The organism is Actinokineospora xionganensis (assembly GCF_014323725.1).
Taxonomy (GTDB): Bacteria; Actinomycetota; Actinomycetes; order Mycobacteriales; family Pseudonocardiaceae; genus Actinokineospora; species Actinokineospora xionganensis.
The window spans coordinates 1-42,788 of sequence record NZ_JABVED010000030.1 but is presented as its reverse complement, the minus strand read 5'-3'; the positions used below and the strand labels follow the sequence as shown (position 1 = coordinate 42,788).

Here is a 42,788-nt window from a genome sequence, read left to right as displayed (position 1 = left end):
GCCGCCTACGGGGAGAACGAACTGGCCATTGACACACGGACTGCATGCGCTCGTATTCGTCGGTGATTCTGGCTGGATCCAGCGTCATGAAGTGTTCAGCGTTCCGGTGGAACTTGTGCAGATTTCCCGACAGCCAGGAATATGCTTCGTCCGGTTCGAACGGGTTCTTCGCGAGCATGAGTTCGACGAACTTGTGGGCAACTTGCGAGGCACCGTCATACAAGGCGTCGTCGGATGGCCACGGATTGCTCATTTGGCTTCAGCCCCCCGCTCAACTTTGGCCGTCAACGCGCCGGTAAAGCGTGACGATCTCCTCGAGGGCCCCGCCTGTCTCCGCAATGATGTCGACGGCATCCGCCAGACGACTGGCGAGCATGTCCGTGTAGCCGGCGTAGACGTTCTGAAGATTGGCCACAGCCGGGATGTTGCCACCTGTGCCGTCAAGCCCTTCATGCTGCCGCAGCACCATCAGTTGCGCCCCAAGATGCACTGCCACCCTGGGAAAGGAAGTTGTAGCTGCTGTGTGCGCGCGTTTAATGTCGATGGCGAATCCGCCAGGCTGTGTCACAGTGCCCCCTGAATCGTCCCCCGCGGCTGCGGTCTGAGCGACCGCACGCTGACCCAAAGTAATGGAGCACGGTCGATGCCAGGGCCATTTTGCGGCAGCGTGACACCCTCCGATCGAGTGGGACTTGTCACTGCAGCGGTCGCTGCTGATCGAGCCCGGCAAGCCTTGAGCACGGGTCGCGATGCCAGGCTCTTGTCGATGTCCGGGTTCATGTGCATGGCTGAGCTGAGCGTTTGCCGGGCACATACAGAGAAAGTCCGGGCGTCTGCGTGTACTCAAGTCCTGAGAACCACCACGCCGGTCATGACCTTGTTTGCGACGGAGGTGCAGGTGGTCGAAAGTCTGGTGGTCGAGCCGTGTGCTGACCGCCCCCGGCCCGTGTGGATGCCGCGTCGCGACCGGCCGCGGCGACCGGGCGAATGGCTGCGAAGCCTGCGATGAGGCTGGCGGACCGAAGTGAACCGACGTCCGCCAAGCCCAGCAGCCGCGCCCAGCCGGCGGCGGTGCCCCCGACGTCCCCGTACGCGCATTGCTCCGCCGAACGCATCTGAGCGGCCCACCGCGTCATCAACGCTGGTCAGCGACCATCACAAAGATCGTCGTCAGGATCACCCGATCGGACCACCAAGTCTGGAGAGAATCGTTGACCCTATTTCGGGTCCAGAAAATCGATTCTCCGGTTTTTCTCCAGTTCGGTACACCACCGTCCACTTGGGACGCACAAACAAGATCGCCCGCCGTCCTGTTCACACAGGTCAGCGGGCGAAATTGAAAGCAATTCACTTGTGGAGCTGAGGGGACTCGAACCCCTGACCCTCACACTGCCAGTGTGATGCGCTACCAGCTGCGCCACAGCCCCAGGTCAGTCACGTTCGGGAGGGGGCTCCCTGGCGTGTGTGAACAGATTACCCCACAGGTTTCCCCCGGTTGAAATCGGGGGTCTTCCCACGGGGCGGCCAGCCTGTTAGACCGGTGATCGTGACCGTACTGGACAGCGTCGTCCCCATGGTGGACGCGACCGCCGAAGGCATGACCGCCGACCGTCGTCGGGAGCTGCAGCGGCAGCGGCTCGGTGATCTCATCGACCGGCTGCTGGCCGCGGGTGGGATTCAGGCTCAGCGGCTCCGCGACTGTGGGGTGCGCAAGGGGGCCGACGCCGAGCTGGACGACCTCCCCAAGCTCCCCACCGTGCGCAAGCGGGACCTGTGGGAGCACTACCCGCACGGGTTGCGGGCGGTGGAGGCCGAGGAGATCGTCTGCGTCCACGGGTCCTCGGGCACCGGCGGCCGACCGACTCTGATCCCCTACACCGCCGCTGACCTGGGCATCTGGGCGGAGGTGATGGCTCGGGCGCTGGGCGGCGCGGGGGCCACGCGACACAGTGTGGTTCACAACGCGTACGGGTACGGGCTGTTCACCGGGGGTGTCGGGGTGCACCACGGCGCCATTCGGCTGGGGGCGACAGTCGTGCCGGTGTCCGGTGGGATGACCGACCGGCAGGTCCGGCTGATCCAGGACCTGCGCCCCGACGTCCTGACTTGCACCCCCTCGTATGCGATCCACCTCGGTGAGGCGATGGTGGCCGCCGGGGTGGAGCCGACGAGCCTCAAGGTCGGGGTGCACGGCGCGGAGCCCTGGACGAATGAGATGCGGGTCCAGATCGAGCGGCTGCTGGGGATCCGTGCCCTCGACATCTATGGGCTCTCGGAGATCATCGGGCCTGGTGTGGCCGCCGAGTCGCTGGACTCCGAGGGCATGTTGAACGTCGCCGAGGACCATTTCTTCGTCGAGTGCGTCGACGGCGACGGCAACCCGGTGCCGGACGGGACGCCGGGCGAACTGGTGTTCACCACGCTCACCAAGACCGGGATGCCGCTGCTGCGCTACCGGACCGGCGACGTCGCCACCCTGGCCGGGCCGGTCAACGGCTCCCCCAGGACCTTGCGCCGGATGTCGAAGTTGCTGGGTCGGACCGACGACATGCTGGTTGTGCGCGGGGTCAACGTGTTCCCCACCGAGGTCGAAGCCGTGCTGCTCGCCGACGACCGGGTCAGCCCGCACTATCTGATCATCGAAGACCGCCGCCAGGTCGCGCGGCCGGAACTGCGGGTCGCGGTGGAGCCGATGGCCGGGTCGGCCGGGTCGACACTCGCTGACGACTTGGGCGCGGCGCTGCGGGAGCGGCTGGGCATCGGGTGTGACGTGCGGGTTCTGCAGCCGGGCAGCGTGCCGCGCACCGAGACGGGCAAGGCGCGCCGCCTGGTCCGGTGGACCGAGGGCGACGCGCCGCTGCCGGGGATGGGGTGACTCAGCCGGTCAGCTTGGCGAGCCAGTTCGGGTCTTCGGTGTCGATGGCCTTGCCACCGGAGGCGAGGGTCGGCGTGCCGAAGCCCTTCTGGCCGTTGAAGTCCTGCTGCAGGGCCTCGTCGGCGCGCGCCTTCTGGTATTCCTCGCTGACCAGCGCGTCGTACTTGCCCGAGCGGACCCCGTCGACGAACGCCTGCGAGGTGACCCCCACGGCCTTGCCGAGCTCGATCAGCTGGTCCTTGGTCCACCCGCGGGCGCCCTCGGCGGGCTGGTCTTTGAACAGGCTCTTGTGGAAGGAGAGGAACTTGCCCTCGTCGGCGGCGAGCAGCGCGGCGTTGGCCGAGTCGGTGGAGTAGCCCTCCGGGTCGGACCTGTTGTTCAGCAGGTTGAGCAGGTGGAAGCGGACTTTGAGGCTGCCGTCCTTGACCTTTTCCTCGATCTTGGGCCCGAAGCCCTCCTCGAAGGACGCGCACGCGGGGCAGAGGAAGTCCTCGTAGATGTCGAGGGTCGCCTTGGCCCCGTCCTGCCCTACCACCACGACACCGCCGTCACGCTTCACCGGGACGTCGAGCTGCACCGTCTGCACGGCGATCGCCTTGTCCTTGGTGGCGTTCTTCTGGTTGTTCGTGTAGATCACCCCGCCGATGACCGCGCCCGCGATCACCAGCACGGCCACCACCGCGAGGATGACCTTGCTGCGGTCGCCGCCACCGCTTCTCGCCGCCGCGACCGCCTTGGCGCCCGCTGCCGGGGCGCTCCCCTGCTGCTTGCGCTTGCGCGCGCTGCGCTCCGCTCCACCCACCTGTCCGACCTTCCTAACTCGTCTCTTCGACACTGCTTCGCGCGCCGAACCGGCCGTCGACGGACAACCACGTCCTCGGCCGAATCGTCAGCCACACCGCCAACGCCAGGAAACCGAGGTCCCGGGCGATCTCCTGTGGATACTTCGTCTGCCCCTCCGCCACCGGCCCGCCGCCGCCGAAGCAGCCGCAGTCGATGCTCAGCCCACGCGCCCACGACTGCGCCACGGCGCCGATGAACGCCAGCAGCACGAGGATCGACAACGCCGCCGACAGCCGCGTGCCGAGCCCGACGAGCAGCAGCACGCCGAGCGCGAGCTCGAGGAACGGCATCGCCGCGGCGACGACGCTCACCAGTGCGCTGGGCAGCAGGTCGTAGGCCTGAACCGCGATGAAGGTCTGGTTGGGATCGCTGACCTTGATCCAGCCGGAGACCAGCCACACCGCGGCGAGCCCGACTCGGAGCAAAGTGCCGATACCGTCCAGAACGGACGCCTTGGTCACAGTGCGGAGGCTACCCGCGCACGCTGAGTGCAACCTGAGAAGCTGGGCGTATGGCAACGCTGCCGGACCTGCCCGTGCGCTCCGCCCTGCCGGAGATCACCCGATTGGTTGATCTTCACGGCACGGCGGTGCTTGTCGCGCCGCCGGGGACCGGCAAGACGACCCTGGTGCCGCTCGCTCTGGCCGAGTCGGGCGGCACGGTGGTCGTCGCCGAGCCGCGCAGGCTGGCCGCGCGTGCCGCCGCCGCGCGGATGGCGGCGCTGCTGGGCGAGCCGGTGGGCCGCACGGTGGGCTACGCCGTGCGCGGCGACCGGAAGACGTCCAAGGACACCCGGATCGAGGTCGTCACCTCCGGGCTTCTGGTGCGGCGCCTGCAGTCCGATCCCGAACTGTCCGGTGTGGACACCGTGCTGCTCGACGAGTGCCACGAGCGCCACCTCGACGCCGACCTGCTCCTCGCGCTGTTGCTCGACGCGCGCGACGGGCTGCGACCGGACCTGCGGCTGCTGGCGACGAGTGCGACGGTAGCGGAAGAGAAGCTGGCGGCGCTGCTCGGCGACGCCCCGATCATCCGGGTGGACGCGCGCACGTTCCCCGTGGACTACCGGTATGTGCCGCCACTGCGCGGGGAGCGCGTCGAGGCTTGCGTGGCAAGGGCCGTGCGCACCGCGTTGTCCGAAGTGGAGGGTGACGTCCTCGTGTTCCTGCCGGGCGCGGCGGAGATCCGCCGGGTCGCGGGGGCGCTCGCGGGCATCGACGCGGACGTCCTCCCGTTGCACGGCAGGCTTCCCACCGGCGAACAGGACGCGGCCCTCAAACCGGGTCCACGTCGCCGCGTGGTGTTGTCGACAGCTGTCGCGGAATCGAGCCTCACGGTCCCCGGTGTGCGCGTGGTGGTCGACGCCGGGCAGTCGCGGGTGTCGCGGGTGGACCACCGACGCGGGATGGCGGGTCTGATCACGGTGCGGGTGTCGGCGGCGGTGGCTGACCAGCGGGCCGGGCGGGCGGGCCGCGAGGCGCCGGGGCGGGTGTACCGGTGTTGGCCGGAACACGAGCACGCGACGCTTCCGCGCTACCCCGAGCCGGAGATCCGCAACGCCGACCTGACCCGGCTGACCCTGGAACTCGCCTGCTGGGGCACCCCGGACGGCAGCGGTCTGCGCTGGTGGGACGCACCGCCCGCGGGTCCGCTGGCGGCGGCCCAGGAAACGCTGCGCGCGCTGGGCGCCTTGGACGGCGACGCCGTCACGCCGCGCGGCACGGCGATCGCCAGGCTCGGTCTGCACCCGCGGATCGCGCGGGCACTCCTGGACGGCGCGGCCAAGTTCGGCGGCCGGGAGGCCGCGGAGGTGGTCGCCGTGCTCGACGACGACACGCTCGCGGCGAGCACCGACATCGACAGCAGCCTGCGCGCGCTGCGCGAGGGGTCACCCAGGTCGCAGCGCTGGCGCCGGGAGGCGAACCGGCTCGCCCGGTTAGTGGAGGGCAAGTCGACCGGCCGCGTGGACCCGGCGCTGATCATCGCCTTGGCACACCCCGAACGCCTGGCGCGCAGACGGGGCAAGGATTCGGCCGTCTACCTGATGGCGGGCGGCACAGCCGTGGAGTTGCCGCCGGGAAGTGGGCTCGGCGATCCGGAGTGGCTGGCGGTCGCGGTGGCGGACCGGGTGCCGGGCAGCGCGCACGGCCGCGTCCGGCTCGCCGCCCGGGCCGACGAGGAACTCGCGGTCACCGCGGCGCCCGCGCTGGTGTCCACAGTGGATGAGGTGGTGTGGGTCGACGACGTGGTGGCGCGCCGGATCCGCAGGCTGGGTGCGATCGTGCTGCACGAGCGGCCCTTGCCGAAACCGCCCGCGCAGGACGTGCGCGCGGCCATCCAGGAAGGACTGCGCAAACACGGGCTCGGCCTGGTCCGCTTCGACGAGCGGGCCCTTTCCCTGCGCGCCCGGCTCGACCTGCTGCACCGCACCCTGGGCGATCCGTGGCCCGCGGTGGACGACAACGCCCTGCTGGCCGCCGCCGAGTCCTGGATCGGCAACGCCCGAAACCGCGCCGACCTGGGTCGCGTCGACATGACCGCCGCCTTGCGGACGCTCCTTCCGTGGCCTGCCGCGACCCGGCTGGAGGAACTCGTGCCCGAACGGATCGAGGTCCCGTCGGGCTCCAAGGTCCGAGTCGACTACAGCGGTGACCAGCCCGCGCTTCCGGTGAAGGTGCAGGAGGTGTTCGGGTGGACGGAAAGCCCGACGGTGGTCGACGGCCGCGTGCCCGTCGTCCTGCGGCTGCTCTCGCCCGCGGGCAGGCCGACCGCGGTGACCGGGGACCTCGCGGGATTCTGGACGACCGGCTACCCGCGGGTACGGGCGGAGTTGCGGGGGCGGTACCCGAAGCACCGATGGCCGGAGGACCCGACAACCGCTCCCCCGACACGGCACAGCATCCAGCGAAAGGAGTCCCGATGATCCGGCCCGGTGGGCCCGCCGACGCTGACACCATGCTCGCCTTCCTCGACGAGGCGGTGGCATGGATGGTCGAGCGCGGCCAGAGCGAACAGTGGGGCAGTGAACCGTGGTCGGCACAGCCCAAGCGGGTGGCACGGGTGCGGGCGATGGCTGAGAGCGGGCTGCTGTGGATCGCCGAGGCCGACGGCGCGCCCGCGGGTGCGCTGGTGCTGGGCGAGCCCCCGGAAATGATCCCGCCGGTCGACGAGCCGGAGGTGTACATCCGGTTCCTGATCACCTCCCGCAGGCTCGCGGGTCGCGGGATCGGGTCCGACCTGCTCGACTTCGCCCGCGCCCGGACCCGCGCGCTCGGCATCGGCCTGCTGCGCGTCGACTGCTGGGCGGGCGCGCGGGGCCGGTTGGTGGACTACTACGTGCGCAACGGTTTCACCCCGTCGGCCACGTTCACGGTGGACGACTGGCCGGGGCAGGTGCTGGAGCAAAGGGTCGATTGAGCTGACACAACCGCGCGACCGACGGCATGCTGAGGGGGTGACGCGAACGAAGTCCACCCTGTTCAGCCTGGCCGTGCTGGTCAAGAGCCTCGACGGGGCCATGCAGGTGCTGGGTGCGCTGCTGCTGGCCGCGGTGCCGCCCGCGGTGATCAGCGGCATCGCCAACGCCGTCGTCAGCCGCGACCTGTTGGGCGACCACAGCGGGGCCATCGCCGACGACCTGACCCGGGCGGCCGAGGGCGGCCGCACCTTCGCCGTCGTCTTCCTGCTCCTGCACGGGGTGCTGAAGCTCGGCCTGGCCTACACCCTGCACCGACGCGCCGTTCGCGCGTACCCCTTGGCGTGCCTGGTCTTTAGCGCCCTGGTCGCCTACGAGACCATCCGCGCGGTCCGCACCGGTTCGCTGGGGTTGGCGGTGTTCGCAGTGGTGGACACGGCGGTGGTCGTGGTGGTCGCCCGGGAGTTCTGGAAGTCGCAGCAACAGGCCCAGCCACCGGTCGCGGCTCCCCCTCTGACTGGCCAGAACCCGCGCTGACCTGCGTTCCCCAGGCTATCCACAGCCGCATCGGTTATCCACAGACACCCCACGAACCCCGGTTTCCGACACCCCTCGCCGATAGACTGGAGCAGGGCAGGCCCCCAGGGCGGGTGGGGTTTGTCGGGCTGGGGTTGTCGGGCTGGGTTTGTCGGACTGGGGCGGTTCTCTCAATTCACCGTGAACGCCCGCGAAGCGCCCGTGAACGGGGTGATCTCGCCGGTCCAGCCGCTCTTCCAGTCGCCGTGGTGGACGATCCGGTACCGGCCCGGCGGCGCGTTCGCCGGGATCGTCCAAGTGATCGTCGCCTCCGAGTTGGCCACCCCGACCCGCGCCCAGTGGTACCTGGTCGACCAGTCGCCGTCGTCGGCGATTCGTTTCCACTGGCCCGCGGTCTCGCGTTGGACCTCCAGGTAGGTGCCGTTGCGGCGGAGGTTGTTCTTCGGGTGGCCGGTCACGAACTTCGTGGTCACGGTCTGTCCGCGTCCGTACGCCGCCGCCGGCTCGGTCAGCACCTGCCCGAAGCTCTGCAACAGTCCCTTGTCGTCGAACACGACGCCGGTTTGCAGGTTCAGTTCGGCCGGCAGCGGCTTCGTCGGGGTCGCTCCCTGGGTCAACGCCGAGCCTGAACGAAGTGACTGGGCGAGCTTGGCGAACTCCTGCTGGTAGGCGGGCAGGGTGTCGCGGCCGAAGAGGGTGGAGCCGCCCTCGTACTGCTGCTTGTCGTACTCCTCCGGGGTCGTCACGTACTGGCTGTAGTCGTTGGCGTAGCCCTGGATCAGCACGTTCTCCAGCGGCACCCCCAGCTCCGCCGCGACCGTGCGCCGCAGCCGCAGCCCGGAGACGACGGTGACTTCCGCGGGGACGGCGATCAGGTGGAACTGCCCCAGCTTCACGACCTGCAGCGGCAGCACGTTCGGCGTCGCCTCGACGAGGCCCGTGGGGACGGCGGTCGTCTTCGGGTACTGGCAGTCCTTGACCCACTGCGGGACCTCGACGTCCAGCGGCTCCAGCAGCGCGGCGATCGGGTTGACCATGCCCTCGCTGAACAGCGGCAGCCCCGGGCCATCCTCGATGCTGCCCGCGAGCGTCGACGCGCCGACCACGCCGGGGCAGGTGCGGCGCGACTGGCCGTCGGTGGTGTAGCGGCCGTCGACGGTGACCGCGGACATGTCGACGAACCGCATGCGGTAGTCGATGCCGCCGCTGACCGGGGTCTGCGGGCCGGCGAAGATCTCGTTCGCCTTGGTGTTCTGGCGTTCGCCGATGATTCGGGTGTTCTCGAACTCGTCCTCGGTGGGCCCGGAGCCGGGCCGCAGGTTCAGGTTCGGCGACATGTCGCCCGCGTTGGTGTTGGGGAACGCGGCGACGAAACCGGGGCGGTTGTCCAGGTACCGCACGCCCTTCTGGTCGTGCTCCCACTGGTAGGCCGCGTAGCCCTTGTTGTCCACGCTGATCAGCGTGTTCGTGTTCGTCATCGACGTGTTGTGGGTGGCGAACCAGCTGATCGCGCCAACGTCCTGCGCGCCCTGTTTGAACCGCAGCACGGTCATCGCCGGGTCGATCGCGTTGGGGAACTGGGCCTTGTCCGACGCCGGGTTCTGCTCGAACGCCACCCGCGACCGGTTCACGCTCGCGTTGGTCAACTCGCCCCGGCCGATGCTGATCGTCCCGGGCTTGAGGTCGTCGTGCGCCTTGACCACGGACTCGACGATGCCGTCGACGGTCGCGTCGAAGGTCTGCTTCTGGAAACCCAGAATGGCGAGGTTGTACGCCAGGTTGTGCGAGTAACCACCCGGCCCGGCGTGCGTGTGCGTGGCCGAGAGCAGCACGTTCTGCTGGGTGTAGAGGTCGCCGTAGCGGGACTTCAGCTTGCCCAGCACGCCTTCCTGCACCGCCCGGAAGATCATGCCGAGGTCGGCGTTCACATAGGCGACGCGCTTGCCGGTGGCCTGGTCGACGGTGATGAACGCGCGAGAGCGCTGGCGCTGGTGGATGCCCGTCGTCTTCTGGTCGAACTTCGAGTACCCCATCATGCCGTTCTCAGCCGCAGGCCCGGTCACGTCGGAGATACCCCGTCCGACCAGGTACGTCGTCGGCGGCGGCGCGGCCTGCGCGGTCGGCAGACCGGCGAGGACGACGGCGCCCGCGAGCGCGGCCAGCATGGTGGCGATGATCGATCGGCGAGTGGCCCGCATCCGTCTGCTCCCGCATATGTGAATCAACTTCACTTTCGTGGAACCATACGTGACGCGAGCCACTCGCGGAACCCCTCAGCAGAAGACCACAAGCGAGAACGCCCGTGGCGTCTCCACCGTCCCTTCGTGAAGGTGCACCTCGACCTTGTTCCCGACCGGCCTCGCGCTCGCCGTCAGCCGGGGGAAGTGGGGCGTGACCTGCGCGGCGCACCCGTGGACGTCCCGGTCGAACGTGACGTCCGTGCGCCCGCCGACCATTTCGACGCCCAGGACATGAGTGCTCGGGCGCGCTCTGGGGAACAGGGCGTTGTCGCCAAAGGTGTAGTCGATGACGGTCCAGAGCGGCGCCCCGTCGGCCCCCGCCGGTCCAGCAGGCCCGACAGGCCCAGCGGGTCCGACAGGCCCAGCAGGCCCGACAGGCCCAGCAGGCCCCTCCTGGCCCGCAGGCCCCTGCTGGTTCCAGACCAGCGGCCGTTCGTACGTGGTGTGGCAGGAGCCCGCGGCATCCACGATCCGGACCGCGCCGCTCTTGTTGTTCACGCAGGCGTTGATGGTCACCGGATCCGTCGACACCGCCATCGCGACGCCGCCTCCCGCGACCAGCACGCCGACAACACCCAGCACACCCACTACTCGACCGACGGTCATGACCGCTCCCCTTCCGAGCGCACCAACGTGACCGTCAGCGCGATATCGACGAACTGCCCGACGATTCCCTTCGCCCTCGTCAAACCGGCCTCGAACCGGTCGAGCCGCGCGGTGGCGGTGACGTCGACCCCGTCGGTTCCGAAGTGCACGGCGGTCAGCGCCAAGTCGGTCGGCACCGCCCGGTCACGCACCCGCAGCGTCCCCTCGATTCGGTCACCGACCAGTTCGCCGTCGTAGACCAGCGTCGGGAACACGGCGACGTCGAGGAACTTCGGGGACTTGATGTCCTTGTCCCGCTGGGACATGGCGGTCCGGAAACTCGCCGCGTCCAGTTCGGCGTGCACGCTCGCCACCCCGTCGGCGACCGAGACCGTGCCCGAGGTGACCGTGAACTCGCCCGACACCCGGAACAGGCCCAGCTTCGCCACCGTGAACCGCGCGGAACACCTGGTTGGCGCCAGCCGGTACCGCGCCGACTCCGGCAGCTCGATCGCGACCGGCGTCACCCCGGCGGTCATGACGCCACCGCCCAGAACAGCTCGACCCGGTCCGGCCCCGGCAGCAGCGCCGCGTCCTCGCCCGGCAACAGCTCCATCGTCGCGACGGCGCGCTGGCCCGCCTCGATCGACTCGACGGAGTCGGCCGTGGAGACCACCAGCGCCGTGCGCCGCTGCGGCTGCCACAGCACCAGCGCCCGACTCACCCCCGGCTGCGTGCGCATCGCCGGGGCGATCCGTTCGCGGTGAGCGCGCTCCGCGGCCTGGTGGACCTCGTCGCTGATCGGGCCGTCGAAGTAGAGGAACGCGGCCACGCCCGCGGGCGAACCGGCGCCGGGGTGGTCGGACTCGACCTCGTACCACTCGGCGGTCGGGTCGGCCGCCGCGTCTTCCCTGGTGTCGAATAGCGACACCATCAGTTCGTCGTCTGCCGCGAGCCTTCGGTACGTGTGCGCCTCGCGGGCCCCGTCGGGCGGGGCGCCCGTGGATTTGTGGATTCGCGCGTACATCGCGCTCACCTCCCGTTTCCTTGTCCCCACGACCTTCGCGCGGTCGGTGGGGCGGCGGATCCGGGGAAGTACGGAGACCGACTACGCGGTTCCGTGCCCGTTCTCCACGGCCCAGGTGGCGGCCTGCGCCCGGTTAGCCACGCCAAGTTTGGCGAGCACGTTGCTGACGTGGGTCTCGACGGTCCGCTCCGAGAGCACGAGCTTGTCGGCGATCGTCCGGTTCGGCGCTCCCACGGCGAGCAGCGTGAGCACTTCGCGTTCACGCGCGGTCAGCGGCACGGCGTCGTGTTGGGCCCGGCGGACCTCGGCGAGCACGGCGTCCGCCCGCGCGACGGTCGGCGGCATGCCCAGCCTGCGCGCGGTCACCGCGGCCTGCCGCGCGATCCGGCCCGCACGCGCGATCTCGGCCCGTCCGCCGCCGACGAGGACCTCGGCGAGCGCCACCTCCGCCTCAGCCCGGAAGGGAAGCGCGCCGATCCGGTCGTCCATGGCGATCGCGTTCTCGAAGTGCCGGATCGCTTCGTCGCGCCAACCGAGCGCGGCCGCGACCCGGCCCAGCGGCCGCGACACCGATCCCACGCAGATGACGGTCCCGGAACCGGCGGCCTGGTAGTACTGGGCCGTCGGCAACAGTTCCTCGTAACAGCGGCGAGCTGTGTCGGCGTCGCCGAGATGGGCGGCGAGCACGGCTCCCGAGGCGACAGTGGGGAGCCACCGGCCATCGCGCGGCAGGTCAGGCAACGATGGACGCAGCCGCTCGAACAGGGCGAGCGCGCCGTCCGGGTCACCGGAATCGAGCAGGAACCGGCCCATCTGGGCGTAGACCACCGGCATCGGCGCGAGGGAGACGAGTTCAGACACCGCGTCGAGCTTTTCCGCGGCGCGCCCCTGCAGCAACCGCAGTTCCGCGCGGAACGGGATGTCGAGGCCCTCCGCGCTCGGATCGGAGAGCTGCCTGCCCATCGCCAAGGCCTGATCCGCCTGCTCGTCGGCGAGGTCGAACGCGCCCAGCAGCACCGAGCGGACCGCACACATCCGGTGGTAGTGCCACAGCGCGTTGGGCAGGCCGACCCGGTCGGCGTAGAGCTTGAGCATGGCGAGTTCATCGTCGAGGGCGGCCATCGAACCGAGTTGCAGCGCCGCGTCGATGCGCCACACCCGACCCCACAGTTCGCCGTCGAGCAGCGCTTTCGGCCCGAGCGCGAGCATCCGCCGGGCGAGCTCCAGCCGTTCGGCGACGAACCATGGTCCACTGAGGACCTGTTGCCGCGCGCGCAGGGCATCGGCCAAGGCGAGCGGATCGCCGGTGCGCTCGGCCAGTTCGAGCGCCTCCCGGCTCGGTTCCTCAGCTTGGTCGTGGTGTACCACATCGGCCAGGGCGATCGCGCGCTGGGCGAGGACCCGCGCGCGCCCGACGTCATCCGCACCGGAAAGCGCTCGGTCGCACAACAGGACCAGCCTGCTGGACACGGCGCCGTTGATGCCGCGCACGGTCAGCGCGGCACGCACGAGCCGGTCGGGCGCCGGATCGAGCGAAGCGACCGCCTCGCAGCGGTCGACCGCGTCGTCGGCGCGCCCGGCGCGGTACCACATCTCCGCGGCGTCCAGCAGCAGGTCCACCCGGTCCGGGTCGTCGACCCGCAGCACCCCCGCCGCGGCGTCGTACAGCTCCGCAGCCCGGTCGTAAGCCAAGCGGGACAACGCTTTCCCCGCGGCGTCCCGACAGGCCCGGACCGCCGCCGACCGGCTCTCGGCGTCGGTGATGGACCGGAGCCGATGGGTGACCGACTCGCCGGGCAAGGCGCCGGATTCGACGGCCTCGGCGAGCTTCCGGTGCCAGCGCAGGCGGTCCGATGTGGACACACAGCCGTAGACCGCGTCCCGGACGAGCATGTGGCCGAACGCGATCCGGCCGTCCTGACGCAGCAGACCGCGCGCGTCGTCCGCGCCGGCCCGCACCGCGTCGGGCGATTCGCCGACCAGCATGGCGATCTCCTCCGCGGTGCTGTCCACGCCGATGACCGCGCACGCCCTCGCCACCCGGGCGGCGGCCGGGGGAAGCGAGTCGAGCCGGGCGGCGACGATCCCGCGCAGTTGTTCCGGCACCCCCAGGGGCCACCGCGCGGTCGCGGGCGACCGGCCGAGGCCCGCGGCCGTGAGCGCGGTCAGCAGCTCGCCCGCGTACAGCGGGTTCCCGCCCGACACGCGGCGCAGCAGCGCCGCCCACGACGGATCGGCCTGACCGGCGACGAACTCGGCGACCTCGGCGTCGCCCCAGGGGCCGAGCGTGAGCAGTGCGGTCGAGGCGTCGCGGCGCAGGTGCTCGACGGCGGCCCGCAGCGCGGGACCCTGTTCGTCGTCGCGGTAGGTCGCGGCGACCAGCAGCCCGGGTCTGCCCACGGCCAGCCGCAGCAGCGCCAGCGTCGACTCGTCGGCCCAATGCAGGTCTTCCAGCACGATCACCCGCGCCTGCCCGGACAGCTCGCGCAACAGCGAGTCGAACGCGCGCAGCCTTGCCGCGACCGACAGTCCGGGATCCGCGTCGGTGTCGAGGTCGAGTCGGGCGGCGAGTTCCGGACGGTCCGCAAGCGCTTGCCACCAGGGCCAGAGCGCGGGCGCGCCCTCGTCCGGCACACAGTTTCCGCGGGCGACGGGGATGGCGCGCTCGGCCGCCCGAGTGACCAGGGAGTCGACCAACCGGGTCTTGCCGATGCCCGCCGGACCGGCGATGAGCAGCACCGCGCCCCGGCCCGCCGCGGCGGCGGCGGCGAGCGCGGCGTCCACCCTGGTCAGCTCGGTCGCGCGACCGATCACTCCCGGCATGCCCGGATTGTCGCTTGGCCGGCGCTCCGGCGATAGGGGGCACGCCTACTGGACCCTGACGACGATCCCCGCCAGGTTTGCGGGCGCCGCCGGGGCGGTGGCGTCCTCCCGCTCGTCGAACTGGTTCGATATGGACCAGACGACGAGGAGGCTCGATGCCGCGCCTGGTGATCCTGCGACACGCGAAGTCCGCATGGCCGGAGGGTGTGCCCGACTACCGCAGGCCGCTGGCCGACCGCGGCCGGATCGAGGCACCCGCCGTGGGCCGCTGGCTCGCCGAGCACGTTCCGGACATCGACCTCGCCCTGGTCTCGCCCGCGACGCGGACGCGCCAGACCTGGGATCTGGTCTCCGCCGAGCTGCCCGCGGTCCCGGAAGTCCGGTTCGAAGAGCAGCTCTACGGTGAGGGCGCCGAGGCGATCCTGGACCTGCTGGGCTCGCTCGCCGAGGTGAAGACGGTGCTCGTGATCGGTCACAACCCTGATCTCGAACTGCTGGTCGGCAGCCTTACCGGAGAGCACCCGGTGCTCAAAACCTCCACACTGTCGGTCGTGAAGTGCGCACGTGGGTTCCGGTCCGGTGAACTTGTCATGACGGAGAAAATCCGGCCTTAGCCCAGGATTTGTCAGTATGCGACAGAGGCGGACTCAAGGCCTCGTCCGGGAACGCCAACTATTCAGGGGTCGCGACAAAGCCTCGTGATTTTCCCTTCGCCATCGGGCACTGTCTCCTTACCCACAGGTGACAGGTGTCACCGCGGCGTCGTGGAAGGTGTATTCGATGGCGAGGCATCGCAAGCCCCCGGCCGTGAAGACCGCCAAGCAGCGCAAGCCGCGGCGGCCGCGCCGGATGGCCGGACTGGCGACCGCGGCGACCCCGCTGGCCGTCCTGCTGGCCATGGTCGCGAGTGACGGAACCTCCCCACTGTCCACACAAGACGCGAGCAAGTCCGGCGACATCGCGCCGGTCACGCCGGTCGGCCCCTTCCCGGCCGACGAGGAGTACGCCGTCAACGGCGAACTGCCTTCGCCGTCGGCCGCCGAGCCAACCGCGCCCGTCGTGCCCCTCGACGTCCTCGCCGCCCTGCCCGTCGGCGGCGCCGCGGTCCCCGAGGTCGTTCTGCGCGCGTACCTGCGGGCCGAGTCCCTGCTGGCGACCACGCAGCCCGGCTGCAAGCTGACCTGGTCGCTGCTGGCGAGCATCGGGCGGATCGAGTCCGGCCACGCCCGCGGCGGACAGGTCGACAGCGACGGCAAGACCGTGTCGCCGATCCTCGGTCCCGCGTTGAACGGCAACGGATTCGCCGCGATCCGCGACACCGACGGCGGCACCCACGACGGCGACCGCACCTGGGACCGCGCGGTCGGCCCGATGCAGTTCATCCCGGCGACCTGGGCGCGCTACGGCGCCGACGCCACCGGCGACGGTGTCGCCGACCCGCACAACGTCTATGACGCGGCGGTGTCCGCGGGCCGCTACCTCTGTTCGGGTGGGATGGACCTGTCCGACCCGAGCCAGGCCGCGAAGTCAGTGTTCCGCTACAACCACTCCCAGGAGTACGTCAACACGGTGCTGACCTGGGCCGCCACCTACGCCAACGGGGTCACCGCGATCCCGCAGGCGCCTGCGAAGCCCGACTCGCGCGGCTCCGACCCCGGCGTCCTGGCGCTGCCCGCACCGTCCCCCGTGGCGGCTACGCAGAACCCGGGCAACCCGCAGCTGCCGATCAGTCCCCCGGTCCCCGGCGCACCCGGCGAACTCCCCAACCCCCAGCTCCCGGCACCGCAGCCTGCCCCCGCGCCCGCGCCCGGTGTCCCCGGGGCACCGGCACCGGCACCGGCACCCGCACCGGCACCAGCGCCTGCCCCGGCCCCTGCCCCGGCTCCCGCACCGGCGCCTGCCCCCGCACCCGCACCGGCACCAGCGCCTGCCCCGGCTCCCGCACCGGCGCCTGCCCCGGCACCCGCTCCCGCTCCCGCACCGGCTCCGGCTCCGGGCACCGACTGGTACGACTGGACGGTCTGGGTCCCGCGGCCCCGATAGCGCGGTTCAGCGAGACGGCAGGCCTGCACCATGGAGGCCTGCCGTCTCGTCATCCCGGTCGGGTTTCCGTGGTCACCCAGGACAGGTAGTCCGCATTGCCGTCGAGCACCGGCAGGGTGACGACTTCCGGAACGTCGTACGGGTGGTTCCCCTTGATCCACTCGGTGAGCGCGTCGACGCGGTCGGCCGCGGTCTTGATCCAGCACTGCCATTCCTGTTCGTGTTGGATCTCGCCATCCCAGCGGTACACGCTGCGCACCGGGCCGACGATCTGGACACACGCCGCGAGCCGCTCCCCCACCATGCCGTCAGCCAGCCGCTCGGCGTCCTCCGCGGTTCCCGTCGTGGTGACCACAATCCGCATCCCGGCTCCTTTCTGTCGTGTATCGGTCAGTGTCCGATCAGGGACCGACCGTAACGAATCACTTTGTTGACCGATGAACAAACGTCGGCCGGGCACGAATTCGTTGCCCCGACCGCGAAGCAGGGCAGGCGGGGGCGCGCCCGGCGCACACCACGAGGCGCGGCCCGTCCGCGCGCACCTTCGGCCCGAAGAGGCGACCGCTTTGATCGAGAACTCGTCGGCAGGCCTGCACATGTTCGAGCCCGCCGTGCCCGTGACCGTCACCCGCGAGGAACACCACCAGCACATCCTGGCGCGCTACCCGGTCCACGGCGACGTGCCGCGGCGGGTCGCCGTCGAACTGGCTTGGTGCACCATCGGATCCGGGAAGTACGAGGGCCAGCAGGCGATCGAAGTGCGGCTGGACGGCTCGCGGGTCGGCGAGCTCACCTACGCGATGTCGCAGCGGTACGCGCCGTTCCTGCGGTCGGTGTCCGCGCGCGGCGCCCGCCCGGGCTGCGAGGCCCTGGTCCACCTCGGCAAGCGCGGCATCGAACTGGAGCTCTACCTCCCGCGCCACACCGACGGCGTTCCCGTGGCCCCCATGACGCGCACCATGCCGCCGGTCCCGGCCGGGCCGGTGCGCCCGATGGATCCGGTGTCGCACGCCGTCCCGCCGATGCGAGCCCCGGTGCCGAGCAAGGCCAAGTCGAACCATGGAGCGGGCTTCGTCGTCGCGGGTGTCGTCGGCGTGATCACCCTCATCGCCGTCATCGCGGGCAGCGGCGAGGACGCCCCCACGGCGAGCGACACGGTGCTCACCACGACCACAACCTCAAGCACCACAACGACAACGACCACCACCACGCCGCCGCCGACGACTCCGGAGATCGCTCCTCCCCCAGTCACCACCGAGGCCGCTCCGCCGCCTGCGGCTCCGACGAAGGCGCCGGTCACGACGACAAAGCGGACCACGACCGTCGCGCCCGCCCCACCCAAGCCCGCCCCCACGACCGCGGCGAGCAACTGCGACGAGAACTACTCCGGCTGCGTCCCCGTCGCCTCCGACGTCGACTGCGCGGGCGGCAGCGGCAACGGCCCGGCCTACGTGCGCGGACCGGTCCGGGTCATCGGCAGCGACATCTACGACCTCGACCGCGATGGCGACGGGGTCGCCTGCGAGTGACACTCACGTCCCGATGAAGTAGCCGACGAAGCCGGTGAGCGGGCCTTCGGGGATGACGAAGCCGCACGTCACCAGGTCGTGGTTCCGTCCGGTGCGGTGACGGTGGAGGCGAAGAAGACGAACGCGATCGGGTCCTCGCCGGTGACGACGTTGCGCCAGGTCCGAGGAGGCGAGCCGCCGCCGAACCGGACGTGCTCACCGGTGAACGTCGTGCCGTCCGAACACGTCAGCACCCGCACCATTGCGGGCGCGTCGGCCTGGGCGGACGGCGTCGCGCCGACCAGCAGCGCGATCGCCGAAAGAACCAACGCGAGACGTCTCATGGCAGCTCCCGAGCAACCTGGGGTAAGCCCCGACGGCCGGACATACGTCCGCGCGAGTCACCTCGACCAAGGTCGAGCGGACCGGGTTGAAGTAAAGAAATTTTGACATGGAGTCAGTTCTGCTTTACGTTCATCCATGTCAACTTTGCTTTACATCGGGAGCTGCTGTGGCGTTCGAAGAGAAACGCGCGTGGATCATGCTGGTGGTCACGGTCGCGGCGTACGGGGTCTACCTGATCACCGTTCTCGGACGGACCGGCGACGTTCCACTCGCTGACGTCCCCTACGTGTCGACGATGCTGTGGACGATCATCGGCTCGATCGTCGCGACGATCGTGCTGAACATCGTGGTCTCGATCGCGTCGCGCGAGGACGCCGCGCAGAAGGACCAGCGCGACCGTGAGATCGCCCGGTTCGGCGACTACATCGGCATGTCATTCGTCGTCATCGGCGCGGTGGCCGCGATGTTGATGTCGATGGCCCAGTGGAACCACTTCTGGATCGCCAACACGATCTACCTCGGCTTCGCGCTGTCCGCGGCCCTCGGTTCCATGGCGAAACTCGCCGCCTACCGCCGGGGTTTCCAGGCATGGTGAAGTCAACCAAGGTCACCAACACGATCCGCGCCCTGCGATTCGCGCACGGGGAGATGACGCAGGCCGAGCTGGCCAAGCGCATCGGCGTCACCCGCCAGACCGTCATCGCCATCGAGCAGGGCCGCTACTCGCCGTCCCTGGAGATGGCTTTTCAGATCGCCAAGGTGTTCGGCGTCCCGCTCGACGACGTGTTCCAGTACCCAGAAGGAGAAACACCATGAAGGCGATCGTCCAGGACATCTACGGCTCGGCGGATGTGTTGGCACTGCGCGAGATCGAGAGACCCACGGCGGGCGACAACGACGTCCTCCTGGCCGTCCGGGCCGCGGGCGTCGACCCGGGCGTCTGGCACCTGATGACCGGAATGCCGTACCTGGTCCGAATCGCGGGTTTCGGCCTGCGCAAGCCGAAAGTCGCCACCCGGGGCCGAGACGTCGCGGGCCGGGTCGAGGCGGTCGGCCGGAACGTCACCCGGTTCAAGCCCGGGGACGAGGTATATGGCACTTGCGAAGGCTCCTTCGCCGAGTACGCGACAGCCCGCGAGGACCGGTTGGCGCTCAAGCCCGCGGGCCTTTCCTTCGCCCAGGCGGCAGCGGTCCCGATCTCCGCCGGCACCGCCCTGCAGGCGCTGCGCGACGCCGGCGAAATCAAGGCGGGACAGCATGTCCTGGTCATCGGCGCGGCGGGCGGCGTCGGCACCTTCGCCGTGCAACTCGCCAAAGCCTTCGGCGCCGAGGTGACCGGGGTGTGCAGCACGACGAAGACGGACCTGGTCCGGTCTATCGGCGCGGACCACGTCATCGACTACACCCGCGAGGACTTCACCGAAGGCGGTCGCCGCTACGACCTCGTCCTCGACATCGCGGGCAACCGCCCGCTGCCGAAGCTGCGAAAGGCTCTCGCCGCCAAGGGAATACTGGTGATCGTCGGCGGCGAAGGAGGGGGTCGCTGGACCGGCGGCTTCGGCCGTTCGCTGCGGGCCGCCATGCTGTCACCGTTCGTCGGCCAGAAGCTGTGCGGGTTGATAGCGAAGGAAACCAGCACCGACCTCGAGGCGCTGACCGCGCACATCGAGGCGGGGAAAGTCGTTCCCGTCATCGACCGCACCTACCCGCTGGGCGAGGCCGCCAAGGCGATCCGACACCTCGAGGAGGGGCACAATCGCGGCAAGGTCGTCATCACCATCTGAGCGGCGAGGCTGAAGCACGGAGGTCCGTCCGCTCTTGGCGATATCACCAGACGAACCCTGAGCAGCCGAGCCCGATCCCGTGTTCAGTGGAGATCATGACTGCCGACTACCGGCGCGCACGCGGACCAAGTCCGGAAACCGGGTTGGACTCCGGTAGGCGTGGGCCTCTCTCCAGGCATGCGCCGACATGCCAGGGGCCGCATGCCCATCGCCCTGGCCGACGGCAGGCGGCTGCCCATTCGAAGCGGTTCCCTGTCGGCTGTCATCGCCGTCATGGTCCACACGGACATGCCGGCCTACCTGGCCGTCGTCCGCGAGGCGGCCCGGATTCTGCGGCCCGGTGGGCGCGTTCGTCCACATCGGCGTCCACCCTGCTTCCGCGGAGCCTTCGCCGACCGTTCCGACCGCGAGGCGATCGTCCTGCGATCGGGCTACCGCGACCGCCATTGGACCAAGGAATCCTGGACGGACAAAGGAATCCGCCACCTGGTCGGCGCCACCCACCGCCCGCTGCCCGACCTGCTCCACACCTTCCTCGACGCGGGCCTCGCACTCGAACGCTTCACCGAAGGCGGCGCGCAGACACCGATCACCTTTTTCGCCCGAGCCCACGAGCCGACGGCCATGACAACCCGAACTGTCGTGGCACGTTGTTACCGTCGCCGCCATGCCTGAAGAGATCACTGTGGACCTCGTCTACTGCGAGGGGTTCGACCCGGAGGCACGGACGCTCGTCGGACGCATCGGTGTCGAGGAGGCGCGACGTCGTCATGCGGCGGGGGAACAATTCGCGGTGGCCGCCGTCACGGCGGACGGCGGTCGGGTGCCGGCCCTGGTCGACTGGGCTGGAACGCAGCGGTACGCGCGCGTGTGGCGTTTCGACGAGCAAGGCAGGCGCGTACACCAGACGCAGTGCCGCCTCGTCCCGGAGGGCGGATTGTTCGTCACCGAGGTCCGGCTCTGGACCTACGACTCGGCCGGGCAGGCCGAGTTCGACCGAGGCGCGGGCCAGGAAACCATCCGGAACTTCCGCTCCGGTCGAGTGGAGCACGAGGCAGCACCCGCGGGCGAAGGCGGCGGGATGCGGGCGACGCAAACCCAGGTCGACCCGGCCACGCTCGTGGTCCCCGTGCCGTCGTTCGGGGACTTGTCGACGCTGTTCGGCCTGGGCCCGGTCCGCGTGCGGCGGGTCGATGACGCCATCGACCCGGCGACAGCGCCACCATGGCGTCCTCCGGTCCCTCTGCCTCCGGGCGACCCGACCGCGCTTTTCGAGCCCGGCGTGCGGTATTCGCTGGCAGGCAGCGGTAGCACCGTGATCACCGACGTCCGCCCCGCCGGCGTGGCACGACTGGTGTCCGGGCAGTTGGCCGCGGCCGATCCGGGTTGGCTCGACGGAGTGGACCCGTTCACCACGCCCGTCGCCCCCGGCGCCTACCGGGTGGACCTGGCTGTGATCCGGTTCATCGACCAGCCCGATCACACGAGAGTCGCGGCGGCGCGACTGACCGTCGTCGACGCGCCCGTGGCGTCATGGGAACCCGCGCTGACCGCGTCCGCCGAGCCGCTGATGCTCGGGGAGGGCGAGTTCCAAGGTTTCGGTGTCGACAGCGGCATGGCGTGTTTCTTCGACGTCGCGGCCGGCCCCGCACTGGCGGAGCTGTCCGACCAGGCCGTGGCCGACTGGGACGGGATGGCGGACCTGCCTGCCGAGCTCGTCGACCCGGCGACGGGCGCGAGTCTCGTCCAGTTCACCTCCGGCTGGGGCGACGGCGCATATCCGACTTGGCTCGGCCGCACCGCCGAGGGCGAGGTCGCGTGCTTCGTCGTGGACCTGCTGGTCCTGCGGGAAGCGGAAATCGTGCCCAGCGCCTGAGCCGCCGGGCCGGTCAGTCGCCCTCGATACGGCTTTGAGTCAGGGCGGCCAGCGCGTGCGCGAGTTTGCGGTGCGCCCGGGTCACCAGTGGCCCGTACTGGAACACTTTCGACTTGATCCCGAGATCGACGCGCGTCCCGGGGCCTTCCGGGTAGACAGCGGCCGGGTAGAAGAAGCCGTAGGTCATCAGGTTCGGCTTGGACGAAAAGACCACGACGCCGCGGCTCGGGTCGGCGTCCTCGATGGCGTAACCGGGCGGGCAGTGCTGGGCAAGCCAGCCGTAGACCACCTGGGGCGGAGCCGCCGAGCGCAGGACGATCCGTCGCTTGGTCATCGGGACGGTGGCCACCGTCCCCTTCCTGGTGTACGCCACCAACATCATCGCGCCGACCAAGACCACCGCGAGCAGCGGAAAGATCAGGAAGTAATCCACGCCGCAGCGTATCCCCGCGACGGCTTCGATGGGAGTCTCTTGTGTGCACCGAGCCAGCCGTAGCGACCGGAGACCCGGGTCGGATACTGCCGCTGTCGCACCGTCACCTCGTCACCGGGAACACGTGAGGGGATACACCATGAGATTTCGTGCCGAACTGGAATCCACCGGCAAGAACACCGCCGGCTTCGAGGTGCCCGAGGAGGTTGTCGAGAGTCTGGGTGGAGGTGGCCACCCGAAGGTGTCCGTCACGGTCGACGGCTTCACGTTCCGGACCTCGATCGCCAAGATGGGCGGCCGGTTCCTCCTCGGCGTGAGTGCCGAACGGCGGGCGCAGGCAGGCATCGAAGCCGGACAGGTCTTCGACGTCGACGTGGAACTCGACACCGCGCCCCGGGAAACCGAGGTACCCGACGACCTCGCCGCCGCGCTGGCCGCCGACGCCCAGGCCAAGAACTTCTGGGACACGCTGACCCACAGCAAGCAGTCGTGGCACGTCCACCAGGTGACCAGCGCCAAGAAAGCGGAGACACGCGCGGCCAGAGTCGAGAAATCGGTCGCCATGCTCCGCGAGGGCCGCGCCCGCTGACACCTGCCCCAAGGACATCCCACCTTCGCCATCGCCGCGGGGCTGTTCGTGATCGGCCACGTCATCGGCACCGTGATGCTTGGCCTCGCCATGTGGAACAGCGGCCTGGTGTCCCGCTGGGCGGCCGCGGCGACCATCGTGTCGCAGCCGCTGCACTTCGTCGCGGCGGCGGTCTTGGCCGACCACGCACTGGACCTCGCGGCGTGGGGCCCCAACGCGGTGGGCTTCGCCGCCGTCTCAATGGCCCTGATCACGCACCGCTCCGCGCCGGCGCGAACCATCGGCGACGATTGCTGACGGTCATGGTTGCCCCGGGTGGCGGGCCGGTCCCTGTTGTCCCCCAAGCGGGAGAGATCGCCCGTCGGCGATCAGCGGACCGATCCGTCATGTCGGCGAAGCGCTTCTGCGACGGGAAAGACTTCGGCCATTGTGCGGAGCGTCTTGAGGGTCCGCGGGACGGGCTGACCGGCGGTGAGGGCGTCGATTGCTTCGTACATCTGCTCCTCCACCGCGATGACCTGGTCAGCCTTGGTCTGCCCGGCGTCGGTCAGGTGAGGGTCACTTGGCGCCGGTCTTCGGCACGGGTGCACGGTGGACGAGTCCGGCGGAGCCGAGCAGATCGTCGTCAGGCGCCCCGCGACATCGACGGGAGTGCTGGTCTCGTCAGAACAGGGTCGCGGGCTCGATAGGCGCGGGTTCGGGCAGCACGTCGAGGTCGGGGACGAGTGTTCGCACGTCGTCGTGGAAGCGGCGGGCGAGGGCGGGCGCGTCGTCGTTGTCGGGGGTGTGCAGGAATACCGTCGGCGATCGGCCCTCGCGCAGCCAGTCGGCGACCACCTCGGTCCACGGCCGCCACCCCTTGACCGTCTCCTCGATCGAGTCCCGGCCCAGGTAGCGGACGATCGGTCGGTCGGTCAGCGCCCGCGTCCGCCGCGGCAGCCTCGGTTTCCTCGCCCAGGCTTCCTGTGCGGCCTCGCTGGCCGGGGGGCTCTGGAAGAAGACCGTGGTGTCGAACGGCACCCACTCGGTGTTCGCCTCGGCGAGTGTCCGCTCCAGCAGCGACATCGAGCCGAGGTCGGTGAAGAATCCGGGGTGGCGAACCTCCACGGCGCGCTTGCGGTCTGCGGGAAGCCTGCGCAGGAAGCGCCCGAGGGCGTCGACGTCGGAAGGGCCGAACGAGCCTGGCAACTGGGTCCAGAGAACCGCCCGTTCACCGAGGGGCTCGACCGCGTCCAGGAACGCCCGCATCGCGACCTCGACACCGGCCAACCGGCGCTCGTGCGTGACGATCTTGGGCAGCTTGAGCAGGAACCGGAAAGCGGGATCGGTCTGTCGCGCCCACGTCTCGACGGTGTCCCGCGCGGGGGTCGCATAGAAGGTGGTGTTGCCCTCGACAGCGTTGCACCAACCGGCATAGGCCCGCAGCCGCTCCCCTGCCGCCAGGGACCGCGGCACGAACCGCCCTGGCCACGCCTTGTGGGTCCACATCGCGCACCCGACATGAAGACACGCCATCCCACCACCTCCATTGATCGCGAGTGCAGACCGCTTGCACCGTGGGCGAAACCACCCATCGGTACGCACCCCGATGCGCGCAGCGCGACCCGCTTGGTTACGCACCCCCGATGCGCGCAGCGCGAGCCACGCTGGAATGGTCACCGATCGCACCGTGGGGGTCTGGGGGCTCGGCCGAGTACAAAGACGACCGACGCGGTCTGCGCTTTCCGCAGACACGCGTCGGCCGTCAGTCGTGGAGGTGCCGGGAATCGAACCCGGGTCCTCTGTCGCTTCATCAGGGCTTCTCCGTGCGCAGTCCGCATTGTCTCTACTTGGCCCCACCGGTCACGCGAACAAGCCGGTGTGACGAGCCCAGCCACTGTTTGTTTCCCAACCAACCCCCGTGACCGAGGCTGGCGGTAGTCCTCCTAGCTGATGCCGGGATCCAGGGCGGAGGCATCCCTGGGCCGACAGACCCGACCCGCTACTTAGGCAGCGAGGTCGTAGTCAGCGCGAACGTTAGTTTCGGCGCTTATTGGTTTGCGAGCGACGCTTACGGTGGTCATCTCGCCTGCACCGGCACGCTTCCCACTGAATCGACGTCCAGAGTCGAAACCGTTCACCCCCTCGTGGATGTTCTCACCAAGGATAACGCGTCGACCCCGCCAGTTCATTCCGGTTTCCCGAAGGTGGGGTCAGCCCTACCCTCGGGCCGGTGGTCGACCCCATGGTTCGGGCCTGCGCGGGCCGTGATGCTTGTCCCTGACGAGAGGGGACGAACATGACCACGATCCACAGTGACGGCACCCGGCCTTCGCCGCCGGTGTTCGGGGCGTTGGCGTTTTTGTTGATGAATCTGGTGGTGGGGATCACGGCGTTCGTGGTCCTTGTCGTGCTGTTCACGGTGGGTATCGGCACCGCGGTGGTGTGGGTGGGGCTGCCGTTGCTGGCGTTGGCGGTGGTGCTGTGCCGCGGGGGCGGCCAGGTCGAGCGGGCCCGGGTCTACGCCCTGCTCGACACCTACATCGCCGGCCCGCACGAGCCGCTGCCGGAGACCAAGCGGTGGCTGGCGCGGGTGAAGGACGCCGCCACCTGGAAGAGCCTGACGTACTTCATCCTGCTGCTGCCGGTGGGCATCGCCGAGTTCGCCATCATGGTGTCCTTCTGGGCGACCTCGCTGGCCCTGGTCTTCCTGCCCGTGTACTTCCGCTACCTGCCGACCGGCAGCTACCGCATGTGGGACTGGGACCGCCCGTGGATCGTGGTGGACTCGACCCTCGAGGCGCTGCCGTTCGCCGCCCTGGGGGTGCTGCTGCTGGCCTGCACGGTCGCGTTGACCAAGGGCATGGGGGCCGCGCACGCGCGGTTCGCCCGGGTCATGCTGGGTCCGGTGCGCCCACCCGCCGGTTCGTGGCAGCCTGTGACCGGGGGTGTGATGTGACGACGCGGCAGTATCCGCATCCGGCGGCTTCCATCGCCTACCTGCTGGGCGCCTTCCCGCTGAGCCTGTTCACGTTCGTGACGACCGTGGTGCTGATGTGCGTCGGCATCTCGACGGTGGTCATCTGGGTGGGGGTCGTCATCCTGGTGGGCGCGGCGGTGTCCGCCCGGGCCTTCGGCAACGCCCACCGGTACTGGACGCGGACGCTGACCGGGGCCGACCTTCCCACGGAGCCGGTGCTCGCCGACACGGGCGAGAGCATGCTGCGCCAGTGGCGGACCCTGCTCACCGACCGCCGGACGTGGCGGGACCTCCTGTACCTGATGCTGGAGTTCCCGCTGTCCATCATCGGGTTCGCCCTCGCGGTCACGAGCATCCCGCTGGTCCCGCTGGCCCTGTGGGTGGCCCCGCGCTACGCCTGGCTGCACTCGCAGCTCGCCGTGGCGATGCTCGGGCCGGACCGCACGGCCGACCTCACCGCGAAGGCCGAGCGGCTGCAGGCCTCCCGGGCCCGCGGTGTCGACGCCGCGGAAGCCGAGCGGCGCCGCATCGAGCGGGACCTGCACGACGGCGCCCAGCAGCGGCTCGTGGCGGTGGCCATGGGCCTGGGCCGGGCCAAGGGCAAGTTCGACGCCGACCCCGAGGCCGCCCGCAGCCTGATCGACGAGGCCCACGCCGACGCCAAGCTGGCCGTCGCCGAACTTCGCGACCTCGCCCGCGGCATCTACCCCGCCGTCCTGGGCGACCGCGGTCTCGACGCGGCCCTGTCCTCGCTGGCGGCCCGGTGTCCGGTGCCGGTGGAGGTGGCCGTGACCGTCGACCCCCGCCCACCCGCGGCGGTGGAGAGCACCGCGTACTTCATCGTGGGCGAGTCGCTGACCAACATCGCCAAACACGCGAACGCCACCACGGCCATGATCCGCGTCTGGCGGGAGGAGCGACCCGCGGGCGACCAGGTCGTCGTGGAGATCACCGACAACGGAACGGGCGGCGCGAACCTGCGTCCCGGGGGTGGCCTGGCGGGCCTGGCCGACCGCGCTGCCACGATTGACGGTGTGATGACCGTGGTGAGCCCCCATGGCGGGCCGACAGTGATCAGGGCGGACCTGCCGTGCGCGTGGTGATCGCCGAAGACTCGGTTCTGCTGCGCGTGGGCGTCACCCGCCTGCTCGCCGACGAGGGCATCGAGACGGTGGCGGCGGTGGAGGACGGCGACAGCCTCCTCACCGCGGTCGCCGAGCATCGCCCGGACCTGGCGATCGTCGACGTGCGAATGCCCCCGAGCTTCACCGACGAAGGCCTCCGGGCGGCACTGCGGGCCCGGGCGGAACTGCCGGGCCTACCGGTCCTGGTGCTCTCCCAGTACGTCGAGGAGCGCTACGCGGTAGAGCTGCTGGCAGGCGGCGCGGGCGGAGTCGGCTACCTACTCAAGGAACGCGTGGCCGACGTCGCCGAATTCGTCGACGCTGTCCGCCGGGTCGCGAACGGCGGAACGTGCATCGATCAGGAGGTGATCGCGCAGCTCATGGCCAGAGGACGCCGCAACCCGATCGACCTGCTGACCCCACGTGAACGCGAAGTGCTGGGCCTGATGGCGCAGGGACTGTCCAATGTGGCCATTGCCAAAGCCCTGACGGTCTCGGATGGCGCTGTGGAGAAACACGTGGGCAACATCTTCTCGAAGCTGGGCCTTGAACCCAGCAGCGTCGAACACCGCCGAGTACGCGCAGTCCTGACGTTCCTGGAACGCGCATAGGACAGGAACCACCCAAACACGCGCCAGACACCAAGGGCGGCAAGGGAATCCCCTTGCCGCCCAAGGCACTCACCCGACAGACAAAGTCACATCATCAACCAAGAACGAAGTCTGCAAACTCTCGTCCTCGGCAGACGCGAACCGCACAGTCACAGTCTGCCCGGCGAACTCGGCCACGGAGTAGCTGAACTCCCGATATCCGGCCTCATTCAGGTTGGAGAACGTCGCCAACGTCTTACCAGCCACCGAAACAGTCATCCGGTCGTACGCCGTCGGATCAGTCTCAGCGCTGTCAACCCGCAGCCAGAACGACAACCGGGCGCTCGAACAACCGGCAGGGACAGCCACCTGCTGCGAGAAAGACTCGTTGCTGACCGAGCCCCACCCACCGAGCCAAGCACTCCAGGTGCCACCATGCGCCGGATAAGCACTGTGCTGCCCGATGACGTTCACCGAAGAAGTCCAGCCAGTCGCACCAGACTCGAACCCAGGGTTGACGACCTTCTGCGCGGGCGGACAAGAACCACCGGTGACCGTCCACGAGAACGAAGCCGAGGCCGACGCACCGGAGCTGTCCCGCACATCCACCTTCACCGCGAAAACCCCAGCGGCCGAGGGCGTCCCCGACAGCACAGCCCGATCGGTATCACCAGGCTGCAATGAGATCCCCGCGGGCAGGCCGGTAGCCGACCACGCGTACGGCCCAGCGCCACCGGAAACAGCGAGCTTGACCCCGGCCTCCACGCCGACAGCGCCAGTCTGATCACCCGGGTTCGGCAGCACCAGACTTCCGCCGCCCTCGATGGTCCAGCTGAACGAAGCCGAAGCGGCGGCGCCAGTGTTGTCCCGAACGTCGACCATCACCGCGAAAACGCCGGCGGCGGAAGGGATGCCGCCGATGATCGCGACATCGGTGTCCGTCGGGTTCAGCGCGATACCAGCTGGCAAACCACTGGCGGTCCACGTGTACGGTCCGGTCCCGCCCGACACGACCAGCTTGACTCCCGTGTCCACCCCGACCTTGCCGGTCTGGTCACCCGGACTCGGCAGCGTGAGCTGACCACCACCACCGCTGACAGTCCACGTGAACGTGGCGGTCGCCGTCGTGCCCGCGCCATCCTTGACCGTCACCGAGGAGTTGTACGTGCCCGCCGCGGTAGGCGTGCCCTCGACCGCGACCGACTGCGTCGTGCTCGGCCCCACCGCGATCCCCGGCGGCAGCCCGGTGCCCGACCACGTGTACGGCGCCGTCCCGCCGGTGGCGGAGACCTTGACGCTCGTCGCCACCCCGACGGTCCCGGCCTGGTTCCCCGGACTCGGGAGCGCGACCGGGTTCGACGGTGTGCCCGGGTCGATGTTGAGCAGCCGGTTGGGCGATCCCGTTCCCGGGTTGGTGACCTTGTTCGGCGTCGACGCGGCGATCAGGCCCGCCTGCACCTGCGCCGGGGTGTCCGACGGCCGGTTGGCCAGCCACACCGCCGCCGCTCCGGCGACGTGCGGCGCGGCCATCGACGTGCCGCTGATGCTGTTCGTCGACGTGTCGTTGGTCATCCAGGCCGACGTGATTCCCACCCCGGGCGCGAAGATGTCGGTGCAGGTGCCGAAGTTGGAGAAGCTGGCGCGCGCGTCGTTGCGGTCGGACGCGTTGACCGTGATGCCCTCGGTGACGCGGGCGGGCGAGTAGTTGCAGGCGTTCCCGTTGTCGTTGCCCGACGCCAGCGCGTACGTGATGCCCGCCGCGACCGAGTTGCGGACCGCCGTGTCGAGCGAGGCCGCCGCCCCGCCGCCGAGGCTCATGTTGGCCACGGCGGGCTTCACCGCGTTGCGGGTCACCCAGTCGACGCCGCTGATGACGCCGGTGTTCGAGCCCGACCCGGCGCAGTTGAGCACCTTGACCGCGACGACCTTGACGCCTTTCGCGACCCCGTATTCCTTGCCGCCGACCGTGCCCGCGACGTGCGTGCCGTGCCCGTGGCAGTCGGTGTTGTTGCTGTCGACGGTGTTCGTGCCCCACGTCGCCCGGCCCTCGAAGGTGCTGTGCGAGACGCGAACCCCGGTGTCGATCACGTAGGCCGTCACGTTCGACGCCCCAGTGCCGTAGCTGTACTTGTTGTCCAGCGGCAGGTTCCGCTGATCGACCCGGTCCAGGCCCCACGACGGCGGGTTGAGCTGGTCCTCGCTGATCTTGACCAGCGCGTCCTGCTCGACCGTGGCGACCGCCGGGTCGGCGGCGAGCCTGCGCGCCTGCGCGGGCGTCATCCGGGCGGAGAACCCGTTCACCGCGTGCTGCCACGCCACGGTGACGGAACCGCCGTACTTGTCGGTCAGCGCGGCCGCGGTCCGCGCGGAGGCGGATCTGGGCGCGGCGCTGTCCCTCACGACGACGATATAGCTGTCCTTGACCGCGTCGGCCCGGTCGGCGCCGAGCACGACGCCCTCAGCCGCGGCGGTGGGTGTCAGCACACCCAACGCCAGCGCGGTGATCAGACCCGGCACGCCGAAGCGGCGCAGCCGGGCCATGCGAACTTGTCCCATCGAAGGTCTCCCTCATGCAGGGGCCTCCGCCGCCGCCTGGGCGGGCGGCGGAGACGCAGGGACCTCGACGGTGTCGCGGATTCACTTTATTGACCAGCGCTACCCGCCGGAAACCGCTGTTCAGCACATCGATATGAACTGTCGGACTTAGGGGAAAACCCTCACAGAATTCGATTGGGCCATAGCTCGGAAACAATGGTTCCCGAGCTATGGCCCGAATACGCGTCACGCGGCGAGCGTGGCCTCCGCGGCCGGTGCCAGGGCCAGTTCCAGCACCTCCCGGACGTCGCCGACGAAGTGCACGGTCAGGGCGTCGCGCACCGACTCGGGCACGTCGTCCAAGTCCGGCTCGTTGCGCTGCGGTAGCAGGACCGTGGTGATGCCCGCGCGGTGCGCGGCGAGCAGTTTCTGCTTAACCCCACCGATCGGCAGCACCCGTCCGGTCAGCGACACCTCACCGGTCATCGCCACCTCCGAGCGGACCGGCCTGCCCGAGAGCAGCGACGCGAGCGCGGTGGTCATGGTGACCCCTGCACTCGGCCCGTCCTTCGGGACCGCGCCCGCGGGCACGTGGACGTGGACCCCGCGGTCAGCCAATTCGGCCACCGGCAATCCCAATTCCTGCCCGCGTGAGCGCAAATAGGACAATGCGATCTGCGCGGATTCCCTCATGACGTCACCCAATTGACCGGTGAGTGTCACGCCACTCGACCCGGTGCCTTTCTCGGCCAGCGACGCCTCGACGAACAACACGTCGCCACCCGCGCCCGTCACCGCAAGACCCGTCGACACACCGGGAACCGAGGTGCGCTCGGCCGACTCGGGTGTGTGTTTCGGACTGCCGAGGTAGCCGCGCAGGTCCGCGGCGCCGACGGCCAGCGGCAGCTCCGCGGCGCCGAGCGCCAGCTGGGCGGTGGCCTTGCGCAGGATGCGCGCGATCGCCCGTTCCAGTTGCCGCACACCGGCTTCCCGGGTGTACTCCCCCGCCAGCAGGCGCAGCGCGGCCTCGTCGACGGCCACCTCCTCGGCGGTCAGACCCGCCCGCTCCAGCTGCCTGGGCAGCAGGTGGTCGGCGGCGATGACGACCTTCTCGTCCTCGGTGTACCCGTCGAGCCGGACCAGCTCCATCCGGTCGAGCAGCGGCGCCGGGATCTGCTCGATCACGTTGGCCGTGGCCAGGAAGACCACATCGGACAGGTCGAGCTCGACCTCCAGGTAGTGGTCGCGGAACGTGTGGTTCTGCGCCGGGTCAAGGACTTCCAGCAACGCTGCGGTCGGGTCGCCCCGGTAGTCCGAGCCCACCTTGTCGATCTCGTCGAGCAACACCACGGGATTCATCGAGCCCGCTTCGCTGATGGCGCGGACGATCCGGCCGGGCAGCGCGCCGACGTAGGTGCGCCGGTGCCCGCGGATCTCCGCCTCGTCGCGGACACCGCCGAGCGCGACCCGGACGAACTCGCGGCCCATCGCCCGGGCCACCGACTCTCCCAGCGAAGTCTTGCCGACCCCGGGCGGACCGGCCAGCGCCAGCACCGCGCCGCTGCGACGACCGCCGACCACGCCGAGCCCACGCTCGTCGCGCCGCTTGCGCACGGCCAGGTACTCGATGATCCGGTCCTTCACGTCGTCGAGCCCGGCGTGGTCGGCGTCAAGGATCGCCCGTGCGCCCACGATGTCGTACGCGTCGTCGGTTCGCTTGTTCCACGGTAGGTCGAGGACGGTGTCGAGCCACGTGCGGATCCAGCCGACCTCGGGAGACTGCTCCGATGTCCGCTCCAATTTGTCCACTTCGGACAGGGCGGCGTCACGCACCTTCTCCGGCAGGTCGGCCGCCTCCACGCGGGCGCGGTAGTCCTGCTCCTCGGACGCGGGCTTGCCGTCCAGTTCGGCCAGTTCCTTGCGGACGGCGGCGAGTTGCCTGCGCAGCAGGAACTCCCGCTGCTGCTTCTCCATGCCTTCCTTGACGTCCTTGTGGATCGTCTCGGCGACATCGAGTTCGGCCAGGTGCTCGCGGCCCCACTCGATCAGCTTCGCCAGCCGGGCGACCACGTCGGTGGTCTCCAGCAGCCACACCTTCTGCTCGTCGGAAAGATAGGAGGCGTACCCGGCGAGGTCGGCGAGCGCGGCCGGGTCGTCGACCTGGGCGACGGTGTCGACCACCTGCCACGACCCGCGCTGCTGCAGGATCGTCGTCACCAGCGCCTTGTATTCGCGGGACAGCTCCTCCGCGCGCTCACCGAGTTGTTCCTCGGCCAGTTCCGCCTGCACCCACAGGGCCGCGCCCGGCCCGGTCGTGCCCGCGCCGATGCGCACCCGGGCGGTCCCCCGGACAACCGCGGCCAGTTCGCCGCCGGGCAGCCTGCCGACCTGCTCCACCACGCCCAGCGTGCCGTAGCGGGCGTACTTGCCGTCGAGTCGGGGAACGAGCAGCACCCTCGGCTTGTCGTCCTCAGCGGACGCCTGGGCGGCCTCCACCGCCGCGCGCACCTCACCCGCGATGTCCGTGCCGCCGATCCTGATCGGCACCACCATGCCGGGCAGCAGGACCGTGTCGTCGAGCGGAAGCACCGGAAGCGTGAACGCCTCGGCCATGTGGATCACCCTCCAAAGTTGAGTCTGACTAGCTCAACCTCGCGGGGTGTCCGGTTGTTTCCTCCCCGTGTTCGCCCTGAGCGAGCACGTCACTTGGTATACCTAGAGCAAGCGATCGGACACTCTCTGGGGGCCAGGCGATGGGCGAACTGACACTGCGCGTGGATGGCGGCGCCGACGCGGCCGGGCTCGACCGGCTCACCACGATGCTGTTCGCCGACCTGCGCGCGCTTGGCGTGGCCAAGGTGACCCGCGCGGACGGTGCCGAGGCCCACGGCAGCAAGTCGGGCGCCACCCAGAGCATCGCCGAACTCATCCTCACCGGGGCGCTGCCCGCCGCCGCGATCACCGGCGTCTACAAGACGGTCACCGCGTTCCTCGACCGGGCCAAGGCGCGGTCGGTCACCTGGCGCCAAGGCGACCAGGAGATCGTGCTGACCGCGCTCTCCGGCGACGAGCAGCGCAAGTTCATCGAGAAGCTGGGCGAGACCGCACCCCGGGAACCGACCGATGGGTGAACGGCACGCACTGCTGGTCGCCACCGCGCGCTACGCGGACCCGAAGCTGCGCAACCTGCGCGCGCCGGTGCAGGAGACCCAGCTCCTGGCGCAGTTGCTTCTCGACCCGGCCATAGGTGAGTTCGACTCCGCGCCCGTCCTGCTCGACAACCGCAAGGCTGTCATCGAGTACGAGATCGAGCGCCTGTTCAACGACCGCTCGCCCGACGACCTGGTCCTGCTCTACCTGTCCGGCCACGGTTTCAAGAACGCCGACAACCAGCTGTTCTTCGCCGCCAACGACACCGAGACCAACCGGCCGTACTCGACCGCGATCCCGTCGGTGATGGTGCGCCAGCTGCTCTCCGAATGCCAGTCCCGGAACAAGGCCGTGCTGCTGGACTGCTGCTACAGCGGCATGTTCTCCCGCGGCGCGGTGGCCAAGTCGACCGAGGGCGTCGACCTCGACGCCAGCCTCGGCATGGGCACCTACGTCATCACCGCGACGAACGAACTCGATTTGGCCTATGAGGACGAGCGAGTCGTCTTCGACCGTAGGCAGCCGTATTCCCGGTTCACCGACGCGCTCATCAGCGGGCTGACCACCGGCGCCGCCGCACCGCCCGGCGCCGAAATCATCACCGCCGACGACCTCTACGCCTACCTCTACGCCGAGTTGCGCAAGAACACCGAGACCGAGCGCCCGCAGCTCCCGACCCGGTTCAACGACGCCCAGGGCACGATCAAGATCGCCAACGCGCGCTCGCGCAGGCTCGTGGTCGACGAGTCGGCTTCCTCGCCGCAGCTGGCCGACCTGATCCCCGCGGTACGCGAGGCCGCGCCCACCGGGATGGTCGTCCCGATCGGACAGGCGCACCACATGCCCGGTCGCGCCGACGACGTCGTCCGGCTCGACCTCGCCGGGCACGACGGCCACATCGGCATCGTCGGCAAGATCTGGTCCGGCAAGTCGGCGCTGCTGCACACCCTCATCGCGGGCCTGCAGTTCGACCGCTCCGCCGACGAGGTCCACTTCTACTGCCTCGACTCCGGCGGCCAGTTCAGCTCGCTGCGCGCGATGCCACACGTCAAGGAGATCGTGGCGCCCTTCGACCACGCCGGGATCAAGGCGGTGCTCGACCGGGTGGAGAAGACGATCAGCACCCGCGACCGGCTCTTCCGCGGCGCGCAGATCGGCCACGTCGGCCAGTTCCGCGAGCTGCGCAGGCGCGGCATGCTCCCCGCCGCCGACAACGGCGACGTATTCCTCGTCGTCGACGGCTGGGACCAGTTCGCCGAAGAGGTCCCCGACCTGCCCGCCGCGGTCAAGAAGATCGCCGCGACCGGACTCAGCGTGGGCGTGCACGTGCTCGTCACCGCGCGGCACTGGGCGGAGATCCCCCAGGACATCGCCCGACTGCTGCGCGCGCGAATCGAACTGTGCCTGGACGACCCCGCCGAGTCCAAGATCGACCCCGCGCTGGCCGCGACGCTGCCCGACCGCGCGGGCTGGGGCCTGTTCAACGGCCGCACGTTCCTCGCCGCCCGTACCGATCCGGCCGACACCGAGGCGGTCCTGCTGGCGGCGGCCGAACGGCTCGCGGGCGCGCTCACCGACGAAGCCCCGACCACATCCGTGGCCCCGCGGCCGTCGGGACCGCCCCGGCTCCTGCCGCTGCTCGGCATGCCCGACGACCCGGCCCGGTTCGATTTGTCCCAGGCGTGGCGGCCGCGCGCGCCGCAAGACCGGCTGTGTGTGCCGTTCGCCGTGGACGAGGCGGGTATACCGGTCGCGCTGGACATCAAGGAAGCGGCGATGAACGGCATGGGCCCGCACGGCCTGTGCATCGGCGCGACCGGCTCCGGCAAGTCCGAACTGCTGCGCACCATCGTCCTCGGCCTGATGGCGACGCACTCCTCGACCGAGCTCAACTTCGTCCTCGTCGACTTCAAGGGCGGCGCGACCTTCCTCGGCCTCGACAAGGCCCCACACGTCGCGGCCACGATCACCAACCTCGCCGCGGAGACCGACCTGGTCAACCGGCTCATGGAGGCATTGACCGGCGAACTCAACCGCCGCCAGGAGCAGCTGCGGCTGGCGGGCAACTTCGCGAACGCCCGTGAGTACGGGAAGGCGCGCGAGCACGGCGCCCCGCTCGACCCGCTGCCCGCCCTGTTCATCGTCGTGGACGAGTTCTCCGAGTTGCTCTCGGCCAATCCCGACTTCATCGATCTGTTCGTCATGATCGGCCGGATCGGCCGGTCGCTGGGCATCCACCTGCTCCTCGCGTCCCAGCGCCTGGAGGAGGGCAGGCTCCGCGGCCTCGAGTCGCACCTGTCCTACCGGATCGTCCTGCGCACGTTCTCCGCGATGGAGTCACGCACCGCGATCGGTGTCCCCGACGCCTACGAGCTGCCCCTCACTCCCGGTGTGGGCCTGATGCAGGTCGGCAACGACCCGCTGCGCCGGTTCACGGCCGCGTACGTCTCCGGCCACTACGGACCCGCCGACACCGACGGCCCGCGGCCCAGCGAACTCGACGTGCTGGTCGACCAACTGGTCGGCCAAGGGCCACCCGCGCACGAGGTGTGGCTCCCCCCGCTGTACGAGCCCAGTCCGCTCGACCACCTGCTGCCGCCAGTGGTGCGCTCCGCCGAACGCGGGCTGTGCGCGTCGGCCAACGGCAGCCTCCGGCTTCCCGTGGGGCTGGTCGACAACCCGTTCGCGCAGCGCCGCGACGTGCTGCTGGCCGACCTGGCCGGGGCGGGCGGCCACGTCGGCGTCGTCGGCGGGCCGCAGTCGGGCAAGTCGACGATGCTGCAGACGCTGATCCTGTCCACCGCGCTGACCCACACCCCGCAAGAGGCGCAGTTCTACTGTCTCGACTTCGGCGGCGGCGCACTGTCCACCGTGGCAGGTCTGCCGCACGTGGGCGACGTGGCCACGCGCCTCGACCGTGCCAAGGTCCGCCGGACGGTCTCGGAGCTGACCGGCCTGGTGCGCGCCCGGGAGGCGCGTTTCCGCGAACTCGGCATCGATTCGATCGCCGACTTCCGGGCCAGGAAGGCCCGCGGCGAGCCGACCGGTGACCCGTTCGGCGACGTGTTCCTGGTGATCGACGGCTGGACGACCGTGCGCAACGACTTCGAGGAGTTGGAACGGCAAATCCTCGACCTGGCCGGGCGCGGGCTGGGCTACGGCGTGCACGTCGTCGTCACGGCGAACCGGTGGGCCGACATCCGGCCCACGCTCAAGGACCAGCTCGGCACCCGCTTCGAGCTGCGACTAGGCGATCCGAGCGAGTCCGAGGTGAACCGGCGGGTCGCCGTCACCGTGCCCACGGGCCGTCCCGGCCGCGGCCTCACCAGCGACGAACTGCACTTCCTCACCGCACTGCCCCGCCTCGACTCGGGCAACTCGGTCCACGATGTCGCGCTCGGCCTGCGCAAGGCGGTCGCCGCGGTCGCCGAGGCCTGGCCCGGGTGGACCGCGCCCGCGATCAAGCTCCTGCCCGAGCAGGTGGATTACCACGCTCTTCGCGACGACCCCGTCGCAGGCAGGCTGATCCCACTGGGCCTCGACGAGGACAACCTCGCCAACGTGTACCTCGACTTCCGACGGGACGCGCACTTCCTCGCCTTCGCGGACAACGAATCCGGCAAGACGAACCTGCTTCGGACCATCACACGGGGCATCACCGATCGGTACTCGCCAAAGGAAGCCGTCATCTTGATGGTCGACTTCCGCCGCACGATGCTCGGCTTCGTGAAGGAGCAGCACCTGATCGGGTACGCGGTGTCGGCGAACCAGCTCGAAAGCATGATCAAGGACGTCCGGGCGAGCCTGGCCAAGCGGCTTCCGCGATCCACCCTCAGCCATGAGGAGTTGCGCAACCGCTCCTGGTGGACCGGACCGGAGCTGTTCATCATCGTCGACGACTACGACCTCGTCGCCGCGGCGGGCGCGGTCAACCCGCTGCAGCCGCTGGCGGAATTCCTACCCCAAGCGGTCGACGTGGGCCTGCACCTGGTCGTCGCCCGCCGCACCGGCGGGGCGGCCAAGTCGCTCTTCGACCCGATCGTCGGCAAGCTGCGAGAGCTGAGCACCCCCGGCATCGTGATGTCCGGCAGCCGCGACGAGGGTGTGCTGCTCGGCAGCGTGCGCCCGTCAGCACTACCACCGGGCCGGGGCACACTCGTCCGTCGCCGAGAGGGCGAGTCCCTCATCCAGGTGGCCTGGACCCCCGAGCACTCCGCCGCCGTATCAAAGGGCTAGCAGGCGCGCCGGGGTGTCGTGCAGAACCGCGCGCAGGAACGGCTCGCCGAGCCGGTCGTCATGGGCCCATCCCGCGATCGCCGCGAGCTGCGTGGCGTACGGGTAGGGGATGCTCGGGAAGTCCGTGCCGAGCACGACCCGGTCGCCCACGCCCGCGAGCCGCGCGGTCCAGTCGGCGGGCAGCGGCGTAAGGCGCTCGGTGAACGGGACACCGACCATGGTCGTGTCGAGGTACACCCGCTCGTACTGCTCAGCGAGATCGAGGGCGACGTCGAGTTCCGGCATCCCGGCATGCGCGAGCACCGCGGTCAGCCTGGGGTGCGCGCGCAGCACCTCGCCGAAGACGTCAAGCCCGGTGAAGTCCCCCGGCAGCGGCCCGTGTCCGCAGTGGACCACGACCGGCACACCGGCCTCGGCGAGCATCCCCCACGCCGGGGCCAGCAGCTCCGATCGCGGGTCGTACGCGCCCACCTGGACGTGCGCCTTCACGCATCGCGCGCCCGCGCGCAGAGCCGCGTCCAGATAGTCGGCGACCTCGGGTTCCGGGTAGAGCGTCGCGGTCGGCACGGCATCCGGTGTGCGCGCGGCGAAGTCGAGCACCCACTCGGTGAGCCAGCGCGCCATCCCCGGCTTGTGCGGATAGACCAGCGGCGCGAACGCCACTACCCCGAGGTGGCGCAACGTCGCAAGCCGGTCGGCCTCGGAAGCGCGGTACTGGATCGGCCACGCCATGCCGTAGTTGCGCTCGGCGTCGTCGAAGTACTCCCACACCTTGCGCTGCATCGCGTCGGGCAGGAAGTGCACGTGGATGTCGACCAACCCGGGCAGCCCGAGCGAAGCCACCCACGCGGCGACCTCACCGTCGGTGGCGGGATCCACTCACATGCCCTTGGCCGCTCGGCCGAAGGCCTTGCTGATCTCGCGCTGCGCGTCGCGCTTGGCCAGGTCCTGGCGCTTGTCGTAGGACTTCTTGCCCTTCGCCAGCGCCAACTCCACCTTGACCTTGCCGTCCTTGAAGTACATCGACAGCGGCACCAGCGACAGACCTGACTCCTTGATCTTGCCGATCAGCCGCTCGATCTCGCCCTTGTGCAGCAGCAGCTTGCGCGTCCGCCGCGGCTCGTGGTTGGTCCAGGTGCCCTGGGTGTACTCCGGGATGTGCAGGTTGCGCAGCCACACTTCGCCGTCGTCGACCGTCGCGAACGCGTCCACCAGCGACGCACGCCCCTCGCGCAGGCTCTTGACCTCGGTGCCGACCAGGACGACCCCCGCCTCGAAGGTGTCGAGGACCGCGTAATCGTGCCGAGCCTTGCGGTTCGACACGATCACCTTCTGACCCTTTTCCCTTGCCATGACGCGTGACTCTACGTGCGGCGGGGAGAGGGCAGCGACGGGATTGTCACGTGCGGACGTACAGACGCAGGGTGACGTAGCCGGTGATCGCCGAGATGACGACCGCGATCAGCAGCAAGATCGGTGAGACCAGCGCGATGTCCGAGGCGTCGACCGACTTCACCACCCCGGCCTGGATCGGGTCGGCGAGCACGTCGTCGGCGAAGGCGACCTTGCCCATCACCAGCATTCCGATGGCGACGAGCGCGCCGACGACACCGGTGACCACGGCTTCCAGGAGGAACGGCAGCTGCGTGTACCACCGGGTCGCGCCGACCAGGCGCATGATGCCGACCTCGGTTTTCCGGGTGAACGCGGAGAGCTGGACCGTGTTGGAGATCAGCAGCAGCGCCGCGATCGCCATGATGCCCGCGATGAAGAACGTGCCGTTCCGAACACCGTTGAGGGCGTTGAAGAACCGGTCGAGGAACTCACTCTGGTCGGTGATCGTGTCGATCCCCGCCTTGCCGCCGTACACCTGGGTGATCACCTCAGGGCGGTCCGGGTTGACCAGTTTCACCCGGAACGACGCGGGCAGCGCCTCCGGCCGGGCCAGCTTCACCAGCTCCGGCTGCGCCTCGAAGATCCGCTTGAACCGTTCGAACGCCTGGTCGCGGTTTTCGAACACGACCTCCTCGACCGCCGGGTCACTCTCCAGCGACGAACGCAGGCCCTTGCACGGGTCCGCCGTGCAGCCCTTGTCGTTCGCCGACACGTCGTTGGTCAGGTAGACGCTGACCTCGACCTTGTCCTGGTAGAGCTCCTGGGTGTTATCGATCATCCGGACGACGAGCAGGCCACCACCGAGCAGGAAGAGCGAGATGGCGGTCGTGATGATCATCGCGATGGTCATCGTGATGTTCCGGCGAAGGCCGGTGACGACCTCGCTGAACACGAAGCTGGCACGCATCGGGGTTGGTGTTCCTCGTCTTTGGGGGCAGGTGGGTCAGCGGCCGACGCCGTAGACACCGCGGGCGTCGTCGCGCAGCACACGGCCGAGATCAAGCTCGACGACGCGGCGCCGCATCGAGTCCACGATGGAGTGGTCGTGCGTGGCCATCAGCACGGTCGTGCCGGTGCGGTTGATCCGCTCCAGCAGCAGCATGATGTCCTGGCTGGTGTCCGGGTCCAGGTTTCCGGTCGGCTCGTCGGCCAGCAGCATCAGCGGCCGGTTCACGAAGGCCCGGGCGATCGCGACGCGCTGCTGCTCACCACCGGACAGCTCGTGCGGCATGCGCTCGGCCTTGCCCTCAAGGCCCACCAGCTCGAGCACCTCGGGCACGACCTTCTTGATGGTGTGCCGGGGCTTGCCGATGACCTCGAGCGCGAACGCCACGTTCTCGGCGACGGTCTTGTTGGCCAGGAGGCGGAAGTCCTGGAAGACGCAGCCGATGGACTGCCGCAGCCGGGGCACGCGGCGGCGCGCCATCCGGGCGACGTCGAAGTTGGCGACGTAGACACGCCCCTTGCTGGGGACCTCCTCGCGCAGCAACAGGCGCAGGAACGTCGACTTCCCCGACCCCGACGGGCCGATGAGGAAGACGAACTCACCCTTGTCGATCTCGACCGAGACATTCTCCAGGGCGGGCCGCGTGGAGGTCTTGTAGACCTTGGATACCTGTTCGAGGCGGATCACGGTGGGCGAGTCTACCCGCGCCTGTTATGAAGCTGTTGCTTCGCCTCGGGTAAGCGTTTCCGCTGGTGACGGTGTGTACACCGGCGGTGACTATTGGGTACGACGCCAGCGGATCCCGGCCTCGAGGAAACCGTCGATGTCGCCGTCGAGCACCGCGCCCGGGTTGCCGACCTCGTACTCGGTCCGCAGGTCCTTGACCATCTGGTACGGGTGCAGGACGTAGGAGCGCATCTGGTTGCCCCAGGACCCGCTGGAGCTGTCCTTGAGGGCGTCCATCTTGGCCTGGTCCTCCTGCCTGCGGCGTTCGAGCAGCTTCGACTGCAGCACGACCATGGCCGAGGCCTTGTTCTGCAGCTGCGAGCGCTCGTTCTGGCAGGACACCACGATGCCGGTCGGGATGTGGGTCAGGCGCACGGCCGAGTCGGTCGTGTTGACGCCCTGGCCGCCGGGGCCGGACGCGCGGTAGACATCGACGCGCAGGTCCTTGTCCTCGATCTCGACGTGGTCGGTCTGCGCGAGGTTCGGCGTGACCTCGACCGCGGCGAACGAGGTCTGCCTGCGGCCCTGGTTGTCGAACGGCGAAATGCGGACCAGCCGGTGCGTGCCCTGCTCGACCGACAGCGTGCCGTACGCGTAGGGGGCGGTGACCCGGAACGTCGTGGACTTGATGCCCGCCTCTTCGGCGTAGGACGTGTCGAAGACGTCGACCGGGTAGCCGTGGCGCTCGGCCCAGCGCAGGTACATGCGCATGAGCATCTCGGCGAAGTCGGCGGCGTCGACGCCACCGGCCTCCGAGCGGATGGTGATCAGGGCGTCACGCTCGTCGTACTCGCCGGACAGCAGCGTGCGCACCTCGAGGGAGGAGATGTCGGCCCGCAGCTTCTCGCGCTCCACGTCGGCGTCGGCGGCCGCGGCGGCGTCGCCCTCGTCCTCTTCGGCCAGCTCGTAGAGCACGGGCAGGTCGTCGAGGCGGGAGCGCAGCTCCTCCACCTTGCGCAGCTCGGACTGCCGGTGGGAGAGCTGGCTCGTCACCTTCTGCGCCGCGTCAGGGTCGTCCCACAGGTCCGGACGAGCTGCCTGCTCCTCCAGATCGGCGATCTGCGCGCGCAGCCCATCGAGGTCCATCACCGCCTCGACACTCGCGAGCGTGGCGGAGAGGTCCTTGATGTCAGTGGCGACGTCCGGGTTCACGTCGAAAGAGATTACGCGGACGCGGACGCCGCCGCTGCGGCGGTCAGGACTTCGGGATCGAATCCAGCAGCTTCAGCACTGCCTTGGCCCGCGCCATGCCGAATTCCGCGATCGCCTTGGCGTACGGATCCTCGGCGGACTTGGCCGCCAGTTTCGCGGATTCGTGTTCGCCGTTGTAGACGACCTTGGCGGAGTCGAGCAGCGCGCCCCGCTGTTTCGCGGTGAGCGTGCTCGCGTGGACAAGGCGCAGGATCAGCGGGCTGCGCAGGTGGTCAGGGCCGGGCTCGCCACCGAGCCAGCCCTTGAACGCCTTCTTGCCCGCGGCTGTGATCACGTACTGCTGGCTCGATCGCGGCCCCTGCTTGCCGAGACGGACGAGTCCGTCGTCGGCGAGCGCGGGCAGCTCGCGATAGACCTGGCTGCGCGTGACGCTGAAAAACGAGCCGAAGCGCTCGCGCGCAGCGGACACCAGCTGGCCGCCGGTCTGCGGACCTTCGTGCAGCAGACCCAGAAGGGCCGCGGCAGTTGCATTCAATTCAGACACAGGACAACGGTCCCACGACATCGGCGTGCTGTCCACAGTGGCCAGGTCGCCCAGTCCACAATGGCTGATCGTCAAACAAACGGCGTCCCCACTTTTGGACGCAACCGAACAGCCCACGTCACTGGGCCCGTCTGGCGCAAACCTGGACGGTCCCAACAGGACTGACTCACCCAAAGGAGTGGCCTATAGGGAATGCCAATACCCATTCGGCGCAGTCCGGGAAGCAAGTCGTAATCAGTGATCGCTGGGAATGGTCGACATAATGTGCGGCAGATCACGTAATTAGTCCGCCGACTATTCAGAGTTGTTGTCAGATTCCCTACGAACGTAGGTGGCTGAAACTTCACAACGAGAGGATCATGCGCGGATCGCACTGAGAGTCCTGAGTGGACCAGCCGTTTGATGATACTTCAACTTGATGAGGTCCACCGGATAGCAAGAAGGCCGGTCCGTATGGACCGGCCTTCCGCATCTGTAGCGGGGACAGGATTTGAACCTGCGACCTCTG

General features: G+C 69.5%; 40 protein-coding genes, 1 tRNA gene and 1 other RNA gene. 19 read left to right on the top strand and 23 right to left on the bottom strand.

Features of this window, described 5'->3' with window-relative positions; translation table 11 throughout:
* The 3 genes from GPZ80_RS32285 to GPZ80_RS30250 form a co-directional block, all read right to left on the bottom strand.
* The coding region (locus GPZ80_RS32285; RefSeq protein ID WP_222720085.1) for a hypothetical protein at positions 1-253 on the bottom strand (253 nt) is incomplete at its 3' end.
* An 18-nt stretch (positions 254-271) separates the two neighbouring features.
* Complete coding sequence (locus tag GPZ80_RS30255; protein ID WP_187224522.1) at positions 272-496, bottom strand: hypothetical protein; 225 nt, start codon at positions 494-496, stop codon at positions 272-274.
* An 858-nt stretch (positions 497-1,354) separates the two neighbouring features.
* A tRNA-Ala gene (locus GPZ80_RS30250) sits at positions 1,355-1,427 on the bottom strand.
* A gap of 119 nt (positions 1,428-1,546) precedes the next feature.
* Between GPZ80_RS30250 and GPZ80_RS30245 the strand changes: the two genes are divergently transcribed.
* Complete coding sequence (locus GPZ80_RS30245; RefSeq protein WP_312880657.1) at positions 1,547-2,875, top strand: phenylacetate--CoA ligase family protein; 1,329 nt, start codon at positions 1,547-1,549, stop codon at positions 2,873-2,875.
* Between the two features lies 1 nt (position 2,876).
* Here GPZ80_RS30245 and GPZ80_RS30240 read toward each other — a convergent pair whose 3' ends face one another.
* Positions 2,877-3,677: a DsbA family protein gene (locus tag GPZ80_RS30240; RefSeq protein ID WP_187224521.1), complete on the bottom strand. Its 801-nt coding sequence runs from the start codon at positions 3,675-3,677 to the stop codon at positions 2,877-2,879.
* A gap of 13 nt (positions 3,678-3,690) precedes the next feature.
* Positions 3,691-4,152, bottom strand: coding sequence for a MauE/DoxX family redox-associated membrane protein (locus tag GPZ80_RS30235; RefSeq protein ID WP_187224528.1), 462 nt, complete (start codon positions 4,150-4,152; stop codon positions 3,691-3,693).
* A 77-nt stretch (positions 4,153-4,229) separates the two neighbouring features.
* Here GPZ80_RS30235 and hrpB point away from each other — a divergent pair, with 77 nt between their 5' ends.
* From hrpB to GPZ80_RS30220, 3 genes are read left to right on the top strand one after another with little or no spacing between them, the layout of a single operon-like run.
* The gene (gene hrpB, locus GPZ80_RS30230; protein WP_187224520.1) at positions 4,230-6,641 is read left to right on the top strand and encodes an ATP-dependent helicase HrpB; all 2,412 of its coding nucleotides are present in this window, start codon (positions 4,230-4,232) and stop codon (positions 6,639-6,641) included.
* Complete coding sequence (locus GPZ80_RS30225; RefSeq protein WP_187224519.1) at positions 6,638-7,135, top strand: GNAT family N-acetyltransferase; 498 nt, start codon at positions 6,638-6,640, stop codon at positions 7,133-7,135. Before hrpB ends, GPZ80_RS30225 begins: the two co-directional genes overlap by 4 nt.
* Before the next feature lie 37 nt (positions 7,136-7,172).
* Positions 7,173-7,670 (top strand): DUF2127 domain-containing protein, encoded by a 498-nt coding sequence (locus GPZ80_RS30220; RefSeq protein WP_187224518.1) that lies wholly within the window; start codon positions 7,173-7,175, stop codon positions 7,668-7,670.
* Positions 7,671-7,840: 170 nt separating this feature from the next.
* On the opposite strand, the gene GPZ80_RS30215 is transcribed toward GPZ80_RS30220, so the two are convergent.
* The 5 genes from GPZ80_RS30215 to GPZ80_RS30195 all read right to left on the bottom strand — a co-directional run bounded on the left by GPZ80_RS30215 (position 7,841) and on the right by GPZ80_RS30195 (position 14,345).
* The gene (locus GPZ80_RS30215; protein WP_222720083.1) at positions 7,841-9,868 is read right to left on the bottom strand and encodes a neutral/alkaline ceramidase; all 2,028 of its coding nucleotides are present in this window, start codon (positions 9,866-9,868) and stop codon (positions 7,841-7,843) included.
* Positions 9,869-9,943: 75 nt separating this feature from the next.
* Positions 9,944-10,516 carry a collagen-like protein gene (locus tag GPZ80_RS30210; RefSeq protein WP_187224517.1) on the bottom strand — a complete coding sequence of 191 codons (573 nt, stop codon included), beginning with the start codon at positions 10,514-10,516 and terminating at the stop codon, positions 9,944-9,946.
* Complete coding sequence (locus GPZ80_RS30205; RefSeq protein WP_187224516.1) at positions 10,513-11,034, bottom strand: YceI family protein; 522 nt, start codon at positions 11,032-11,034, stop codon at positions 10,513-10,515. The genes GPZ80_RS30210 and GPZ80_RS30205 overlap by 4 nt, the downstream gene beginning before the upstream one ends.
* Positions 11,031-11,522 carry a hypothetical protein gene (locus GPZ80_RS30200; protein WP_187224515.1) on the bottom strand — a complete coding sequence of 164 codons (492 nt, stop codon included), beginning with the start codon at positions 11,520-11,522 and terminating at the stop codon, positions 11,031-11,033. The genes GPZ80_RS30205 and GPZ80_RS30200 overlap by 4 nt, the downstream gene beginning before the upstream one ends.
* Before the next feature lie 81 nt (positions 11,523-11,603).
* On the bottom strand, positions 11,604-14,345 hold the full coding sequence (locus GPZ80_RS30195) for a helix-turn-helix transcriptional regulator (RefSeq protein ID WP_187224514.1): 2,742 nt from the start codon (positions 14,343-14,345) through the stop codon (positions 11,604-11,606).
* 155 nt (positions 14,346-14,500) lie between these two features.
* Here GPZ80_RS30195 and GPZ80_RS30190 point away from each other — a divergent pair, with 155 nt between their 5' ends.
* Both GPZ80_RS30190 and GPZ80_RS32280 read left to right on the top strand, forming a co-directional pair.
* Positions 14,501-14,959: a SixA phosphatase family protein gene (locus tag GPZ80_RS30190; protein ID WP_187224513.1), complete on the top strand. Its 459-nt coding sequence runs from the start codon at positions 14,501-14,503 to the stop codon at positions 14,957-14,959.
* Positions 14,960-15,125: 166 nt separating this feature from the next.
* Positions 15,126-16,388, top strand: a complete 1,263-nt coding sequence (locus GPZ80_RS32280; protein WP_246477632.1) for a lytic transglycosylase domain-containing protein — start codon at positions 15,126-15,128, stop codon at positions 16,386-16,388.
* A gap of 49 nt (positions 16,389-16,437) precedes the next feature.
* Here the strand turns inward: GPZ80_RS32280 and cutA are convergent, their stop codons facing one another.
* Positions 16,438-16,752: a divalent-cation tolerance protein CutA gene (gene cutA, locus GPZ80_RS30180; protein ID WP_187224512.1), complete on the bottom strand. Its 315-nt coding sequence runs from the start codon at positions 16,750-16,752 to the stop codon at positions 16,438-16,440.
* Between the two features lie 202 nt (positions 16,753-16,954).
* Between cutA and GPZ80_RS32275 the strand changes: the two genes are divergently transcribed.
* Positions 16,955-17,917 carry an excalibur calcium-binding domain-containing protein gene (locus GPZ80_RS32275; protein ID WP_222720082.1) on the top strand — a complete coding sequence of 321 codons (963 nt, stop codon included), beginning with the start codon at positions 16,955-16,957 and terminating at the stop codon, positions 17,915-17,917.
* A 68-nt stretch (positions 17,918-17,985) separates the two neighbouring features.
* Here GPZ80_RS32275 and GPZ80_RS30170 read toward each other — a convergent pair whose 3' ends face one another.
* Positions 17,986-18,240, bottom strand: a complete 255-nt coding sequence (locus GPZ80_RS30170; protein ID WP_187224511.1) for a hypothetical protein — start codon at positions 18,238-18,240, stop codon at positions 17,986-17,988.
* 167 nt (positions 18,241-18,407) lie between these two features.
* On the opposite strand from GPZ80_RS30170, the gene GPZ80_RS30165 reads away from it, so the two are divergent.
* From GPZ80_RS30165 to GPZ80_RS30145, 5 genes are all read left to right on the top strand, one after another.
* A complete protein-coding gene (locus GPZ80_RS30165; protein ID WP_312880656.1) occupies positions 18,408-18,836 on the top strand; it encodes a hypothetical protein in 429 nt (142 codons plus the stop codon).
* The gene (locus tag GPZ80_RS30160) at positions 18,830-19,057 is read left to right on the top strand and encodes a helix-turn-helix transcriptional regulator (RefSeq protein ID WP_187224510.1); all 228 of its coding nucleotides are present in this window, start codon (positions 18,830-18,832) and stop codon (positions 19,055-19,057) included. Before GPZ80_RS30165 ends, GPZ80_RS30160 begins: the two co-directional genes overlap by 7 nt.
* A complete protein-coding gene (locus GPZ80_RS30155) occupies positions 19,054-20,025 on the top strand; it encodes an NAD(P)-dependent alcohol dehydrogenase (protein WP_187224509.1) in 972 nt (323 codons plus the stop codon). The genes GPZ80_RS30160 and GPZ80_RS30155 overlap by 4 nt, the downstream gene beginning before the upstream one ends.
* A 99-nt stretch (positions 20,026-20,124) precedes the next feature.
* Positions 20,125-20,700 carry a class I SAM-dependent methyltransferase gene (locus tag GPZ80_RS30150; protein ID WP_187224525.1) on the top strand — a complete coding sequence of 192 codons (576 nt, stop codon included), beginning with the start codon at positions 20,125-20,127 and terminating at the stop codon, positions 20,698-20,700.
* A complete protein-coding gene (locus GPZ80_RS30145) occupies positions 20,693-21,901 on the top strand; it encodes a DUF4241 domain-containing protein (protein WP_187224508.1) in 1,209 nt (402 codons plus the stop codon). The genes GPZ80_RS30150 and GPZ80_RS30145 overlap by 8 nt, the downstream gene beginning before the upstream one ends.
* 13 nt (positions 21,902-21,914) lie before the next feature.
* Here GPZ80_RS30145 and GPZ80_RS30140 read toward each other — a convergent pair whose 3' ends face one another.
* A complete protein-coding gene (locus GPZ80_RS30140; protein ID WP_187224507.1) occupies positions 21,915-22,334 on the bottom strand; it encodes a hypothetical protein in 420 nt (139 codons plus the stop codon).
* A 139-nt stretch (positions 22,335-22,473) separates the two neighbouring features.
* Here GPZ80_RS30140 and GPZ80_RS30135 point away from each other — a divergent pair, with 139 nt between their 5' ends.
* Together GPZ80_RS30135 and GPZ80_RS30130 are read left to right on the top strand one after the other, a co-directional pair.
* Positions 22,474-22,923, top strand: a complete 450-nt coding sequence (locus GPZ80_RS30135) for a YdeI/OmpD-associated family protein (RefSeq protein ID WP_187224506.1) — start codon at positions 22,474-22,476, stop codon at positions 22,921-22,923.
* 48 nt (positions 22,924-22,971) lie between these two features.
* Positions 22,972-23,220 carry a hypothetical protein gene (locus tag GPZ80_RS30130; RefSeq protein ID WP_187224505.1) on the top strand — a complete coding sequence of 83 codons (249 nt, stop codon included), beginning with the start codon at positions 22,972-22,974 and terminating at the stop codon, positions 23,218-23,220.
* Between the two features lie 366 nt (positions 23,221-23,586).
* On the opposite strand, the gene GPZ80_RS30125 is transcribed toward GPZ80_RS30130, so the two are convergent.
* A complete protein-coding gene (locus tag GPZ80_RS30125) occupies positions 23,587-24,438 on the bottom strand; it encodes a DUF72 domain-containing protein (RefSeq protein WP_512699358.1) in 852 nt (283 codons plus the stop codon).
* A 233-nt stretch (positions 24,439-24,671) separates the two neighbouring features.
* Positions 24,672-25,047, bottom strand: a transfer-messenger RNA (tmRNA) gene (gene ssrA, locus GPZ80_RS30120).
* A 154-nt stretch (positions 25,048-25,201) separates the two neighbouring features.
* On the opposite strand from ssrA, the gene GPZ80_RS30115 reads away from it, so the two are divergent.
* Genes GPZ80_RS30115 through GPZ80_RS30105 form a run of 3 tightly spaced genes read left to right on the top strand, consistent with a single transcriptional unit; the run spans position 25,202 to position 27,617 of the window.
* Positions 25,202-25,861, top strand: a complete 660-nt coding sequence (locus tag GPZ80_RS30115) for a sensor domain-containing protein (RefSeq protein WP_187224504.1) — start codon at positions 25,202-25,204, stop codon at positions 25,859-25,861.
* Positions 25,858-26,985, top strand: coding sequence for a sensor histidine kinase (locus tag GPZ80_RS30110; protein ID WP_312880655.1), 1,128 nt, complete (start codon positions 25,858-25,860; stop codon positions 26,983-26,985). The genes GPZ80_RS30115 and GPZ80_RS30110 overlap by 4 nt, the downstream gene beginning before the upstream one ends.
* Positions 26,973-27,617: a response regulator transcription factor gene (locus GPZ80_RS30105; protein ID WP_187224503.1), complete on the top strand. Its 645-nt coding sequence runs from the start codon at positions 26,973-26,975 to the stop codon at positions 27,615-27,617. Before GPZ80_RS30110 ends, GPZ80_RS30105 begins: the two co-directional genes overlap by 13 nt.
* Positions 27,618-27,686: 69 nt before the next feature.
* On the opposite strand, the gene GPZ80_RS33900 is transcribed toward GPZ80_RS30105, so the two are convergent.
* On the bottom strand, positions 27,687-30,152 hold the full coding sequence (locus GPZ80_RS33900; RefSeq protein ID WP_187224502.1) for a S8 family serine peptidase: 2,466 nt from the start codon (positions 30,150-30,152) through the stop codon (positions 27,687-27,689).
* Between the two features lie 225 nt (positions 30,153-30,377).
* Positions 30,378-32,744, bottom strand: a complete 2,367-nt coding sequence (gene lon / locus GPZ80_RS30095; RefSeq protein ID WP_187224501.1) for an endopeptidase La — start codon at positions 32,742-32,744, stop codon at positions 30,378-30,380.
* Between the two features lie 140 nt (positions 32,745-32,884).
* On the opposite strand from lon, the gene GPZ80_RS30090 reads away from it, so the two are divergent.
* Both GPZ80_RS30090 and eccCb read left to right on the top strand, forming a co-directional pair.
* A complete protein-coding gene (locus tag GPZ80_RS30090; RefSeq protein WP_187224500.1) occupies positions 32,885-33,262 on the top strand; it encodes a hypothetical protein in 378 nt (125 codons plus the stop codon).
* Positions 33,255-37,517, top strand: coding sequence for a type VII secretion protein EccCb (gene eccCb, locus GPZ80_RS30085; protein WP_187224499.1), 4,263 nt, complete (start codon positions 33,255-33,257; stop codon positions 37,515-37,517). Before GPZ80_RS30090 ends, eccCb begins: the two co-directional genes overlap by 8 nt.
* Here the strand turns inward: eccCb and GPZ80_RS30080 are convergent.
* The 6 genes from GPZ80_RS30080 to GPZ80_RS30055 form a co-directional block, all read right to left on the bottom strand.
* Positions 37,506-38,396 carry an amidohydrolase family protein gene (locus GPZ80_RS30080; RefSeq protein WP_187224498.1) on the bottom strand — a complete coding sequence of 297 codons (891 nt, stop codon included), beginning with the start codon at positions 38,394-38,396 and terminating at the stop codon, positions 37,506-37,508. The two genes, eccCb and GPZ80_RS30080, sit on opposite strands and share 12 nt — an antisense overlap.
* Entirely contained in the window at positions 38,397-38,870 is a 474-nt protein-coding gene (gene smpB / locus GPZ80_RS30075; protein WP_091373415.1) for an SsrA-binding protein SmpB, read from the bottom strand.
* 46 nt (positions 38,871-38,916) lie between these two features.
* Entirely contained in the window at positions 38,917-39,819 is a 903-nt protein-coding gene (gene ftsX / locus GPZ80_RS30070; RefSeq protein ID WP_187224497.1) for a permease-like cell division protein FtsX, read from the bottom strand.
* A 36-nt stretch (positions 39,820-39,855) separates the two neighbouring features.
* The gene (gene ftsE / locus GPZ80_RS30065) at positions 39,856-40,545 is read right to left on the bottom strand and encodes a cell division ATP-binding protein FtsE (protein ID WP_091373409.1); all 690 of its coding nucleotides are present in this window, start codon (positions 40,543-40,545) and stop codon (positions 39,856-39,858) included.
* Positions 40,546-40,635: 90 nt separating this feature from the next.
* Positions 40,636-41,736, bottom strand: a complete 1,101-nt coding sequence (prfB, locus tag GPZ80_RS30060) for a peptide chain release factor 2 (protein WP_187224496.1) — start codon at positions 41,734-41,736, stop codon at positions 40,636-40,638.
* 43 nt (positions 41,737-41,779) lie between these two features.
* Positions 41,780-42,280, bottom strand: coding sequence for a PadR family transcriptional regulator (locus tag GPZ80_RS30055; RefSeq protein ID WP_187224523.1), 501 nt, complete (start codon positions 42,278-42,280; stop codon positions 41,780-41,782).
* Positions 42,281-42,788: the final 508 nt, after the last annotated feature.

Bases quoted from the DNA above. Each gene is read 5' to 3' on its own strand.
- hrpB (WP_187224520.1), top strand. From the start codon at position 4,230: ATGGCAACGCTGCCGGACCTGCCCGTGCGCTCCGCCCTGCCGGAGATC.
- GPZ80_RS30225 (WP_187224519.1), top strand. From the start codon at position 6,638: ATGATCCGGCCCGGTGGGCCCGCCGACGCTGACACCATGCTCGCCTTC.
- GPZ80_RS30215 (WP_222720083.1), bottom strand. From the start codon at position 9,868: ATGCGGGCCACTCGCCGATCGATCATCGCCACCATGCTGGCCGCGCTC.
- GPZ80_RS30210 (WP_187224517.1), bottom strand. From the start codon at position 10,516: ATGACCGTCGGTCGAGTAGTGGGTGTGCTGGGTGTTGTCGGCGTGCTG.
- GPZ80_RS30205 (WP_187224516.1), bottom strand. From the start codon at position 11,034: ATGACCGCCGGGGTGACGCCGGTCGCGATCGAGCTGCCGGAGTCGGCG.
- GPZ80_RS30200 (WP_187224515.1), bottom strand. From the start codon at position 11,522: ATGTACGCGCGAATCCACAAATCCACGGGCGCCCCGCCCGACGGGGCC.
- GPZ80_RS30195 (WP_187224514.1), bottom strand. From the start codon at position 14,345: ATGCCGGGAGTGATCGGTCGCGCGACCGAGCTGACCAGGGTGGACGCC.
- GPZ80_RS30190 (WP_187224513.1), top strand. From the start codon at position 14,501: ATGCCGCGCCTGGTGATCCTGCGACACGCGAAGTCCGCATGGCCGGAG.
- GPZ80_RS32280 (WP_246477632.1), top strand. From the start codon at position 15,126: ATGGCGAGGCATCGCAAGCCCCCGGCCGTGAAGACCGCCAAGCAGCGC.
- cutA (WP_187224512.1), bottom strand. From the start codon at position 16,752: ATGCGGATTGTGGTCACCACGACGGGAACCGCGGAGGACGCCGAGCGG.
- GPZ80_RS30170 (WP_187224511.1), bottom strand. From the start codon at position 18,240: ATGAGACGTCTCGCGTTGGTTCTTTCGGCGATCGCGCTGCTGGTCGGC.
- GPZ80_RS30160 (WP_187224510.1), top strand. From the start codon at position 18,830: ATGGTGAAGTCAACCAAGGTCACCAACACGATCCGCGCCCTGCGATTC.
- GPZ80_RS30155 (WP_187224509.1), top strand. From the start codon at position 19,054: ATGAAGGCGATCGTCCAGGACATCTACGGCTCGGCGGATGTGTTGGCA.
- GPZ80_RS30145 (WP_187224508.1), top strand. From the start codon at position 20,693: ATGCCTGAAGAGATCACTGTGGACCTCGTCTACTGCGAGGGGTTCGAC.
- GPZ80_RS30135 (WP_187224506.1), top strand. From the start codon at position 22,474: ATGAGATTTCGTGCCGAACTGGAATCCACCGGCAAGAACACCGCCGGC.
- GPZ80_RS30125 (WP_512699358.1), bottom strand. From the start codon at position 24,438: ATGGCGTGTCTTCATGTCGGGTGCGCGATGTGGACCCACAAGGCGTGG.
- GPZ80_RS30115 (WP_187224504.1), top strand. From the start codon at position 25,202: ATGACCACGATCCACAGTGACGGCACCCGGCCTTCGCCGCCGGTGTTC.
- GPZ80_RS33900 (WP_187224502.1), bottom strand. From the start codon at position 30,152: ATGGGACAAGTTCGCATGGCCCGGCTGCGCCGCTTCGGCGTGCCGGGT.
- lon (WP_187224501.1), bottom strand. From the start codon at position 32,744: ATGGCCGAGGCGTTCACGCTTCCGGTGCTTCCGCTCGACGACACGGTC.
- GPZ80_RS30090 (WP_187224500.1), top strand. From the start codon at position 32,885: ATGGGCGAACTGACACTGCGCGTGGATGGCGGCGCCGACGCGGCCGGG.
- eccCb (WP_187224499.1), top strand. From the start codon at position 33,255: ATGGGTGAACGGCACGCACTGCTGGTCGCCACCGCGCGCTACGCGGAC.
- smpB (WP_091373415.1), bottom strand. From the start codon at position 38,870: ATGGCAAGGGAAAAGGGTCAGAAGGTGATCGTGTCGAACCGCAAGGCT.
- ftsX (WP_187224497.1), bottom strand. From the start codon at position 39,819: ATGCGTGCCAGCTTCGTGTTCAGCGAGGTCGTCACCGGCCTTCGCCGG.